General features: G+C 46.1%; 75 protein-coding genes. 63 read left to right on the forward strand and 12 right to left on the reverse strand.

The features are described 5' to 3' along the window. Window positions 1-183 precede the first annotated feature (183 nt). Window positions 184-372, forward strand: coding sequence for a hypothetical protein (locus ADA01nite_RS11030; protein ID WP_146810024.1), 189 nt, complete (start codon window positions 184-186; stop codon window positions 370-372). Window positions 373-449: 77 nt separating this feature from the next. Here the strand turns inward: ADA01nite_RS11030 and ADA01nite_RS11035 are convergent, their stop codons facing one another. Together ADA01nite_RS11035 and ADA01nite_RS22040 are read right to left on the reverse strand one after the other, a co-directional pair. Continuing rightward, a complete protein-coding gene (locus ADA01nite_RS11035) occupies window positions 450-1145 on the reverse strand; it encodes an LrgB family protein (RefSeq protein WP_170230235.1) in 696 nt (231 codons plus the stop codon). Continuing rightward, the gene (locus tag ADA01nite_RS22040; RefSeq protein ID WP_170230236.1) at window positions 1126-1500 is read right to left on the reverse strand and encodes a CidA/LrgA family protein; all 375 of its coding nucleotides are present in this window, start codon (window positions 1498-1500) and stop codon (window positions 1126-1128) included. Before ADA01nite_RS22040 ends, ADA01nite_RS11035 begins: the two co-directional genes overlap by 20 nt. Window positions 1501-1711: 211 nt before the next feature. Here ADA01nite_RS22040 and ADA01nite_RS11045 point away from each other — a divergent pair, with 211 nt between their 5' ends. Beyond that, a complete protein-coding gene (locus ADA01nite_RS11045; RefSeq protein ID WP_146810027.1) occupies window positions 1712-1900 on the forward strand; it encodes a hypothetical protein in 189 nt (62 codons plus the stop codon). A 61-nt stretch (window positions 1901-1961) separates the two neighbouring features. On the opposite strand, the gene ADA01nite_RS11050 is transcribed toward ADA01nite_RS11045, so the two are convergent. Continuing rightward, entirely contained in the window at window positions 1962-2270 is a 309-nt protein-coding gene (locus ADA01nite_RS11050; RefSeq protein ID WP_146810028.1) for a MerR family transcriptional regulator, read from the reverse strand. A gap of 192 nt (window positions 2271-2462) precedes the next feature. On the opposite strand from ADA01nite_RS11050, the gene ADA01nite_RS11055 reads away from it, so the two are divergent. Together ADA01nite_RS11055 and ADA01nite_RS11060 are read left to right on the forward strand one after the other, a co-directional pair. Further along, window positions 2463-3305, forward strand: coding sequence for an SPFH domain-containing protein (locus tag ADA01nite_RS11055; RefSeq protein ID WP_146810029.1), 843 nt, complete (start codon window positions 2463-2465; stop codon window positions 3303-3305). Window positions 3306-3308: 3 nt separating this feature from the next. After that, complete coding sequence (locus ADA01nite_RS11060; protein WP_146810030.1) at window positions 3309-3500, forward strand: type II toxin-antitoxin system antitoxin; 192 nt, start codon at window positions 3309-3311, stop codon at window positions 3498-3500. Between the two features lie 48 nt (window positions 3501-3548). Here the strand turns inward: ADA01nite_RS11060 and kapB are convergent, their stop codons facing one another. Next, a complete protein-coding gene (kapB, locus tag ADA01nite_RS11065) occupies window positions 3549-3935 on the reverse strand; it encodes a kinase-associated lipoprotein KapB (RefSeq protein WP_146810031.1) in 387 nt (128 codons plus the stop codon). Between the two features lie 216 nt (window positions 3936-4151). Between kapB and ADA01nite_RS11070 the strand changes: the two genes are divergently transcribed. The 3 genes from ADA01nite_RS11070 to ADA01nite_RS11080 are packed head-to-tail and all read left to right on the forward strand — an operon-like array spanning window position 4152 to window position 6098. Then, a complete protein-coding gene (locus ADA01nite_RS11070) occupies window positions 4152-4568 on the forward strand; it encodes a bacteriohemerythrin (RefSeq protein WP_146810032.1) in 417 nt (138 codons plus the stop codon). Between the two features lie 22 nt (window positions 4569-4590). After that, window positions 4591-4998, forward strand: a complete 408-nt coding sequence (locus ADA01nite_RS11075) for a bacteriohemerythrin (protein ID WP_146810033.1) — start codon at window positions 4591-4593, stop codon at window positions 4996-4998. Between the two features lie 47 nt (window positions 4999-5045). Continuing rightward, the gene (locus ADA01nite_RS11080) at window positions 5046-6098 is read left to right on the forward strand and encodes an HD-GYP domain-containing protein (RefSeq protein ID WP_146810034.1); all 1053 of its coding nucleotides are present in this window, start codon (window positions 5046-5048) and stop codon (window positions 6096-6098) included. A 59-nt stretch (window positions 6099-6157) separates the two neighbouring features. Here the strand turns inward: ADA01nite_RS11080 and ADA01nite_RS22045 are convergent, their stop codons facing one another. Together ADA01nite_RS22045 and ADA01nite_RS11085 are read right to left on the reverse strand one after the other, a co-directional pair. Then, a complete protein-coding gene (locus tag ADA01nite_RS22045) occupies window positions 6158-6313 on the reverse strand; it encodes a hypothetical protein (RefSeq protein ID WP_170230237.1) in 156 nt (51 codons plus the stop codon). A 22-nt stretch (window positions 6314-6335) separates the two neighbouring features. Continuing rightward, window positions 6336-6692: a hypothetical protein gene (locus tag ADA01nite_RS11085; protein ID WP_146810035.1), complete on the reverse strand. Its 357-nt coding sequence runs from the start codon at window positions 6690-6692 to the stop codon at window positions 6336-6338. Between the two features lie 522 nt (window positions 6693-7214). On the opposite strand from ADA01nite_RS11085, the gene glpK reads away from it, so the two are divergent. From glpK to ADA01nite_RS11150, 12 genes are all read left to right on the forward strand, one after another. Beyond that, a complete protein-coding gene (gene glpK, locus ADA01nite_RS11095) occupies window positions 7215-8714 on the forward strand; it encodes a glycerol kinase GlpK (protein WP_146810036.1) in 1500 nt (499 codons plus the stop codon). Between the two features lie 187 nt (window positions 8715-8901). Then, a complete protein-coding gene (locus ADA01nite_RS11100) occupies window positions 8902-10584 on the forward strand; it encodes a glycerol-3-phosphate dehydrogenase/oxidase (RefSeq protein ID WP_146810037.1) in 1683 nt (560 codons plus the stop codon). Between the two features lie 155 nt (window positions 10585-10739). Next, window positions 10740-11873 (forward strand): sugar ABC transporter substrate-binding protein, encoded by a 1134-nt coding sequence (locus tag ADA01nite_RS11105; protein WP_146810038.1) that lies wholly within the window; start codon window positions 10740-10742, stop codon window positions 11871-11873. Between the two features lie 41 nt (window positions 11874-11914). After that, window positions 11915-13669 carry a cache domain-containing sensor histidine kinase gene (locus tag ADA01nite_RS11110; protein WP_146810039.1) on the forward strand — a complete coding sequence of 585 codons (1755 nt, stop codon included), beginning with the start codon at window positions 11915-11917 and terminating at the stop codon, window positions 13667-13669. Beyond that, window positions 13644-15215: a response regulator transcription factor gene (locus tag ADA01nite_RS11115; protein ID WP_170230238.1), complete on the forward strand. Its 1572-nt coding sequence runs from the start codon at window positions 13644-13646 to the stop codon at window positions 15213-15215. The genes ADA01nite_RS11110 and ADA01nite_RS11115 overlap by 26 nt, the downstream gene beginning before the upstream one ends. A gap of 292 nt (window positions 15216-15507) precedes the next feature. Next, window positions 15508-16542, forward strand: a complete 1035-nt coding sequence (locus ADA01nite_RS11120; RefSeq protein ID WP_146810041.1) for a zinc-dependent alcohol dehydrogenase — start codon at window positions 15508-15510, stop codon at window positions 16540-16542. 49 nt (window positions 16543-16591) lie between these two features. Next, on the forward strand, window positions 16592-17764 hold the full coding sequence (locus ADA01nite_RS11125) for a zinc-binding dehydrogenase (protein ID WP_146810042.1): 1173 nt from the start codon (window positions 16592-16594) through the stop codon (window positions 17762-17764). A gap of 24 nt (window positions 17765-17788) precedes the next feature. Next, a complete protein-coding gene (locus tag ADA01nite_RS11130; protein ID WP_146810043.1) occupies window positions 17789-19225 on the forward strand; it encodes an aldehyde dehydrogenase family protein in 1437 nt (478 codons plus the stop codon). A 92-nt stretch (window positions 19226-19317) separates the two neighbouring features. Then, entirely contained in the window at window positions 19318-20454 is a 1137-nt protein-coding gene (locus ADA01nite_RS11135) for a sugar ABC transporter substrate-binding protein (RefSeq protein ID WP_146810044.1), read from the forward strand. Window positions 20455-20527: 73 nt separating this feature from the next. Then, a complete protein-coding gene (locus ADA01nite_RS11140) occupies window positions 20528-22036 on the forward strand; it encodes a sugar ABC transporter ATP-binding protein (RefSeq protein WP_218029551.1) in 1509 nt (502 codons plus the stop codon). Then, a complete protein-coding gene (locus ADA01nite_RS11145) occupies window positions 22033-23031 on the forward strand; it encodes an ABC transporter permease (protein ID WP_146810046.1) in 999 nt (332 codons plus the stop codon). Before ADA01nite_RS11140 ends, ADA01nite_RS11145 begins: the two co-directional genes overlap by 4 nt. Window positions 23032-23326: 295 nt before the next feature. After that, window positions 23327-24379: an S-layer homology domain-containing protein gene (locus ADA01nite_RS11150; protein ID WP_146810047.1), complete on the forward strand. Its 1053-nt coding sequence runs from the start codon at window positions 23327-23329 to the stop codon at window positions 24377-24379. A 102-nt stretch (window positions 24380-24481) separates the two neighbouring features. Here ADA01nite_RS11150 and ADA01nite_RS11155 read toward each other — a convergent pair whose 3' ends face one another. Together ADA01nite_RS11155 and ADA01nite_RS11160 are read right to left on the reverse strand one after the other, a co-directional pair. Beyond that, complete coding sequence (locus ADA01nite_RS11155; protein ID WP_146810048.1) at window positions 24482-24850, reverse strand: GIY-YIG nuclease family protein; 369 nt, start codon at window positions 24848-24850, stop codon at window positions 24482-24484. Between the two features lie 18 nt (window positions 24851-24868). Next, window positions 24869-25633 (reverse strand): DUF2087 domain-containing protein, encoded by a 765-nt coding sequence (locus tag ADA01nite_RS11160; RefSeq protein ID WP_146810049.1) that lies wholly within the window; start codon window positions 25631-25633, stop codon window positions 24869-24871. A 161-nt stretch (window positions 25634-25794) separates the two neighbouring features. Here ADA01nite_RS11160 and ADA01nite_RS22050 point away from each other — a divergent pair, with 161 nt between their 5' ends. Both ADA01nite_RS22050 and ADA01nite_RS11165 read left to right on the forward strand, forming a co-directional pair. Beyond that, window positions 25795-25968 (forward strand): hypothetical protein, encoded by a 174-nt coding sequence (locus tag ADA01nite_RS22050; protein ID WP_170230239.1) that lies wholly within the window; start codon window positions 25795-25797, stop codon window positions 25966-25968. Between the two features lie 37 nt (window positions 25969-26005). Further along, complete coding sequence (locus ADA01nite_RS11165; protein ID WP_146810050.1) at window positions 26006-26299, forward strand: hypothetical protein; 294 nt, start codon at window positions 26006-26008, stop codon at window positions 26297-26299. A 57-nt stretch (window positions 26300-26356) separates the two neighbouring features. Here the strand turns inward: ADA01nite_RS11165 and ADA01nite_RS22055 are convergent, their stop codons facing one another. Next, entirely contained in the window at window positions 26357-26512 is a 156-nt protein-coding gene (locus tag ADA01nite_RS22055) for a hypothetical protein (RefSeq protein ID WP_170230240.1), read from the reverse strand. Window positions 26513-26947: 435 nt separating this feature from the next. Here ADA01nite_RS22055 and rpsJ point away from each other — a divergent pair, with 435 nt between their 5' ends. The 39 genes from rpsJ (at window position 26948) to salA (ending at window position 49138) form a co-directional block, all read left to right on the forward strand. Then, a complete protein-coding gene (gene rpsJ, locus ADA01nite_RS11170; RefSeq protein WP_040305031.1) occupies window positions 26948-27256 on the forward strand; it encodes a 30S ribosomal protein S10 in 309 nt (102 codons plus the stop codon). A gap of 90 nt (window positions 27257-27346) precedes the next feature. Further along, window positions 27347-27979, forward strand: a complete 633-nt coding sequence (rplC, locus tag ADA01nite_RS11175) for a 50S ribosomal protein L3 (RefSeq protein WP_146810051.1) — start codon at window positions 27347-27349, stop codon at window positions 27977-27979. Between the two features lie 20 nt (window positions 27980-27999). Then, complete coding sequence (rplD, locus tag ADA01nite_RS11180; protein WP_146810052.1) at window positions 28000-28623, forward strand: 50S ribosomal protein L4; 624 nt, start codon at window positions 28000-28002, stop codon at window positions 28621-28623. Next, window positions 28623-28913 (forward strand): 50S ribosomal protein L23, encoded by a 291-nt coding sequence (gene rplW / locus ADA01nite_RS11185; RefSeq protein WP_146810053.1) that lies wholly within the window; start codon window positions 28623-28625, stop codon window positions 28911-28913. The genes rplD and rplW overlap by 1 nt, the downstream gene beginning before the upstream one ends. Before the next feature lie 31 nt (window positions 28914-28944). Then, window positions 28945-29775, forward strand: a complete 831-nt coding sequence (rplB, locus tag ADA01nite_RS11190; protein ID WP_146810054.1) for a 50S ribosomal protein L2 — start codon at window positions 28945-28947, stop codon at window positions 29773-29775. Window positions 29776-29836: 61 nt separating this feature from the next. Beyond that, a complete protein-coding gene (gene rpsS / locus ADA01nite_RS11195; RefSeq protein WP_146810055.1) occupies window positions 29837-30115 on the forward strand; it encodes a 30S ribosomal protein S19 in 279 nt (92 codons plus the stop codon). 34 nt (window positions 30116-30149) lie between these two features. Further along, window positions 30150-30482, forward strand: coding sequence for a 50S ribosomal protein L22 (gene rplV / locus ADA01nite_RS11200; RefSeq protein WP_146810056.1), 333 nt, complete (start codon window positions 30150-30152; stop codon window positions 30480-30482). Window positions 30483-30495: 13 nt separating this feature from the next. Continuing rightward, window positions 30496-31158 carry a 30S ribosomal protein S3 gene (gene rpsC, locus ADA01nite_RS11205; protein ID WP_146810057.1) on the forward strand — a complete coding sequence of 221 codons (663 nt, stop codon included), beginning with the start codon at window positions 30496-30498 and terminating at the stop codon, window positions 31156-31158. Between the two features lie 2 nt (window positions 31159-31160). Then, window positions 31161-31595, forward strand: a complete 435-nt coding sequence (gene rplP / locus ADA01nite_RS11210) for a 50S ribosomal protein L16 (RefSeq protein WP_146810058.1) — start codon at window positions 31161-31163, stop codon at window positions 31593-31595. Further along, complete coding sequence (gene rpmC / locus ADA01nite_RS11215) at window positions 31585-31782, forward strand: 50S ribosomal protein L29 (RefSeq protein ID WP_146810059.1); 198 nt, start codon at window positions 31585-31587, stop codon at window positions 31780-31782. The genes rplP and rpmC overlap by 11 nt, the downstream gene beginning before the upstream one ends. A gap of 24 nt (window positions 31783-31806) precedes the next feature. Then, on the forward strand, window positions 31807-32073 hold the full coding sequence (rpsQ, locus tag ADA01nite_RS11220; RefSeq protein WP_146810060.1) for a 30S ribosomal protein S17: 267 nt from the start codon (window positions 31807-31809) through the stop codon (window positions 32071-32073). A 43-nt stretch (window positions 32074-32116) separates the two neighbouring features. After that, a complete protein-coding gene (gene rplN, locus ADA01nite_RS11225; RefSeq protein ID WP_146810061.1) occupies window positions 32117-32485 on the forward strand; it encodes a 50S ribosomal protein L14 in 369 nt (122 codons plus the stop codon). A gap of 63 nt (window positions 32486-32548) precedes the next feature. Further along, a complete protein-coding gene (gene rplX, locus ADA01nite_RS11230) occupies window positions 32549-32860 on the forward strand; it encodes a 50S ribosomal protein L24 (protein WP_146810089.1) in 312 nt (103 codons plus the stop codon). A gap of 25 nt (window positions 32861-32885) precedes the next feature. Further along, a complete protein-coding gene (gene rplE / locus ADA01nite_RS11235; RefSeq protein ID WP_146810062.1) occupies window positions 32886-33428 on the forward strand; it encodes a 50S ribosomal protein L5 in 543 nt (180 codons plus the stop codon). A gap of 33 nt (window positions 33429-33461) precedes the next feature. After that, a complete protein-coding gene (locus ADA01nite_RS11240) occupies window positions 33462-33647 on the forward strand; it encodes a type Z 30S ribosomal protein S14 (protein WP_040305028.1) in 186 nt (61 codons plus the stop codon). 29 nt (window positions 33648-33676) lie between these two features. Next, the gene (rpsH, locus tag ADA01nite_RS11245; protein WP_146810063.1) at window positions 33677-34075 is read left to right on the forward strand and encodes a 30S ribosomal protein S8; all 399 of its coding nucleotides are present in this window, start codon (window positions 33677-33679) and stop codon (window positions 34073-34075) included. 30 nt (window positions 34076-34105) lie between these two features. After that, on the forward strand, window positions 34106-34645 hold the full coding sequence (rplF, locus tag ADA01nite_RS11250) for a 50S ribosomal protein L6 (protein WP_146810064.1): 540 nt from the start codon (window positions 34106-34108) through the stop codon (window positions 34643-34645). Between the two features lie 35 nt (window positions 34646-34680). Further along, on the forward strand, window positions 34681-35049 hold the full coding sequence (gene rplR / locus ADA01nite_RS11255; protein ID WP_146810065.1) for a 50S ribosomal protein L18: 369 nt from the start codon (window positions 34681-34683) through the stop codon (window positions 35047-35049). A 36-nt stretch (window positions 35050-35085) separates the two neighbouring features. Beyond that, complete coding sequence (gene rpsE / locus ADA01nite_RS11260) at window positions 35086-35583, forward strand: 30S ribosomal protein S5 (protein ID WP_146810066.1); 498 nt, start codon at window positions 35086-35088, stop codon at window positions 35581-35583. A gap of 14 nt (window positions 35584-35597) precedes the next feature. Then, window positions 35598-35783 (forward strand): 50S ribosomal protein L30, encoded by a 186-nt coding sequence (gene rpmD, locus ADA01nite_RS11265; protein ID WP_146810067.1) that lies wholly within the window; start codon window positions 35598-35600, stop codon window positions 35781-35783. A gap of 31 nt (window positions 35784-35814) precedes the next feature. Further along, window positions 35815-36255, forward strand: coding sequence for a 50S ribosomal protein L15 (gene rplO, locus ADA01nite_RS11270; protein WP_146810068.1), 441 nt, complete (start codon window positions 35815-35817; stop codon window positions 36253-36255). Continuing rightward, window positions 36255-37562: a preprotein translocase subunit SecY gene (gene secY, locus ADA01nite_RS11275; protein ID WP_146810069.1), complete on the forward strand. Its 1308-nt coding sequence runs from the start codon at window positions 36255-36257 to the stop codon at window positions 37560-37562. Before rplO ends, secY begins: the two co-directional genes overlap by 1 nt. Window positions 37563-37606: 44 nt before the next feature. Then, window positions 37607-38260, forward strand: coding sequence for an adenylate kinase (locus ADA01nite_RS11280; protein ID WP_146810070.1), 654 nt, complete (start codon window positions 37607-37609; stop codon window positions 38258-38260). Continuing rightward, the gene (gene map / locus ADA01nite_RS11285) at window positions 38257-39003 is read left to right on the forward strand and encodes a type I methionyl aminopeptidase (protein WP_146810071.1); all 747 of its coding nucleotides are present in this window, start codon (window positions 38257-38259) and stop codon (window positions 39001-39003) included. Before ADA01nite_RS11280 ends, map begins: the two co-directional genes overlap by 4 nt. 130 nt (window positions 39004-39133) lie before the next feature. Next, window positions 39134-39352, forward strand: a complete 219-nt coding sequence (gene infA / locus ADA01nite_RS11290) for a translation initiation factor IF-1 (protein ID WP_146810072.1) — start codon at window positions 39134-39136, stop codon at window positions 39350-39352. A gap of 86 nt (window positions 39353-39438) precedes the next feature. Beyond that, window positions 39439-39552 carry a 50S ribosomal protein L36 gene (gene rpmJ / locus ADA01nite_RS11295; protein WP_015617898.1) on the forward strand — a complete coding sequence of 38 codons (114 nt, stop codon included), beginning with the start codon at window positions 39439-39441 and terminating at the stop codon, window positions 39550-39552. A 22-nt stretch (window positions 39553-39574) separates the two neighbouring features. Beyond that, window positions 39575-39943: a 30S ribosomal protein S13 gene (gene rpsM / locus ADA01nite_RS11300; RefSeq protein WP_146810073.1), complete on the forward strand. Its 369-nt coding sequence runs from the start codon at window positions 39575-39577 to the stop codon at window positions 39941-39943. Between the two features lie 9 nt (window positions 39944-39952). After that, window positions 39953-40357 (forward strand): 30S ribosomal protein S11, encoded by a 405-nt coding sequence (gene rpsK, locus ADA01nite_RS11305; protein WP_146810074.1) that lies wholly within the window; start codon window positions 39953-39955, stop codon window positions 40355-40357. A gap of 183 nt (window positions 40358-40540) precedes the next feature. Beyond that, entirely contained in the window at window positions 40541-41485 is a 945-nt protein-coding gene (locus tag ADA01nite_RS11310) for a DNA-directed RNA polymerase subunit alpha (protein WP_146810075.1), read from the forward strand. 36 nt (window positions 41486-41521) lie between these two features. Next, the gene (gene rplQ / locus ADA01nite_RS11315) at window positions 41522-41887 is read left to right on the forward strand and encodes a 50S ribosomal protein L17 (protein WP_043066255.1); all 366 of its coding nucleotides are present in this window, start codon (window positions 41522-41524) and stop codon (window positions 41885-41887) included. 209 nt (window positions 41888-42096) lie between these two features. Then, window positions 42097-42930 carry an energy-coupling factor transporter ATPase gene (locus tag ADA01nite_RS11320; RefSeq protein ID WP_146810076.1) on the forward strand — a complete coding sequence of 278 codons (834 nt, stop codon included), beginning with the start codon at window positions 42097-42099 and terminating at the stop codon, window positions 42928-42930. Continuing rightward, window positions 42915-43808, forward strand: a complete 894-nt coding sequence (locus tag ADA01nite_RS11325) for an energy-coupling factor transporter ATPase (protein WP_146810077.1) — start codon at window positions 42915-42917, stop codon at window positions 43806-43808. Before ADA01nite_RS11320 ends, ADA01nite_RS11325 begins: the two co-directional genes overlap by 16 nt. Further along, entirely contained in the window at window positions 43805-44608 is an 804-nt protein-coding gene (locus tag ADA01nite_RS11330) for an energy-coupling factor transporter transmembrane component T family protein (protein ID WP_146810078.1), read from the forward strand. Before ADA01nite_RS11325 ends, ADA01nite_RS11330 begins: the two co-directional genes overlap by 4 nt. 24 nt (window positions 44609-44632) lie before the next feature. Then, window positions 44633-45403: a tRNA pseudouridine(38-40) synthase TruA gene (truA, locus tag ADA01nite_RS11335; RefSeq protein WP_146810079.1), complete on the forward strand. Its 771-nt coding sequence runs from the start codon at window positions 44633-44635 to the stop codon at window positions 45401-45403. A 210-nt stretch (window positions 45404-45613) separates the two neighbouring features. Further along, complete coding sequence (gene rplM / locus ADA01nite_RS11340; protein WP_146810080.1) at window positions 45614-46051, forward strand: 50S ribosomal protein L13; 438 nt, start codon at window positions 45614-45616, stop codon at window positions 46049-46051. 18 nt (window positions 46052-46069) lie between these two features. Continuing rightward, window positions 46070-46462, forward strand: coding sequence for a 30S ribosomal protein S9 (gene rpsI / locus ADA01nite_RS11345; RefSeq protein WP_146810081.1), 393 nt, complete (start codon window positions 46070-46072; stop codon window positions 46460-46462). 207 nt (window positions 46463-46669) lie between these two features. Then, entirely contained in the window at window positions 46670-47113 is a 444-nt protein-coding gene (locus ADA01nite_RS11350; RefSeq protein WP_146810082.1) for a hypothetical protein, read from the forward strand. A 110-nt stretch (window positions 47114-47223) separates the two neighbouring features. After that, window positions 47224-47943, forward strand: a complete 720-nt coding sequence (cwlD, locus tag ADA01nite_RS11355; RefSeq protein WP_246147307.1) for an N-acetylmuramoyl-L-alanine amidase CwlD — start codon at window positions 47224-47226, stop codon at window positions 47941-47943. Window positions 47944-48010: 67 nt separating this feature from the next. Further along, complete coding sequence (gene salA, locus ADA01nite_RS11360) at window positions 48011-49138, forward strand: iron-sulfur carrier protein/transcriptional regulator SalA (RefSeq protein ID WP_146810083.1); 1128 nt, start codon at window positions 48011-48013, stop codon at window positions 49136-49138. 88 nt (window positions 49139-49226) lie between these two features. On the opposite strand, the gene gerD is transcribed toward salA, so the two are convergent. Beyond that, the gene (gene gerD / locus ADA01nite_RS22060) at window positions 49227-49877 is read right to left on the reverse strand and encodes a spore germination lipoprotein GerD (RefSeq protein WP_170230241.1); all 651 of its coding nucleotides are present in this window, start codon (window positions 49875-49877) and stop codon (window positions 49227-49229) included. A 202-nt stretch (window positions 49878-50079) separates the two neighbouring features. On the opposite strand from gerD, the gene ADA01nite_RS11370 reads away from it, so the two are divergent. Further along, entirely contained in the window at window positions 50080-50676 is a 597-nt protein-coding gene (locus tag ADA01nite_RS11370; protein ID WP_146810085.1) for a KinB-signaling pathway activation protein, read from the forward strand. A gap of 156 nt (window positions 50677-50832) precedes the next feature. Here ADA01nite_RS11370 and pdaB read toward each other — a convergent pair whose 3' ends face one another. Then, entirely contained in the window at window positions 50833-51594 is a 762-nt protein-coding gene (gene pdaB / locus ADA01nite_RS11375) for a polysaccharide deacetylase family sporulation protein PdaB (protein WP_146810086.1), read from the reverse strand. A 149-nt stretch (window positions 51595-51743) separates the two neighbouring features. Here pdaB and ADA01nite_RS11380 point away from each other — a divergent pair, with 149 nt between their 5' ends. Both ADA01nite_RS11380 and ADA01nite_RS11385 read left to right on the forward strand, forming a co-directional pair. Continuing rightward, on the forward strand, window positions 51744-52400 hold the full coding sequence (locus ADA01nite_RS11380) for a stage II sporulation protein M (RefSeq protein WP_146810087.1): 657 nt from the start codon (window positions 51744-51746) through the stop codon (window positions 52398-52400). A 113-nt stretch (window positions 52401-52513) separates the two neighbouring features. Then, complete coding sequence (locus ADA01nite_RS11385) at window positions 52514-52732, forward strand: hypothetical protein (protein WP_146810088.1); 219 nt, start codon at window positions 52514-52516, stop codon at window positions 52730-52732. Window positions 52733-52736: 4 nt separating this feature from the next. On the opposite strand, the gene ADA01nite_RS22430 is transcribed toward ADA01nite_RS11385, so the two are convergent. Beyond that, window positions 52737-52949 (reverse strand): hypothetical protein (locus tag ADA01nite_RS22430; protein WP_218029552.1); only part of this gene is annotated, 213 nt, incomplete at its 5' end.

The following is a 52949-nucleotide window of genomic DNA, read 5'->3' on the forward strand; positions in this document are numbered from 1 at the left end:
CCCTAATTACAGACAAAAACATTCTACCCGAGTGGAATCGCTGTCTGCGTGGGCAGTTGGAAAAGTTGGCGGAGAAAGCGGAAAACAAAGAACTGATTGGGAACGGCATGGCTTTGCTGAGCGCTTCCGATTCGACAGAGCAGCGCGCCTAAGAATACAGAATGAAGGAAAGCAGGTAGATGAATGAAGCTAACGGAACTGCAAATCGAAGAACGGTTGGCCGGACTTTTCGGTCGGATCGGCAAAACATCCGGGTATTTCGAGGAGGAAGATTATTGCCGATCTTTTCTATCCCATAAAAAAGGCCGCGGCGTCGGAGAGCGGACGCTGCGGCAATTAGAGGGGAGTTTATTAGGAGAGAGATACACCTGAGTGTGATGGTGATATCTTTATTATAATGACCCCCTCTTTATTGTAAGCAAATTCGTTAGATTCCCTAACAAGCTTTTTTAGGATAGAGAGAAGAATGTCAGAAAAGGTGCCAGTAAAGCCATACAAAGTGCCGCCATACTCATTGCTGCGCTTCCCATTGCCCCCTCCGTTTCTCCCCATTCCATGGCGCGCCCTGCTCCCAGTGCTTGTGCGGATGTACCAAGCGCCAATCCGCGGGCTATCCGACTCTTGATGCCGAGCCGTGCAAGCAGGAAAGGCCCTATCGTAAGCGAGAGAATACCAGACAGAATCACAAAGAGAACGGTTAGCGAAGGAACGCCTCCCAGCGTATCAGAGACGGATATTGCAATTGGCAATGTCACCGATTTCGGGATGAGTGATAGAACAATCGCCTTGCTCAAATGCAGTCCTTTAGCCAGCAGTGAGGCGGAAAGGATGCCGGCAAGCGTACCGATAAAAACGCCGCCGATAATAACGGGGAGGTATTGTTTCAGCGAATGTAATTGTTTGTAGAGCGGTACTGCCAGTGATACGGTTGCCGTTCCCAGCAGGAAAGTAAACAAATCTGTTCCCGCAGCATACTGCTGTACTTCGACGGGAAAAACAGAGAGGAGGCAAAGGATTAGCATGGTTACCGTATAGAGGGGATTCAACCATGATTTTCCGAACCTGTGGAATACCTTCCATCCGATAACGTAGCTAAGAATAGTAATCGCTGTACAAAATGAGGTATTAACCATCCATATCTCCATTCGAATGCCTCCTTTTGATTTTTTCGTACCATTCCGCCGCATAGGCGGTGACGAGAAGAACGATAAAGCTACTGATACCTAAAACAATAAGAAGTTTTGCGCCTTCCTTTCGAAAAATTCCCGTGTATTGAACGACATTGATAATCGGAGGAATAAACAGGAGTGTAATATGCTTCAAATGCAGTACGGCTCCCTCTTCTATCCAACTCATTCTACAAACGCCCAGAAGCAGTGCGAAGAAAAGAAGCAGCATACCGAGGATACTGCCAGGCAGAGGGAGGTGAAAGTAGGAGGCAAGAGCGCTGCCGAGTAGATACAGTAAGGCCAGCAGACCGATTTGCAGCACAAGTCTCATTGGAAACCCCTCATCTTCTGTAAATGATGTATTTTCATCATACAGGAAAAACAGAGCCTTCTCAGTCAATCCGTTATATAATCTGACGGATAAAATCTTTATTTCCAAAAAGCGCGTTATATAATGTGACAAATTCCCTGTATATGAGGGTAAAAAGCGGTACGGTAAAAACAGAAAGAGAAAACGAAATCCACTCAAACGGAGGCTGAGAATGAACATGATATGTCCACTATGCTGCGCCGAGAAAGGTTGTACGCATCAGACGAAAGGATTTAACATGGGCGGTGTATGGGAAGACATCATAGACTTCGGGTATCCTTCGTTCCCGGCCTATGCGTTTGACGAGGAAGCGGCGAAATATCGCCACCAGACATTTGCGCAAAGGAGGAAGATTAGCTGAATCCAAACGACAATGCAAAAAGAAACCCTCGGTCTGCGATAAGCAGTGGCGAGGGTCTTTTTTATTTGTTGCGTTGCGGGAAAGCGGCATTGAGCTGACCGCGAAGCATGCGTTCGCGCAGCTCTTTATCTTTGCGAAGTGCCTTTTGTTCCATACGGCGAATTTCTGAGGTTTGCAAACCGTCTTCCATATGATTGGCGATTTGCACCAGCTTCTCTACGTCAGCGAAGGAGAATTTACGCGTGCCACCGGGCGTGCGTTCGGGCCTGATCAGTTTTCTTTCTTCATAATAACGGATTTGCCTTTCCGATAAGCCAGTTAGTTCGCTGACAATCCCGATCGTAATTACTTTCCTATCCTTGTAAGACAATCTGACCTCTCCTTTCCTCCTGCCCTGTTTTTGATTTTAACTATAACATATTTCAGACTATTATCTTTATTCTTTTGTTAGAAAATATGACATAATCAGTGGTTTGCTAATGATATTTACAATTAAATATAAAGATGATATCATTATGATATCATAATGATATCTATATTTTGGGGTAAAGGAGATGCTAACATGAACGAGAAGCAGGCGTGGGCAATAAACGGTTTTATAGGGCTGTTGCTGATTTTGGCGCTGCTTGCTGGTGGACTCTATTTTCTTGTTATGGTTCAAAGCCCTATCCTGGGCTTTTTGTGCATTTTTTTGTCTGTTGTTGCAGCGAGCGGAATATTTATTGTACAGCCTAACCAGGCGACGGTGCTTATTTTCTTCGGTCATTATTTAGGTTCTGTGCGTCGGAGTGGATTGTGGCTAGGCGTTCCGTTTGCGGTACGTCGCAAAGTTTCATTGAAGGTGCGCAACTTCAACAGCAAACGGCTAAAAGTAAATGATGTAGACGGCAATCCAATTGAAATCGCCGCCGTCGTCGTATTCAAAGTGATCGATTCGGCCAAAGCGATGTTCGATGTGGACAATTACGAGCAATTCGTTGAGATTCAGAGCGAGACTGCGTTGCGTTATGTCGCCAGCCGCTATCCGTATGATAATTTCGATAACGAAGGACATTCTCTGCGCGGAAATACAGATGAAATTGCAAGTGAGCTGGCGCAGGAACTGCAATCCCGCCTGGCGGTAGCCGGTGTAGAAGTAATAGAAGCCCGACTGACACATCTGGCCTATGCCACGGAAATTGCCAATGCAATGCTGCAGCGTCAGCAGGCTTCCGCTATCGTTTCTGCCAGGGCACGCATCGTGGAAGGGGCGGTTGGTATGGTGCAGATGGCGATTGAAGAGCTGCAAAGAGAAGGCTTCGAGTTAGACGAGGAAAGAAAGGCGGCTATGATTAATAATTTGATGGTAGCCATTGTGTCCGAACGTTCCGCCCAGCCGGTTATTAATTCAGGATCAATATACTAATCCATGTCGCAAAAGAAAAAATTTCTCCTTCGCATAGATCCGAAGCTGTATGAAGCGTTGGAAGGCTGGGCCGCGGATGAGTTTCGGAGCGTAAATACGCACATAGAATTTCTGCTGCGAGAAGCAGTGCGCAAAGCGGGACGATTACCTTTGCATACCCGAGTGAAAAAAGAAGGGGAAGAGGAAATGGAATAATTATGAAGAAACGGAGCCGGGGAGTTCGGCTCCGTTTCTTCATAATTATTAGAAATATTCGCTGCGTAAGGCCTCCAGCTCGGTCAAAGAACGCTGTGCCCATTCGGAAGGGTCGTTCCGCAGCTTGACGATTTCTTCTTCCAGTGCTTTGCGGAGGGATGCTTCGTATTCCGGTACTTCTCCGCTATAAGGACGCACTGACGCAAGCGGTACGGATGCCTTTTCCTGATAAGACAACGCACGTCGCTGATGGAACAATGGAACGTTAATCTGACCCGGGTGATGCAGATCTCCCTGCTCTGGATGTTTTTGTACGGCGAGAATTTTGACTACGGCTACGCGAGGCGGATATAACTCCACGAGTTCTCCGATATAATTCCCTGATTTATATGAAGCAGTGACCAGGTCGCCTGGACTGAGTTGCAAGTTGGTCATAGGCATCTCCTTCCTTTTCTTTTAGCATACCATATCTTTTGCTCGCTTATCTAATAACAGCATGGTAGCAATCTTTTTTAATGTACTTATATAGTCTTAAAGTAATAAAAAAAATATAAAAAACAGGAAATAAACATATGATTATAGTACTGTTTTTTAGTATAATCAAATAAAAATTGGATAAAAATTACTGGGAATGAAAAGGAGGTATAGGGCATGGAGATAGAGTGGACGGAAGATTTAGAAACAGGAATTGGCATTGTAGATGATCAGCACCGAGAATTGTTTGGCCGTATACGCCATTTTTTTTCTGCAGCAGACCGACGGGACCCTGATGTGACACTGCAGACGGTGGATTATTTGGCAGAATACGTGATCGAGCATTTCAACGCGGAAGAAGCAATTATGATTAAACACTCGTATGAAGGATTCCCCGCACACCGTGATCAGCACTCCGGATTCATTAAGAATATTTATAGAGTTAAGCAGACGATTGTTTCCGAAGGATTATCAGATGAACTTATCCAAAAGTTAAGGTGTGACCTGATAGACTGGCTGGTTAATCATATCCAGGTAAGTGACAAGCAATTAGCGGATATTCAGCAGAAAGAAGTTTCGCGCTACAAATGGTAAATCCGGATAAGGGGGAGCGGAGATGGAAATAAAAAAAGTCGAATTTACCGAAGAATTGCAGACAGGCATTCCGTTTATCGACCATCAGCATGAACAATTGATTGATCGGATGAATATGTTTTTGGATGCTGTCGAGGCGCATGATGAGGAGTTTGTGGAAGATACGGTAGAATATTTGCTGCAGTATACATTGTATCACTTTAAGAGTGAAGAAAATATAATGCTGCGCCATCTGTATGAAGGGTTCGAGATGCACCGCGATCAGCATTCCGTTTTTATTAAACGAATGTTTAAGATGAAATTGCAAATTGAAAACGAGGGAGTTACCCCGGAAGTAACCCAGTCTTTGAAGGATGAGCTGTTGGATTGGCTTATCAATCATATTATTGCCCAGGATAAAAAACTGTCGGCTATCGAGATGGAAGTTTAAACGTAACCAGTGATTATTTCACTAAGGATAGAAAGGCAGGAAAGAAAATGGACCGTGTACCTGTTCGTGAATTGCGTCCAGGCATGGTAGTGAAGGAAGATGTGGTTTGTCCGCGCACGAAGACAACGTTGGTAAAAGCGGGAGTGACATTGAACGAAGCGATTATCATGTCGCTTGTGAAACGCTCCATCCTATCCATTGCCATTAGTGACCGTTATACCCTGATGTTGAATCCGATTGATTCGCTGCGGAAAAAATTGCTGCAGATGGCTGAAGAACGAATGGCGCTATATGCGCCGAATGACCGGGGAGCGAATTTGAGCGATGAAGTGTATGACGTCTCTCGGCGCATTCTTCCGATTATGCATCAAATCTTTGCGAACGAAGATCTTCTCTCCTTATTGATGGAACTGCGTGTATTAGATAACGATGATTTTTATAACCATATTGTCAATACGGGTGTCTTGTCGCTGTTAATTGGCGGATTGATGAATTTCTCGGACGAAGACTTGTATTGCCTTGGCATGGGGGCATTCCTCCATGATGTGGGATTGAGGGAGATGCCGTTTTTAATTGGAGGTGGAGGACAGGAGCTTAGTAACTACCAGAAGGCGCAGTTTGCCGAGCATTCACGCTACGGTTATTACATCCTAAAAGAGATGGGAATGCCGGAAGCAGTAGCTGATATTGTACTCAATCATCATGAACGATGGGACGGCAGTGGGTATCCGCACGGAAAGAAAGGGAAAGACATTCCGCTTGGCAGCCGGATTCTGGCTGTTGTTGAGGAATATGACACGATGGTCAATATGGAGGGCAAGCTGCCCAAAGAAGCGCTTGAGAGGTTGATGGAAGGAAAGAATGTCTACTTTGACGGGAAAATCGTAGACGTATTCTGGAACAATATCGCCGTCTATCCCCTGGGCTCTCTTGTCTCCTTATCTACAGGAGAAACCGGAGTTGTCATCAATGTCCGTAAAAACAGCGGGATTAAGCCGATTGTGAAAGTATATTTCAACCGGGTAAACCGTCCGATGAAGCAGCCGAAAGTTATCGATCTTGCGGAAAACTCCGACATTTTCATAAAGAAAATATTATAGGAGAAACGTAAAACACTACCGGACAGTATTCTCTTCTGTCAGGTAGTGTTTTTTTTCGGTTATTCGTCGTGGTTAAGCGCATCCTGATGCCGGCGGTCATTCGTGTCCTGCTGGATTTGTTGGGCATGAAAACTACTTACTTTAACCTGATCCAAATCTTTTACGACATTTTGAAGGTTCTTATCCACATTCTTTGCTTCGTTGTTATTTTCCATGTTTATTCCTTCCTTCTTTGCACTATGGGTTGGTCAGAGGATGGAGAGTCTGGGCACACTCATGAATATTGCGCATGTACTCTTCAGAGAGATTCCGAATATCCGGTGTCGGATTGATGACCGTATCGCCTTCGCGCTGAATGTTTAGCAGTGTGACCTGTACTTCGCGCGGGTCGATGTATCTGCATCTATATTCGAATTCATAATGGTTATGGCCTGCCGTGTTGATGTGAATATGGAGCGCATCTTGAACCAATGGATCGTTGTAGACCTCGACCTTGTCCGTTGGTTTAAACGTTGCAGGCAGGGCTTGCTGCCAGGCTGTGAGCAGTTGTTCCCGCTCGACAGACATGCTTGTTTCTTTGCTCATTGTTAACACCTCCCCTTATCTTAGCGTGTGAAACACGAAAAGCTTTTATACCGCACAATAAAAATCGGAGACGGCGCTCGACAGCGGAGCGATTGCCGTAACCACTTCGCGCCGTGAGATTTGGAAGCATTTTTCTTTCGAGCAGTAGACGGTTTGCGTTCGGGGAGGATGTAATGTTCCAATAAACAATGGTTGACAGTGCTTTCTGTTTTCGATGTAATAGGGATGTACAAGTTAATCATGGTGACGGAGATACTGGAGATCCACAGTGCTTCCCTATGCTTCATAGGGATGTTTGCTGTGGATTTTTTGTATTTTCATCGAAAAAGCAGGGGGAGGGACACAGGATGTCACCGTTTTTAGGAGAAATAATAGGTACCATGCTTTTACTCATTTTGGGCGACGGTGTAGTTGGCGGTACTTAAATCCGGCAGTTACAGGGCTTCCCGCCATCGGTTTTTGTTCTACAAGCTGCTTTTTGTTGCTTAGAATACAAAAGACGGAAAATTCATAAAAAAGGAGTAATTGTTTATGGAAAAGAAATACGTGTTGGCTTTAGATCAGGGAACAACCAGTTCCCGTGCGATCCTGTTCAACAAACAGGGTGAAATTGTAACCATTGCACAGCGCGAATTTCCTCAATACTTCCCGAAGCCCGGTTGGGTGGAACATAATGCGAATGAAATTTGGGGTTCGATTCTTGCGGTAATTGCGGAAGCGCTTTCGAATACGAATAGTAATCCAAAGGAAATTGCGGCCATTGGAATTACCAATCAGCGGGAAACAACGGTCGTATGGGACAGGCATACGGGCAATCCGGTGTATAACGCGATTGTCTGGCAGTCCCGTCAGACCTCAGATATTTGTGAAGAATTGAAGGAGCAGGGCTACTCCGATATCGTGCGCGAGAAAACCGGTTTGTTGATTGACGCGTATTTCTCTGGAACGAAAGTAAAATGGATTCTGGATAATGTAAAGGGAGCACGGGAGAAAGCTGAAAAAGGAGATCTGCTGTTTGGTACGATTGACACGTGGCTTATCTGGCGACTGTCCGGCGGCAAAGCGTATGTAACCGACTACTCGAATGCTTCACGGACGCTCATGTATAATATTTATGAACAGCAATGGGACGACGAATTGCTCAAAATGCTCGATGTACCGCGCAGCATGCTGCCGGAGGTGCGTCCGTCCTCTGAGATATACGGTGAAACCATGGCTTATCATTTCTTCGGCGAGCGTGTTCCGATTGCCGGGGCGGCAGGCGATCAGCAGGCGGCTCTGTTTGGCCAGGCCTGCTACGAGAGAGGCATGGCGAAGAATACGTACGGTACAGGCTGCTTTATGTTAATGAATACTGGAGAGACAGCGGTGAAATCGGAGCATGGCCTTTTGACGACGCTCGCCTGGGGAATTGACGGCAAAGTAGAATATGCGCTTGAAGGCAGCATTTTCGTTGCCGGTTCTGCAATCCAGTGGTTGCGTGACGGTCTGCGTATGCTAAAGTCGGCAGCCGACAGCGAACAGTATGCGGCACGAGTGGAGTCGACCAATGGCGTCTATATGGTGCCCGCCTTTGTCGGGCTTGGTACACCATACTGGGACAGTGATGTGCGCGGTGCAATCTTCGGATTGACGCGCGGTACGGAGAAAGAACACTTTATTCGTGCCGCGCTCGAATCGCTCGCATACCAGACAAAAGACGTGCTCTCTGCCATGGAAGCTGATTCCGGCATTGAGCTGAAGACATTGCGGGTGGATGGCGGCGCGGTGAAAAACGATTTTCTTATGCAATTTCAAAGCGACATTCTGGGCGTGCCGGTGGAACGTCCGACGATTAACGAGACGACTGCATTGGGTGCTGCCTATCTGGCGGGACTTGCTGTCGGTTTCTGGCAAAGCCGTGATGAAATCGCAGCCAAATGGCAGATGGAAAAACGGTTTGGCGTTCAGATGGAAGAGAGTGAACGAGCGGTGCTTTACGAAGGCTGGAAGAAAGCCGTCGAAGCAGCCAGGGGGTTTAAGTTGAAATAAAACGTAAAATATGCTACGCTAAAATCGACAAAATTTAGAAGTTAATATCGGTCGGAGAATTGGAGAAGACCACAGCAGATCCTTTGAATAACGGAGGATCTTGTTGTGGTCTTTTTGTTTTCGGGAAAAGATAAACGAAATGGTTATACGGTACTTATACAATACTTAATCAGGAGAGTGAAGCAACATGAACCAACCGTTTGCAAGCGGGAATCGTCCGCGGATTTTGCGTGAGATAGAAAAACAGCAGTTTGACGTTCTTGTCATCGGGGGAGGAATTACAGGTGCCGGCATTGCGCTGGATGCACAGTCGCGCGGCATGAAAACAGCGCTTGTGGAAATGCAGGATTTCGCCGCAGGAACGTCCAGCCGCTCTACTAAGTTGATACACGGCGGTTTGCGTTATCTGAAACAGATGGAGTTCAAGCTTGTGGCCGAAGTTGGCAAGGAGCGTGCCATCGTATATGAGAATGCGCCGCATGTAACTACTCCGGAGTGGATGCTTCTGCCGATAATTGAAGGTGGCACATACGGTAAGTTTGCCACATCTATCGGTCTGCGTATTTACGATGCGCTTGCCGGTGTGAGAAAGAACGAACGCCGCATCATGTTGAGCAAAGCAGAAACGCTTCAAAAAGAGCCGCTGCTGCGCACAGATAAGCTCAAAGGCGGCGGATATTACGTAGAATACCGCACGGATGACGCCCGCCTGACGATTGAAGTCATAAAGGAAGCGGTGCGCCGCGGCGCCCAGGCGGTCAACTATGTGATGGCGGAAGACCTTTTATACGAGAACGGCAGGGTGGTGGGCATCGTGGCTGTTGACCTGCTGAGTGGAGAAAAGCATACGATCCGGGCTAAAAAAGTAGTGAACGCTGCTGGACCGTGGGTCGACAAAATCCGTGAAAAAGATGGATCAAGAAAAGGCAAACGCCTGCATTTGACTAAAGGAGTACATCTAGTTATCGACGGCAAACGATTCCCGCTTCGCCAGGCCGTATACTTCGATACGCCGGACGGCCGCATGGTTTTTGCGATCCCGCGTGACGGCAAAACATATATGGGTACGACAGATACGGATTATCACGGCGATATCGCCAACCCGAAAATGACGGTAGAAGATCGCGACTATATTCTCCGTGCGGCGAATTTCATGTTCCCGACGCTTGCGCTGACAGCAAAAGATATAGAGTCCAGCTGGGCGGGCCTCCGTCCGCTTATCCACGAAGATGGAAAATCTCCGTCAGAGCTATCCCGTAAGGATGAAATCTTCATCTCTGAATCCGGGCTCCTGACGATTGCCGGCGGGAAGCTGACCGGATACCGAAAAATGGCGGAGCGCATCGTCGACCTGGTGGCTTCACGGTTGAAGGAAGAGGGAGCAGGTTCCTATCCGGGCTGCTTGACCGATAAAATCCCTCTTTCCGGCGGTAATATAGGCGGTTCGGCTAATTTTGAATCGTTTGTGCAAAGTCAGGTGAAAAGAGGCATTGCCTCCGGCTTGTCTGCAGAGGCGTCGGAAAACCTGGCTCGTCGCTACGGTACCAATGTGGAACGCATCTATACAATCATCCGCGAACGCGGAGAAGAAGCGGCAGTATCCGGCCTGCCGAAAGATGTCTTCGGTTCGCTTGTTTATGCGATGGAAGAAGAAATGGCAGCTACGCCGGAAGACTATTTCGTTCGTCGTACCGGCGCTCTGTATTTTGATATAAACTGGGTAAGGCAATGGAAAGAGCCGGTGACGACGTACATGGCCCGGGTACTGGGCTGGAGTGAACAGGAGATGTGGCGGCACCGCGAACGTCTGGAACAACTTATCAAAGATGCTACTGTTCCGCAAATCAGTGCAGTGCCCCGGCATGCTTAATTTAATACAGCATAAATAATACAAAAATAAGCTGAAGCAGTCTCTGCTTCAGCTTATTTTTGTATTGTTAGCCAGCGTGTAAGATATGAAAAAAATAGTATAATTAGATTGATATTTCAGTTATTTCAAAAAGATTACGCAGAGGGGAGATTTTATTGGATAAAAAAATGAGCCGCAGAGAGTTTCTTAAACATGCATTACACTTAGGAGCGGCAGGCTCTTCTCTATTTTTGTTTGGAAACATGTTAGCAGGTTGTGCGATCAATGAAAAAACAAGCGAACGCAGTTATGCAACGAGAGAAGACGCCGTTTCTATCGCCTATCTCAATAAAAGTCTCGGTTACTATTTTTTTATCATTCAACAGGAAGCGTTAAACCGAGCCGCCGATGCAAGGGGATGGAACTTCGAAGCGTTAGTAGCCGACTTATCTTTTGTTCAACAGCGCAAACAATTCGAACACTATGTCACCCAAAGAAAGCAGGCTATTATTCTTGATCCTATTGACAGTCATGGAATGGCCGAGTTGTTTAACCATGCAAAAGACAGGCATATCTTTATCGGTGTTATTGATACGCCTGTAACAGCGGGGAAAGTCGATATAACGGTAACATTTGATAATTACAAAGGCGGTCAGATGGCCGCAGAAAAAATAGTCAAGCTTTTAGAAAAAAAGTACGGAGAACCACGGGGCTATGTTCTTAATTGCTACGGAGAATTAAGCAGTATTGCCTGGAAGCTGCGCCGCCAGGGGTTTGAGCAGACGTTGAAAAAGTATAAGGATATTACCCTTATTAGTATCCCGACCGGAGGCGACATTATAAAAATGCACGATGTAACCATCGATATTCTCGCCAAATATCCGTATATTGATGCGATACATGCTCCTTCTGAAACACCGGCACGCGGCATCTATCAAGCAATGAAAGAAAAAGGAAAGCTATACACGTCAGAGCATAAGGATCACATCATCTTCGTTACCATAGACGGGGAACCGCTTGCTCATCAATGGATTAAGGAAGGGATATTGGATGCATCGATTTCACAGGATCCTATCGCCTACAGTGAAATATGTGTGGAATTACTTAACAGATATGTGCTGCACGGAAATCCGGTGCCAGAACATGAGTACCGAAATGAAAAGTATTACTGGGAGAAGGCTGATGTAATAGTAGGTCCTTCAGGTCCGTGCCTAACCATTCCTCCGTTTGAGATTAACCGATATAATGTCAATGATCGCAGGTTGTGGGGGAATATCGCTTATAACGAATGGGGGATAACATATCAATAGAATTTTATAAATGAATATAATGTAGATAAGGAGAGAGGAGAATGAAAACAATCAAGATTCGCCTGCTCTTTTATTTTATCCTCACCAGCTTTCTTCCCATTCTCATGGTTGGATTCATTCCCTACCAAAAATCTTCAGAAGTTGTACGAACACAGATGCTCGAATTTGCCCAAAGTGCAGTGAATCAGCTTAACGAAAATATCAGCTATCATCTGAAAGAAATGGAGCTGATGTCACGTATAGTATATTACCAATCCATACCGGTACTACGCGGTGAGAAGACAGATGCATTAAGTGAAAATAAAAGCGATCCGATTGAATTTAATAAATTCCTGGCCGCACTAAAAAATAATCGGACGTTCATTGATGAGATCCATGTAATCAACGGTGATAAGGTATATACAACGGCAGTAAAACTTGATACAGACATCCTTGCCCGGAAGGAATGGTATACAAGTGCACTGGAAAAAACAGATGAAAAAATATGGGTCGGACCGCATGAAAGCGATTACTCTATTAATAAACCAAAAACATATGAAGTAATCACGCTCATCTATCCATTTAAGCCTGTTCAATCCGGTAAAACCGCTTTAATCATGATTGAAATGAAACGCGAAAAGCTTGATGAACTATTCGGCAGCCCGAATTTAAAAAGTTTAGGAAAGCTTCTTCTTATTGATAAATATGGAACGGTTATTTATAGCCCGGATCGGTCATTGATTCTTCCCGCACAAACAGGGGAAAAACAATACATTACCAACACCAATCTGATTAGAAGCTTAAACAAGGATAACAGTTTCGTATACGATATTAATTTTTTCAGCGGCTGGAAAGTAGGCGCTTTCATCCCGAACGAAAAACTTGAAAAAAGCTTTGATTCAATTAGAGAAACCGTTTTCATTTTGTTGGTCATTTTCTTTGCCACCTCAACATTTTTGGGTCTCACATTATCGAATCATTTTACCAGGCCGCTCCAGCGCCTGCAGCGTGATATGAAGCAAATTGAAAACGGTAATTTCCATATTCGTTCACATATTCAGACCGATGATGAAATCGGTGATTTAAGCCGCAGCTTTAACCGGATGGTTGAGGAAATTGAACTTCTTATTCAAAAGATCTCGGAGAACGAACAAAAGAAGAAGCAGGTTGAAATGAAGGCACTCCAGTATCAAATTAATCCACACTTTCTGTATAATACGCTAAATTCTGTACAATGGCTGGCCAAGCTGCATAAAGTTCCGCATATCGGCGATATGGTAACCGCTCTGATAAAGTTGTTGCGCGCAAGCTTAAACACGAAAACCTATTTGCATATGCTTGAAGAGGAATTAGAAATCCTCTCCTACTACATGAAGATTCAACGATATCGCTTCGGAGATAATTTTCGCACCGAATATAACATTGACCCGACTTTATTAAAAGCGGTTGTTCCGCGGTTCATTTTACAGCCTCTAGTAGAAAATTCATTTTTTCACGCATTCTCTGACGGAGAAGGAACGATTTCTATTCGGGCGACACGAATCGGAGATATAGTGAAAATTGAAGTGGGAGACAACGGCCGCGGTATGTCAGAAGAACAGGTCGTCAATATTCTTTGCCCGGAAAAAAAGAAGAAAACATCAAGCGGAATCGGAGTGAAGAACGTGGATGATAAAATTAAGCACTATTTCGGTGCTAATTACGGTCTGTCGATTACCAGCAAGGAGAATGAGGGAACAACTGTTACCATTCGGCTGCCTTACCAGCTTAAAGACAGGGAGGATGTACATTATGCTCAAAGTATTAATAGTCGATGATGAATTGATTGTCAGAAAAGGACTTCGTGCATATGTGAATTGGAAGGCATATGATATGGAAGTCGTCTCGGAAGCGGCGAACGGGGAACAGGCTCTCGAGATCATCAATCAACAGCCCATCGAGCTTGTCATTACTGATATCCGTATGCCTCTCGTTGACGGAATCGAGCTTACGCGTGCGGTGAAAGAGAACTATCCCCATATCACGGTTATCCTGTTAACTTGCTATGATGACTTTTCACTTGTCAAAGAGGCGCTTGATATTGGAGCTTCCGGGTATGTGCTTAAAACAGAGCTGGAAGACGGAAGCTTCGAAAGTATACTTAAGAAAACAAGCAAGGAATGGAAGAAGCGGCAGAAAGAAGGAGAATATTATAAAAGATTGGAAAAAGAAGCCGAAAACTCCCGTTTGTTGCTGCGTGAGAAGCAAGTTCAATCTATGCTTGAAGATCCGTCTTCTTCTATACCTGATGAGCTTGATTGGATCGAAAACGGTTTTGTTGGAATTTATTTTGAATTTTTATGCTCCCCAAATTCATTTGTCGAAGTAGAAAAGCAATTTTATGCAATCGCTTCCAAGGATAAAGGGGTTTTTCTGCCGCTTGATGATTACAGGGCAATCGGGTTATTTGCCAGAGAAAAAGAATACAGCGAAATGAAACGAACGACATATGAGCAGGAGCAATGCAGGAAGCTTTTTGGTAAAATAACAAAAATAGCGGGAGAAATAAATATATATTATTGCGCGTCTTCAACCAATGATAAAGCAGGACACGTTTTGCGGTCATTAAAGGAGAAAGGAGCCTACCATACATTCTATAATGAATTCGGCCATTTGCTTGATGTTCATAGCATACCGCAACAGGGCATAAGCGACCCTTTTGCAAAAATGGACTGGCAGGAACTTCGACAGCTTACATTGATGCGCGATTGGGCAAGAATCAAGGATATTTGTGATGAATTATTTTCGCATCTTGCCATTGAAAAGCCGCCTGTAGAAGACGTAAAAAAAGTGGTGCTTGAAATCATTCTGATTATTACACACGGCTTGCAAACCAACAGCAATTTGCTGACTCTGACATGGGGAAGCAACCGTTTTGATAATATTGAGCTGGCAAAGAAAAAGCGGACATACAAGCAACTCATCGAGTGGTTATATGAAGGAATAAATGAGCTTGAAGACAGCCGCTCTGTTTTTATTGGTGGAATCAATAGTGTGATTAGCAAAGCGATTTCATATATGGAAAGAAATTATATGCTTGAGATTACTCTTGAAGATGTGGCGGAACACGTCGGATTAAGCAAAAGCTATTTCAGTTCGCGGTTTAAAAAGATAACGGGGGAGAATTTTATTGATTATTTAATTTCGCTACGAATTAAAAAAGCAAAGCAACTGCTGCAGGAAACAGACTTGAAGATATTGGAGGTGGCAGAAAAAGTAGGGTTTAATGATCCGAGATATTTTGCAAAACTTTTTAAACGTTTTGAAGGAGTTGGCCCTAAACAGTTTCAGGAAAGCGTACACCTGTATGATGCATATAAATAAGGATTCGAGACGCAAAGCCGCTCTATTTCCATAGGGCGGCTTCCTATTTTTATAGACGGTCATTTGCCTTATAGTAATAAAATCCCCTTTAATCGAAATATTTTCCTCCTCTTATCACCTCTTTTTATCTGGTTGTTTGAAGAACATAAAAATCACCACCAAAAGCTAAATATATTAAATTTTTGGAATTATAAATCCAATCTATCATTTGTATAGGGTCAAGCAGCAAAGCAGAAAGGAGTGAGAGCATATAGAAACAATCAAGGCAGCGGTCATTACAGGGAAGAAAGCGGTGAGCATTCAACTTTTTGATAAACCAAAACTGCGGGATGATGAATTGCTGGTGAAAGTTGAAATGTGCGGAATTTGTGGCTCTGACCAACATATTTTTCAGGGGGATTGGGGAGAGCCTTACCCTCTTATACCGGGACACGAATTCGTTGGTACGGTTGCTGAAGCAGGCTCAAAAGCATGTCAGAAGCATGGTATACAGGTAGGCGACAAAGTGGCTGTTGAGATGATCATTCCGTGCAACACATGTTATTGGTGCCGCAAGGGACTCTATAACCTCTGCATCAAGGATAGGGAACAGGGCATGCAGTATGGCTGTAATATCAGCTGTGAAAGAGAGGGGCGATTATACGGCGGCTGGTCGGAGTACCTGTATGTTCCGGCGAATGCCATCGTACACCGGATTCCGGACCATGTTCCATGGGAGAGGGCTGTGTTAATCGAGCCGCTTGCTGTTACCGTTCGGGCAGTAAACTTAACGCCGCCCAAAATTGGAGACACGGTTGTAGTTGTAGGATCGGGAACGATCGGGTTGTTGACCGTTGTCGCTGTCCGGGCTGCAGGGGCCGGTAAGGTGATTCTTGTGGGAACACGAACGGAAAGATTAGCGCTCGGAAAGGAGCTTGGTGCTGACGCTGTGGTTGACTTTCGACTGGAAGATGCGGGCTCCTTCATCATGGAGCACACAGACGGAATCGGTGCCGACCTCGTATTCGAAACCGCGGGAACGCCTGCCGCGCAGGCGGACAGTCTCAACTACGCACGACCCGGCGGGGTGGTCAACTACATTGGATTAACCGGCAGAAAAACGGTTTCGATTGATACCGACTGGCAAATGACTTTCAAAGAGTTAACGCTGCAGACCTCTTTCTTAAGTGCTCACAGCTATCAGGGGGCAATCAAATTAATTGCTGACGGACAATATCCGGTTGAGAAATTAATTACCCATCGTTTTCCGCTTGAACAGGTAGAGGAAGCGATTGCCTGTTCGGCGGATCGTGCAACAAAAGCATTAAAAGTAGTTTTACTCCCGTAAGAAGCGATTTCACGTTTGTAAAAAATATTTTGAAAAAGGAGGAAGAAACATGGCTTTGTTTTCAAAAGCGGCCGTGCTGAACGGTATAGAAGGAGAATTTACAATTGAAGAGTATAAGGTACCGGAACCGAAACGGGGAGAGTTCATTCTTCGCACGGAAGCCGCCGGGGTGTGCGGCACGGATGTCCACATTTATTACGGTCATCTGAATACGGTAGAGTATCCGACGATTATGGGGCATGAATTTTGCGGCATCATTGAAAAATTAGGGGCAGACGTAACCGAAGACAGCAACGGTCGCCCGGTTAAAGAAGGAGATCGTGTTGTTATCGTACCCGGTGTCAGTTGTAACGAATGCTATTACTGCAAAATTTTGAAAACGCCTACACGGTGCGCAAATATAAGAGCATACGGATTTATGCCAAACGATGAAAACAACAGGCTTTCCGGAGGCTTTGGTCAATATGTCCATATTCAATATCAGGGAACATCCTTTTTCAAGACGGAACTTGATCCGCATATCGCAGTATTAACAGAGCCGCTTTCCATATGCATTCACGGATTCCAGCGTGCCGGAGGTGTCCGCTTTGGAAGCACGGTTCTTGTTCAGGGAACAGGAGCCATTGGCCTTGGCGCCATTGCTTTTGCAAAACGTTCCGGTGCAGCTAAAGTCATCGCGGTCGGCGGGCCGAAACGGCGTCTCCAGCTGGCTCGCGAGATGGGAGCAGACATCGTTATCGATATTGAAGACGTACGTGACCCGGCTGAGCGTATTAAGCTTGTTAAAAGTGAGACAAAGGGCGGCCGTGGCCCTGATATGGTCGTAGAATGTACGGGCTTTCCGTCCTCGGTACCGGAAGGGCTTGCCTACCTGCGTGACAGCGGCTCCTATGTAGAGCTTGGACATTTTACGGATGTAGGTTCGGCTGAAATTAATCCGCACTGGCATATGCTGCGAAATAACGCAGATATTCACGGTGTCTGGGGCAGTGATGTGGAACATATGGAAATGACACTAAACATTTTAGAACGCATGGAGCTCCCCTACGAGAAACTCGTTACACATCAGTTAGCGCTGGATCGAGTTGAGGATGCGATTCTCGCCATGAGCAAGAAAGCATATAAGCTGGATGACAAAGAGGAAATCATTAAAGCAACCATTGATCCATGGGAAGCACTGGCGAAGGGTACTGTTGTTAAGGACAAATACTCGCTTGCCTAATCAATCTTAGAGGAGGAATACGGCATGGAAATGATCATTAACAAGAAAAAACGAAGTGCTTCTAACGGTAAAATTATTGAAGTGCGAAATATGGCGACCATGGAAGTGATCGATACAACGCCGGCCGCCACCGTGCAAGACGCACAGGAAGCGCTTGAGGCAGCCAGACAGGGGGCTGAGGTTTGGGCAGCGACGCCAGTATACAAACGCGTTCAATGTATTCGAAACTTTCTTGAAAAAATGAAAGAGCGCAAGGAAGAGCTGGCGCGGTTGCTGAGCATGGAAAACGGAAAAATACTGGCACAGGCCAGAGCTGAGCTTGATGCAGCCGCAGGTATCTTCGAAGGTTTTGCAGAGGAATCAAAACGGCTTTTCGGTCAAACGATTCCTCTTGAAATCCAGGAAGGATTAGAAAAAGACTTAATGATTACAAAGCGCGAACCGCTCGGTGTTATTGTCGGCATTCTTCCGTTTAACTTTCCTGCCGAGCTGTTTGCCCATAAAGTAGGCTCGGCGTTAGCGGCCGGCAATGCCATTATTATTAAGGCACCGGAGGACGATCCGCTGACGGTCATTCGTATGACCGAAATGCTGCATGAGGCAGGCGTTCCCGGTAACGTCCTGCAAATTATAACAGGGTACGGGGAAGAAGTGGGCGATTATCTGGCGAAAAGTCCGCTGGTGAATGCGGTGAGTTTTACAGGAAGTACAGAGACAGGTATCCATATTGCAGGCAACGGCGCCAAAAACCTGTCACGGGTTTTCCTTGAACTTGGCGGAAATGACGCCATGATTATTTGTGAAGATGCCGACATTGATGCGGCGGTTCAGGATGCCGTTGACGGTCGTTTGCTGGCAAACGGACAGGTTTGCTGCGCAACAAAACGGATTCTGCTTCATGAATCGGTGCATGACGAATTCCGGGACAAGCTTGTCGCGACTCTTTCAACAAAACGGTTAGGGAACCAATTGGATGAAGCGACGGACGTCGGACCGCTTGTCAGCGAGGAAGCCGCGATGCGTGTAGAAGAGCAAATCCAATATACGGTGAGTCAAGGCGCTACCCTTATTTTAGGTGGAAAACGCGTAAATAGTACATTTATTGAACCGACTGTTCTCGAAGGCGTTACAAGAGATATGGACGTAGCAAAAGATATGGAGATTTTCGGGCCTGTATTTCCGCTTATTTCCTTCTCTTCCTATGAGGAAGCCATTGAAATATCAAATCAATCCATGTACGGGCTAAACGGAGCTATTTATACAAGAGATGTCTACAAGGCTATTGATGCCGGAAACAGGATCCAGGCAGGTATTGTGTCTGTTAACGGTGGTAATTGCTACCGCCCGATGTGCAGTGCATTCGGCGGATACAAAAAGAGCGGCATTGGCAGGGAAGGCACCGCTTATACGCTTGAAGAAGTTACCCAGATTAAGAGTATTGTATTGCGTGGAGTGATGTAATCCAGACGGATATAATAAGCGATGGGAAATTAGGGGGAACGAAAATTCCCCCGGATGTTTCTTGCTTTTTAAAAAGAGAAAGGGGTTATTGTATGCGTTCAATAAAAAAAGCAGGGTTTTTATTTAGCACGCTTCTTATCGCGTTATCTTTGATCGTTGCCGGATGCGGAAACAACAGCGGACAGCCGGCGAACGCGGGAGCATCTGAATCGAATGACGCAGGAAAAGCCAACGAAGAAAAATCAGGAAGAAAATTGATAGCGCTTGCACATAAAAGTCTAAACTATTATGCGTTTGTCGCCATGCAGGAGGCGGCAAAGCGGAAAGCACAAGAATACGGTTATGAATTTGAAGCATCCGTAGCGGATTTTGATTCGGCAAAACAAACCAATCAGTTCATCAACTTCATTACGAAGAAACCTGCCGCAATCATTACGGATCCAAACGATAGCGAAGGACTTATTACCGCAATTAATCAGGCAAAAACAGCCGGTATACCGGTCGGCGTTTTTGATACTCCGACGACAGGAGGAGATGTAGCCTTTACCGTTGCTTTCGACAACTTTAAGGCAGGACAAATGGCAGCGGAAGAAATTGTGAAACGCTTAAAAGAAAAGTACGGCGAACCGAAGGGAACGGTTCTTAACGCATATGGAGCCATGTCCAGCTCAGCATGGCGTGCGCGTAAAACAGGGTTTGATGAAGTCATGAAAAAGTATCCGAATATACAGTATCTCGCCATGCCGGCAGAAGGTGATATGCGAAAGACGCAGGATGTAGCGTTGAATGCAATGGCTAAATACGGCAACCTCGACGCCGTACACGCACCGAGTGATAACCCGGCTATGGGATTGTATGAAGCATTAAAACAAAAAAATAAGCTTAAGAAAGTAGGAGAAGATGGGCACGTCATTTTTGTAACGATTGATGCTGAACCCATCGCACTTCAGCGCATCAAGGAGGGCTGGTACGATGCAACCATAAACCAGGATTGTGTAGCCTATGGGGAGATTGTTATTGATATGCTGCACAATTATTCGCTTCAAGGAAAGGAAGTACCGCTTGAAACATATAAGAACGAGAAATATTTCTGGAAAGAAGCCAAGATTGTAAAAGGTGACAGCGGACCGCACATGATTATCGATCCGTATGTCATCGATAGCAGTAATGTAGACAATGACTCCCACTGGGGCAACGTTGCCTGGAACGAGTATAATCTTCGTTACTAAATCTGGAGAAAGGGAAGGGAGATGTCTTTCTTCCCTTTCTGTATCTTGCAAAGTGAATAAAGGAGGGATTGACTTGCTGTTGGAAATTGACCATGTAAGTAAATGCTACGGCACTAAAACGGTGTTGGACGGGGTCAGTATGAACCTGAAAAAAGGAGAAATTCATGCGCTTTTGGGAAAAAACGGAGCAGGCAAAACAACTCTCGTTAAAAGCATTTCCGGTGTTACAACAGATTATGACGGCACTATCCGCTTTGAAGGCAAGTCCATCGATCATCTTACTGTGTTAGAGCGGCAGAAGATTGGAATTTATGTCGTCCCTCAACACGCTTCCGTTATTCCTGAATTTACGGTTGCAGAGAACATTTTCATCGGAGATTGGCCCAGAAAGAAAAACGGCTTCGTTGACTGGAATCATATTTATATATATGCAAAAGAAGCGCTGGACAAATATGGAGTATCTTTTTCGCCGCGGCAAAAAGTAAAAGATTTGTCTCTTGTTGATCAGCGTAAGCTTAATATCGTGCGCGCATTGTTTAGTAATGCGAAACTTATTATTCTGGATGAACCGACAACGGCACTATCAGCAGAAGAAAGAGACGGTTTGTTTGAATTTGTCATTGACCTGGCAAAACAGGGAACAAGTTTTATTTTTATATCGCACTATATCGAAGAAGTATTACGCCTTAGTGACAGGTATACTGTATTGCGCGACGGAAAATCTTATACCGGCTTTTCCAGGGGAGAGGTCGATGAGCGACAGTTATCCAATCTAATCGTCGGGGAAGATGTGGAACTTTGTGTTCGCGAGCGACCTGAAGTGCTTGCTAGAGCGCCAATCGCTCTTCAGTGCAGCAGGATAAAGGCACGCGGACTTACAGATGTTTCGTTTCATCTTGCAAAAGGGGAAATCCTTGGTCTTATCGGTTTTCCGGGTTCAGGTGCCCGTGAGATATGTCGGGCATTGGCCGGACTGAATCCAATTGAATCAGGAGAAATACGCTTGCATGGTAAAAAACTGAGGAATCCCAGGCGTCCTGATGAAGCGCTTGCGCAAAAAATCGTCTATGTTTCATATGACCGTCATGCAGAGGGAATTGTGCCTGATTTGCCGATAAGGGAGAATATCAGCCTGCCCATCCTAAAAAGCAAATTGGCTTCTCTATTTGGATTTGTGAATGAACGTAAAGAAATAGAAAATGCACAACAATATTTTTCAACACTAAATATTAAGGCACATTCTATCTATGAAGAAGTAGGGAATCTGAGCGGGGGAAATCAACAAAAAGTAGTCATCTCCAAAGCGCTGAGCACACAGCCGGACGTACTTATTATTGATGAGCCTACCGTAGGTATTGATGTAAAGAGCCGCGAAGAAATATTATCGCTGATTAACGAGTTGACCGATACAGGATTGAGTGTTCTTTATCTAACCAATGATTATAATGAACTGTTGCGTGTAGCTGATCGCCTGTTGTTTTTTGCGAATGGAACCATTGCAAGAGAAGAAATCAATACCGGACTAACACCGGAAGAAGTGATACAAATGCGTGATTCTGCAGAGGAGGAAGTAGCTTCATGAGTGTAAAAGAAGGAACAACCAACCAGGTGGTACAACCGATTAAGCTAAAGCAGCCAGGCCAGGGATATGCCCGGCTGTTTGCCGACAATATCGTCTGGTTTCTGCTTGTGCTTGGCCTTTTCATTATGGGCCTTATTGATTCCGCGTTTTTCTCCCAGGTTATCCTGCAAAATATTCTTGTGCAGACAGCCGTATTGGGGATTTTAACGGCAGGGATTGCCCATGTTCTCATTATCGGAGAAATCGATTTATCAATCACGGGTGTGTTAGCTTTTAGCGCCGGCCTTGGTACTACGCTAATGAATAATGGGCTGCCATGGTTTCTCGCAGTTCTGGTTATTGTCCTTTTTGGTCTGTTGATTGGGACAGTGAATGGTATTCTTGTCGCTAAGTTAAAAGCAGCAGCCTTGATTGAGACACTGGCTATGGGTTTGGTTTTACAAGGAGGATTGATGGCATTAACTCAGGGGCGATCCATCGTGAATTTCCCGGAAGCTTTCACGTGGATTGGTCAGGGTTCTGTTTTCGGACTCCCGATATTACCGATTCCGTTCCTGATTGTCTATCTGATTATCTACTTTATATGGAAGAAAACTGTTTTCGGTCGCAGTCTGTTTGCAACAGGGGGGAATTCCACCAGTGCATATGTCAGCGGGATTAATGTAGACCGAATCAAGATTTATGCCTTTATGATTTCAGGAGGACTTGCCGGTTTTTCTGGATATCTGCTTGCCGCATATATGGGAGCGGTCACCATGACGTTTGGTCAGGATTTAATGATGTACACACTTGCTGCTGCGGTTATCGGCGGTGTCAGCTTAACGGGTGGCAAGGGGAAAATTTCCGGCGTACTCGGCGGTGTACTGCTTCTTACTGTTATTCAAACCGGACTGCAGATTCTCGGCATTTCATCCTATTTTGTAACAATGGTTGGTGGCATGATGATCTTCATAGCCGTAATTGTTGATGCATTGAAGACGAAATATATCCGATGATAGCGGATAACATAGGCGGGCTTTCTCTTATAAAAAGAGGGAGCCCTTTATCTATATGTAGTTGTAAATCATAATGGTCTTTATGACATCTCTGCCGCTTTTTCCTATGCTATTTACCTAGTACATATATTGCGCAGGTAGCAGGAGTAACCGCTTTAAAAATGTGTATGAAGATGCATATATGTTCTGCGCTTATTCATTTACACTATTTACATATTTTTTTTGCGAAACTTTCGTATGAAAAGTATCGTCTAATAGGGGTCAACGTAGAATTCACAGCAAAAGGGGAAAAAAGATGAAAGTATTAAAGGTTATCGGTGCTCTGCTGCTAAGTCTGTCGCTTACCACACCTGTACTGGGAGAAGAGGCGCTTCCGACCGAGCCGATTGATTATTACTTTCCAATGGATATTGACGGTCATTGGGCTCAACATGAACTGTACGATATGGTATATGCCGATGTTGTGAAAGGGTACGACGAGAAAAACGGAAATGTAACACTGCGTCCGAACAACCAGATTAGCCGTGCGGAATTTGCGGCACTGCTTGTACGCGCGCTCGATTTACAACCGGGCGGACAGTCGAAATCTTTCTCTGACGTCAAAGCGAACCAGTGGTTCTATAAAGAAGTCAGCACCGCCGCTTCACTTGGCATCGTTAGCGGGATGACGGAGACCACGTTTGAGCCGAATGCCAAAATTCAACGCGATCAGATTGCTTCCATGCTTGTGCGGGCATTCGAGAAAACCGTGTCGTTTGAGGGGACAGCAAAAGCGTTTAAAGATGTAAAAAACTATTGGGGTAAACCATATATCGATAAAGCGAGCGCGGCCGGCATGATTAACGGCAAGAGCGCCACCGAGTTTAAGCCGGTTGATCGCGCGACCCGTGCGGAAGCGTTGAAGATGCTTCACAGCGCCCTCCACCTTGAACAAAGCGCTCCAGCTTCGGATGAGGAATTGAGCAACACATTTCTGAATGCGGAACGGGAAACACTAGCGGCGTTAAGCGAGGGAGATTTCGATAAAGCGTCCGCGCTGAATAAGCAATATTACACCGGTTTTGACCGCGCGCTCGGTGACGTAGCCATTGACATGCTGAAAGATATCAGCGCAGAGGGTGAATCAATACATATGGGGCTGACCGGTGATATTAAAGTGGACATCACCGGCAAGTGGGATCGCTTCGCAGAGCTGTATGTAAGCAACGGTACGTATGAAATTAACGTAGCGGGCGAGACGGATAAGGAGACGCTGGAAGGCCCGGTTTTCCTGAAGAAAGAGAAGGACGGAAAGTGGAGAGTGTATTATTCTGACACGGGATCCGTCGCAGATAGCCTAATAGAATAAAGAAGGAACAGACGCGACGCATTTATCTCTCGCCCTTTTCCGGGCAATTTCCTGGTTAAACGCTTGTTTAACTTTATTCCCGGCAACGCCCGCGAGTTTTTCTTACAGATAGCCTTTATTTCCGCAGGGTTGAAGCCGGTTTATCCAGGCTTCTTCCCTGTTTTTCAGAAGGTCGCGATATTTTTCAAGAACTGTAAAATTCTCTACGGTCTCTTCTTCCGGCTTAATGTATTCCAGCACCTCGAAAGTGAAGTTCTCTTCTCCATACTCTTTCCATTCCTGCTGAAGGGTTTTGTTGTAATGCATTCCCATATTTAGCCCAAACCAGTGACGGTTTTTAATCCCTTCCAGATTCAAGCTGCTTCCGATGAGGATTTTACCGTTCGCTTGATTCTTTATTTGATAGACGCCCATTGGCCTGTGTGTTTGTTTATACTGCAATTTAGCTTCCTTTCGTTTTTGCTTCTCCATTTTCCTTTTCTCCTTCATTTAGAATTTGACCCAGTAGGCGCTGCAATCCGGATAGCGGTCCATAAAGCCGTATTCAATCAGATAGCGCCTGATTGTCACATAGTCAGGATAAATCTGTTTCAGTATCTCGTTTACTTCTTTCTCGGTGTAATGCCGGTTCAATTCGAATCGTTTGGCGATGTGCTTAAGGATCGCCACTTTTCTTTTCTCCTTTTTCGGAAATTCGGACAGTGGACCGTTTTCCCCCTGTGTGAAGTACCTCTGAAGTATCGCCTTGTTTTCCTCTTCGGTAATGGCGAAGCGTTCATCCACCATGGCAGCGCTGCGTGGAATAGAGATGAATTTATTCGGTTTCGCCGTTTTTTCCCCGACTAATTCGGTAATTGCCAGCAGGATTTTGGCCTGTTTGGCTTTCTCTCTCAGTGTGAAACGGTGATTGCGAATGGTGGATGTACTGCCGCCGTCCAGTTCTTTGACGATTTCATTGTCGCTTAGTCCTTCATAGAAATAGCGGACGATTGTTTTCTGGTGTTCGGTGAGCCCGGTCAGTTTTTTATCCAGCCCGATTAGGAAGTCGAACATAGAGGTGTGCTCATGTGTGATGTGCAGACGAGCAAATCTCTCCGCGTCGTAGAGCGCGTTTTCATGCGGATAGATGACGCCACGGGTAAATCTTCGGCCGCAGATGAGACAGATATACTGTTCAGACGCTTCTTCGTAAATATATCCCCGCTTCATCTCTTCCAGTGATGCATTCCAGAAAAGTTCGGAAACTTCTCGCATATAAAGACATATCCTCTCTTTGTTTATTTTATTTATAGATATCATAGCATTTCGTTTGCTTTTTTTCAAATATTTTCATTGAAATTTTATAAACAGAGCCACATAATGTCGGTGTAAACATAGACAAAAATTAAAAATGTTTAGAAAGAAAGGTGAATGGCATGAGAAAGGAAAGACGGGTAATAGAATCGGCATGCAATGAGCGACTTCCGGTATGTGCGCAGGACACGTTTAACTATATGGCAAGCTATTTCTTCTCTAACTATCAAATCCAGTACGTATTGAAACTGGAGGAAGAGTGGATGAATCAGTCTGCATACCGCCGCGGTATTTGAGATGCTTGGGAGCATGTGCTTCGGTGATGTACTTACGATGTTTCGGGGATTGCGGCACCAGGCTGTGGCTCAAGGGCTGGCGTCTCCTTATTTATCAAACTTCGGTGAGGTCAGCAAGACCGAGCTCAAGTTTCAGGAAACTGAGGTGGCCGATGCTTATATGGTGCCGCCGATTATGTTTTCCCCGGGTTTTATGCCGGGAGCGAGCGCATACAGAGAGACGCTTACTCTCATGGTCGGTGTGTATGAATCGACAGTGGAGGCAGAGACGGTAGAAACTTTCTTAAATAGAATAGCGAATGAGCTTCGTAATGTAGACTGTAGCGGGTGATTGCTGCGCTCGTTGCCTTGATTGATGATAAGCGGTATACCCAGTTGAAATTATTTCTTATTGTCGGTTATCCTTGATGCCACTGTCGCGCTGGTTTATTTCATCCTGCTCGATTTCGTTCACTAAATTGGTGGTGTAAGGCGTTTTCTCCATTTGATTTATCAATGTGTGCACATCCTGCACGTCCTGCTTCTTCTTATTCTTCTGTGCCATTGTTTTCATCTCCTCGAATCGGAATGGCGCGGTAAAAACCCGCGTGTTCCTTCTTAACGTGCAGCAACACACGACAGTTTATACATTGAATGAATTGTCTGATTGAATGCGATATACTGCTTAGGCAGATTCACGGAATTTCGGATGCGCTGGCAGAGGCGTAGCTGGCCCAAAAAAGTTAAATATAAAATCTTGCATTTTAATTTGGTATACGATAGAATATTCAGGGTCTGAGTCATTACATAAAGAATGATGAAGATAAAGAAAAACCTTGCATTCAGCCTATATTTTCGATATAATGTTGAATGTTGGTTTGATGAACGCGATGACGCGGGAGGTTGCTGACACACCAGGCTCCGATGCCATGGCCTGGGGTCGGGTTTTTCCGCTGAGAATTGTCTGTTTATCAAAATAGGCGACAAAGGAGGGACTAAAATGGCAAAACAAAAAATTCGTATCCGCTTGAAAGCATACGATCACAGAATTCTTGATCAGTCCGCAGAGAAGATTGTTGACACTGCGAAGCGTTCCGGTGCAGAGGTGTCTGGCCCAATTCCGCTTCCGACTGAGCGTAATGTCTTCACGATTTTGCGTGCGGTACACAAATACAAGGATTCCCGTGAACAGTTTGAGATGCGCACACACAAGCGCCTGATCGACATTGTGAACCCGACACCGCAAACGGTTGATTCGCTGATGCGTCTGGACCTGCCGTCCGGTGTTGATATCGAAATCAAACTGTAAGGTTTGACGACAAACCAACAATGTTATAGCGATTATATAATGAACGGAAATAAATACATGAATTTGATTACTCAATAGGAGGTGGCTATCATGACCAAAGGAATCTTAGGTAGAAAAATTGGGATGACCCAGGTTTTTACTGCTGAAGGTATCGTAGTTCCAGTAACTGTTATCGAAGCAGGTCCTTGCGTGGTTCTTCAAAAGAAGGATCAAACGACTGATGGATATGAAGCAATTCAAATTGGTTTCGCTGACAAGAAAGAAGTGCGTGCCAACAAGCCTGAAAAAGGCCATGCAGCAAAAGCTAACACAACGCCTAAGCGCTTCATTCGTGAACTTCGTAATGTTGATTTGGCAGGGTACGAAGTTGGTCAAGAATTAAAAGCTGATATTTTTGCAGAGGGAGACATTGTTGACGTAACCGGCACATCAAAAGGTAAAGGATTTGCTGGTGCTATCAAGCGTCACGGCCAATCTCGCGGACCGATGGCTCACGGTTCCCGTTACCATCGTCGTCCTGGTTCCATGGGCTCTATCGCAGCTAACCGTGTACTGAAAGGTAAAGCATTGCCTGGACGTATGGGCGGAGAGAAAGTTACGGTTCAAAACCTTGAAGTGGTTTCTGTTGATGCAGACCGCAACTTGCTGTTAATTAAAGGTGCTATTCCGGGACCTAAAAATAGCTTCGTAGTTGTAAAAACTGCCGTTAAAGGCAGCAAATAAGCAAGAAAGGAGGACTCGCAATGCCTAAAGTAACACTTTTCAATCAAGATGGCTCTCAAGTAGGTGAAATCGAACTGTCCGATGCGGTATTCGGTATCGAGCCGAACGAGGCAGTGCTTGCCGATGCAGTTATCATGCAACAGGCTTCCCGTCGTGCAGGTACGCACGCTGTAAAAAACCGTTCCGCAGTAAGCGGTGGTGGTCGTAAGCCTTGGAAACAAAAAGGAACAGGACGCGCTCGTCAAGGTAGCATTCGCTCCCCTCAATGGGTAGGCGGCGGTGTGGTTTTCGGACCGACTCCTCGCAGCTACGCTTACAAGCTTCCTAAAAAAGTTCGTCGCCTGGCGATTAAATCTGCTCTGTCTTCTAAAGTGCAGAACGAAGAGATTCTGGTATTGGATGCCCTGAATTTCGACGCACCGAAGACAAAAGAAATGGTAAAAGTGCTCGGAAATCTGAAAGTGGACAACAAAGTGCTTGTTGTTACAGGTGAATACAATGACAATGTGGCGCTGTCCGCTCGCAACATTCCTGGCGTGAAATTCGTTCCCGCTAACGGAATCAATGTTCTTGATGTTCTGCATCACGACAAGTTGCTGATTACGAAGGATGCAGTCGCAAAAGTTGAGGAGGTGCTTGCATAATGAAAGATCCTCGCGATATTATCAAGCGCCCGGTTATTACCGAACGTACTGCTGACATGATGGCCAGCAACAAATACGTATTCGAAGTTGATTTACGTGCAAACAAAACGGAAATCAAAGATGCGATTCAGCGCATTTTCGATGTGAAAGTTGTAAACGTAAATACAATGCGTGTTAAAGGTAAGCCGAAGCGCGTAGGTAAATTCTTTGGACGTCGTTCTGACTGGAAAAAAGCGATCGTTCAGCTGAGTGAAGATAGCAAAGCTCTTGAGTTCTTTGAAGGTGTTTAATTCGTAAGACAGAGCGAAGGAGGGAAAACAAATGGCAATTAAAAAGTATAAACCGACTTCTCCTGGTCGCCGTCAAATGACTGTGTCTACTTTTGAAGAGATTACAACTTCCAAGCCGGAAAAATCTCTGCTTGCGCCGAAAAACAAAAAAGCTGGACGCAACAACCAAGGTAAAATCACGGTTCGTCATCACGGTGGCGGTCATAAGCAGAAGTATCGTATCATTGACTTCAAACGTAACAAAGACGGTATTCCAGGTCGTGTTGCTACAATCGAGTACGATCCGAACCGTTCCGCAAATATCGCGCTGATTAACTACGTTGATGGTGAGAAGCGCTACATCCTGGCTCCGAATGGTCTGCAAGTAGGCATGACTGTTGTATCCGGTCCGGATGCTGATATCAAAGTAGGTAACGCACTGCCGCTGGCTAACATCCCGGTAGGTACGGTTATCCACAATATCGAATTAAAAGCAGGCAAAGGCGGCCAGCTCGTTCGTTCCGCTGGTGCTGAAGCTCAATTGCTTGGCCGCGATGGTGACTATGTAATCGTTCGTCTGGCTTCCGGCGAGACTCGTATGATTCGCAAAGAGTGCCGCGCAACCATCGGTCAAGTTGGTAACTTAGAACATGAACTTATCAACATCGGTAAAGCAGGTCGTTCCCGCTGGTTAGGCAAGCGCCCGACAGTCCGCGGTTCTGTAATGAACCCGAACGATCACCCGCACGGTGGTGGTGAAGGTCGCGCTCCGATCGGTCGCAGCGGTCCGCTCACTCCTTGGGGCAAACCGACGCTTGGTGCGAAGACTCGCAAGAAAAACAAACAATCCAGCAAGTATATTATCCGCAGCCGCAAGAAGTAATGCTGCTTAACAAGGTGCGGTTGCAGGGCACCGCACTTCTATTACGAAGGGAGGTTCATTCATGGGACGCAGCTTAAAAAAGGGACCTTTTGTTGATGATCATTTAATGAAAAAGGTCGAAGAGCAAAACGCAAAAGGCGACAAAAAAGTAATCAAAACTTGGTCTCGTCGCTCTACAATCTTCCCGGATTTCGTCGGTCACACATTCGCGGTGTACGATGGCCGCAAGCACGTACCTGTATATGTAACCGAAGATATGGTCGGACACAAACTCGGAGAATTCGCTCCGACTCGTACTTTTAAAGGTCACGTTGATGCCGACAAGAAAACAAGAAGATAATGGATACGTCCAAGTAAGAGAGGGGGTTACTTAAATGGAAGCGAAAGCGGTAGCTCGTTATGTCCGGATTGCTCCTCGCAAAATGCGTCTGGTAGTTGACTTAATCCGTGGTAAGCAAGTAGGTGAAGCGATTGCGATTTTAAAGCACACGCCGAAAGCAGCATCTCCGGTTATTGAGAAAGTATTACTGTCAGCTGTTGCGAATGCTGAGCACAACATGAATTTAGATGCTAATAACCTGGTTGTTAGCAAGGTATTTGTCGACGAAGGTCCGACACTGAAACGTTTCCGTCCTCGTGCAATGGGTCGTGCGAGCCGGATCAATAAGCGTACAAGTCACGTAACGGTAATTTTATCCGAGAAATAAGGAGGGATAGCGAGTGGGTCAGAAAGTTAACCCGGTAGGACTTCGGGTTGGCATTATCCGCGACTGGGAATCCAAGTGGTTCGCAGAGAAAGATTATGCTAATCTGTTACACGAAGATCTAAAGGTCCGTGAATATGTTAAAACCCAGTTGAAAGACGCTTCTGTTTCTACTATTGAAATTGAGCGTGCGGCCAACCGTTTAAATGTTACTATCCACACTGCTAAGCCAGGTATGGTTATTGGTAAAGGTGGTAGCGAAGTAGAAAAGCTTCGTAAAGCACTGTCTACTCTAACAGGCAAAAGAGTGCATATCAACATCAATGAAATTAAAAATCCTGATATGGATGCAACCCTTGTTGCGCAAAGCATCGCGCGTCAATTGGAAAACCGTATTTCCTTCCGTCGTGCGCAGAAGCAATCTCTGCAGCGTACAATGCGTGCAGGCGCTCAGGGTATCAAAACAATGGTAAGCGGACGTCTTGGCGGCGCGGATATCGCCCGTTCTGAAGGATACAGTGAAGGTACGGTTCCGCTGCACACATTGCGTGCTGACATTGATTACGGTACAGCTGAAGCCGATACTACGTACGGCAAAATCGGCGTTAAAGTATGGATTTATCGCGGAGAAGTTCTTCCTCAGGCGAAGAAGAGAACTGAAGAGGAAGGAGGCCAATAATCATGTTGATCCCTAAACGCGTAAAACACCGCAAACAACATCGCGGAAAAATGAGAGGGCAAGCAAAAGGCGGCACTCAGGTAACGTTCGGTGAATATGGCCTTCAAGCTTTGGAAGCCTCTTGGGTAACAAACCGTCAAATCGAAGCCGCTCGTATTGCGATGACTCGTTACATCAAACGCGGCGGTAAAGTATGGATTAAAATTTTCCCAGACAAACCGGTTACTGCGAAGCCGCTTGAAGTACGGATGGGTTCCGGTAAAGGTTCAGTTGAGAGCTGGGTAGCAATCGTAAAACCCGGAAAAGTAATGTTTGAGCTGGCTGGTGTACCTGAAGAGGTCGCTCGTGAAGCAATGCGTCTGGCCATGCACAAGCTTCCGGTTAAATGTAAGTTTGTAAAACGGGAAGAATTGGGTGGTGACGCAAATGAAAGCTAATGAAATTCGCAACCTAACCACTGCCGAAATTGAACAAAAAGTAACTTCTATGAAAGAAGAACTTTTTAACCTCCGTTTTCAATTAGCGACTGGTCAATTAGACAACCCTGCACGTATCCGTCAAGTGCGTAAAGATATCGCAAGAGCAAAAACGATTCTGCGTGAACGTGAATTAGGCATTAGCTAATAGATTAGAGAGGAGGTCGCAAACATGGCAGAAGAACGCAATGCACGTAAAGTTGTTCTTGGTCGAGTTGTTTCCGACAAAATGGACAAAACAATCGTTGTTCTGGTCGAAACATACAAAAAGCACCCGCTGTACGGAAAGCGTGTGAAATACTCCAAGAAATTTAAAGCTCATGATGAGCAAAATACTGCAAAAATCGGCGATCTGGTAAAAATCATGGAAACTCGTCCGCTGTCCAAAGACAAGCGCTTCAGACTGGTTGAAGTGGTTGAGAAAGCCGTTATTATCTAATTTAAATTGAACGTTTAGGTACATCTGAAGGGAGGGACTCTCCGTGATCCAAACTCAAACTCGTTTGCGTGTAGCCGATAACTCCGGTGCAAAAGAATTAATGTGCATTAAAGTATTAGGCGGTTCCGGCCGTAAATTTGCTAACATTGGTGACGTTGTTGTTTGTTCGGTGAAACAAGCAACACCCGGCGGCGTTGTTAAGAAGGGCGACGTAGTAAAGGCTGTTATCGTGCGTTCTAAGAGTGGTTCTCGCCGTAAAGACGGTTCTTACATCCGTTTCGACGAAAACGCAGCGGTTATCGTTCGTGATGACAAAAGCCCGCGCGGAACTCGTATTTTCGGACCGGTTGCCCGGGAACTTCGTGACAAAGACTTCATGAAGATCGTTTCTCTGGCTCCTGAAGTACTGTAAATCCTGCTTACAAAGGTATTAAGTTAAACATAAGGAGGTGCCGTCATGTCCGAACAAAAGAAACTGCACGTGAAATCCGGTGACAACGTTGTTGTTATCAGCGGTAAAGATAAAGGCAAAAAAGGTCGCATTCTCGCTGCTTACCCGAAAACAGGCCGTGTGCTTGTAGAAGGCGTAAACATGGTGAAGAAACACACGCGTCCGAATGCCAACAACCCGCAGGGCGGTATCGTTACGCAAGAAGCTCCGATTCACGCTTCCAACGTAATGATCGTAGACCCGAAAACGGGCGAGCCGACTCGTATCGGTTCCAAAGTTGTGGACGGAAAGAAAGTACGCATTGCAAAAAAATCTGGCGAAGTATTGGATAAGTAGTCAGGTCGGAAAGGAGGTCATCTAAATGGCTGCAAGAATGTTAGAGCAATATAAAGAAAAAATTTCTCCTGCGTTAATGCAGAAGTTCGGATATAAGTCTATTATGCAGGTTCCGAAAATCGAGAAAGTCGTTATTAACATGGGTCTGGGTGATGCAGTTTCCAACCCGAAAATTCTGGACAGCGCGGTTCGTGACCTGGAGGCAATCGCAGGTCAGAAGCCGGTTATCACTCGCGCGAAGAAGTCTATCGCCGGTTTCCGTCTTCGTGAAGGTATGCCGATCGGTGCGAAAGTGACGCTGCGCGGTGAGCGTATGTATCACTTCCTGGACAAATTATTCAACATCTCTCTTCCTCGTGTACGTGACTTCCGTGGTATCTCCAACAAGGCGTTCGACGGTCGTGGAAACTACACACTGGGATTGAAAGAGCAATTGATCTTCCCGGAAATCGAGTACGATAAAGTAGACGCTATCCGCGGAATGGACATCGTAATCGTAACGACAGCACAAACGGACGAAGAAGGCCGCGAACTGTTAACACAATTGGGCGCTCCTTTCGCCAAGTAATTTCGGATTCCTATACGACAAGGAGGGAAACACGTGGCTAAAAAATCAATGATCGTGAAACAGCAACGTAAGCCGAAGTTTAAAGTGCAGGCCTACACACGCTGCGAACGTTGTGGTCGTCCGCACTCTGTGTATCGCAAATTTAAACTTTGCCGCATTTGTATTCGCGACTTAGCATACCAAGGCCAATTGCCTGGAGTGAAGAAAGCAAGCTGGTAATCCCGCAAAATGGGAAGGAGGTTAAACATATGGTAATGACAGATCCAATTGCAGATATGCTTACTCGCATTCGCAATGCCAACATGGTGCGTCATGAGAAGCTGGAAGTACCTGCTTCCAAAATCAAGCACGCAATCGCGAACCTGCTGAAAGAAGAAGGCTTCATCCGTGACGTAGAATATGTAGAAGATAACAAACAAGGCATTCTTCGTCTTTTTCTGAAATATGGTGCGGACAACGAACGTGTAATCAATGGTCTGAAGCGCATCAGTAAGCCTGGCCTGCGCGTATACGCCGGCAAAGACGAAATTCCTCGTGTTTTGGGCGGATTGGGAATCGCTATTCTTTCTACGTCTAAAGGCGTAATGACTGACAAACAAGCTCGCCAGCAACAGGTGGGCGGCGAAGTAATAGCATACATTTGGTAATACATTCGACAACGAATGGAGGTGTAACGAATGTCCCGTATTGGTAAAAAACCGATCGCTATTCCTGATGGAGTAGAGGTAAAACTTGATGGCACAGTACTGACTGTAAAGGGGCCGAAGGGTACCCTGACTCGTACGCTTCACAATGAAGTGAATGTGAAAGTGGAAGGTAACGAAATCATCGTTGAGCGCCCTTCTGATCATAAACTGCACCGCGCATTGCACGGTACAACTCGCAGTATTATCGCCAACATGGTAGAAGGTGTAACGAACGGATTTGCTAAAACACTGGAACTGGTTGGTGTAGGTTACCGTGCTGCTAAGAGCGGCAGCAACCTGACTCTGAGCGTTGGATACTCTCACCCAGTTGAAATCACTCCGGAAGAAGGCATTGAATTCGAAGTTCCGGCTCAAACGCAAATCGTCGTTAAAGGTATCGACAAAGAGCGCGTAGGTCAAGTGGCTTCTGAAATTCGTGCGGTACGTAAGCCTGAACCTTACAAAGGTAAAGGTATTCGCTACCAGGGCGAGCGCGTACGTCGTAAAGAAGGTAAAACTGGTAAGAAGTAATCGCTAAGGCGTATGTAAGAAAGGAGTGACATAACGTGATCTCGAAACAAGATAAAAACAAAGCACGGAAGAAAAGACACTTGCGTGTTCGTAAGAAAATTTCCGGTACGGCTCAAGTTCCCCGTTTGAACGTATACCGTTCTTCCAATCATATTTATGCTCAACTCATCGACGACGTAGCGGGCGTAACGATCGCTTCTGCTTCTACTCTTGATCCTGAGCTGAAAGGTCAAATAAGCCATGGAGGAAACCAGGAAGCCGCTGCGAAAGTCGGCGAACTGATCGCGAAACGCAGTGTCGAAAAAGGCATAAAAGAAGTCGTGTTCGACCGCGGTGGATATCTGTATCACGGACGTATTAAAACTCTTGCAGAAGCTGCACGCGAAGCGGGTCTGCAATTCTAATTGAACGAAATTCCTTACACAAGGAGGGAAAACTTCATGCGTATTGACGCTTCGAACCTGGAGCTGGAAGAGAAAGTAGTCGCCATTAACCGCGTTGCGAAGGTTGTTAAAGGTGGACGCCGTTTCAGCTTCAGCGCTCTAGTAGTCGTTGGCGACAAGAACGGACACGTAGGCTGCGGCATGGGTAAAGCCCAAGAGGTACCGGACGCGATCCGTAAAGCCATCGAAGATGCAAAGAAAAACCTGATTAAAGTTCCGCTCGTAGGAACAACTCTGCCTCACGAAGTAAATGGACGCTTCGGTGCCGGTAAAGTATTCATGAAGCCTGCTGCAGAAGGTACCGGAGTTATCGCCGGTGGCCCGGTTCGTGCGGTGCTCGAGCTTGCTGGTGTAGGCGATGTATTAAGTAAGTCTCTGGGCTCTAACAATCCGATTAACATGGTTCACGCTACGTTAGAAGGTTTAAGTCGCCTGAAAACTGCCGACCAAGTTGCAAAACTGCGCGGTAAAACTGCGGAAGAGCTTTTAGGTTAGGAGGGACTTAGATCATGGCAAAATTGCAAATCACCCTCAAAAGAAGTCTGATCGGTCGCACGCAAAAACAAAAAGCGACTGTAGCAGCTCTCGGTCTTCGCAAAATCCACCAGACAGTTGTGAAAGAAGACAATGCCGCCATGCGTGGTATGGTGGAAAAGGTGAAGCATATGGTTGAAGTTAAGGAAATCGCTGAGTAATAGATATCTTGCTTAAAGAGGAGGTGCAACGATGAAATTACACGAAATCAAACCTGCTGAAGGTTCCCGTCACACTCGTAAGCGTGTGGGTCGCGGTATCGGTTCTGGAAACGGCAAAACGGCTGGTCGTGGACACAAAGGGCAAAACGCTCGTTCCGGTGGCGGTGTTCGCCCTGGTTTCGAGGGTGGTCAAAACCCGCTGTATCGTCGTTTACCGAAGCGTGGTTTTACAAACCCGAACCGTAAAGAATTTGCTATAATCAACCTTGACAAACTGAACCAGTTTGAAGAAGGTACGGTTGTAACACCGGAGTTGCTTCTTGAAGCTGGCGTAATTAAAAATGCACGTGATGGTGTGAAGATTTTAGGGAATGGAGAACTTAACGTTAAGCTGACGGTTCAAGCCCAGAAGTTTTCTCAATCCGCGGTTGAGAAGATTGAGGCTCTTGGCGGAAAAACCGAGGTGATCTAATGTTCTCCACGATTGCCAATGTGTTTAAGATTGCCGACTTGCGTCGAAAGGTGATTTTTACCCTTTTGATGCTTGTCGTCTTTCGAATTGGTAGCTTTGTCCCGGTGCCGAACATTAACGTATCGGTACTTGAACAGCTGTCACAGCAAAATAGTATCTTCGGATTTCTAAATACATTCTCTGGCGGTGCGCTGCAGAACTTCTCTATCTTCGCGATGGGAATTATGCCGTACATCACCGCTTCGATTATTATGCAGCTTTTATCGATGGATGTTGTTCCGACGTTTACCCAGTGGTCGAAAGAAGGAGACATTGGCCGCCGCAAAATCGCTCAGTTTACACGTTACTTTACAATTATTCTGGGATTGATTCAGGCAATCGGACTTTCTATCGGGTTTAACCGGATGATGCCGGGGCTTGTGCAGAATCCTTCTTTTACAACGTATGCATTAATTGCGCTTGTACTGACGGCAGGAACTGCTTTTCTCATGTGGCTAGGAGAGCAAATTACCGAGAAAGGCATCGGAAACGGCATTTCCATCATTATCTTTGCAGGTATCGTAGCTGCGATTCCGAATGGTGCGAAGCAACTTTACGCCTCAGAGTTTATTGGCGCTGAGGATCAAATGTTTCTTAACATCGTTAAGGTATTAGGCATTCTGCTTGCGATCATTCTCATCATTGTGGGGATTGTTTTCATCCAGCAGGGAATACGAAAGATTCCTGTGCAGTATGCGAAACGCGTCGTAGGCAGAAAAATGTATGGCGGGCAATCCACACATATTCCGCTGAAAGTAAACAGCGCCGGAGTGATTCCTGTAATTTTCGCTCTGTCGTTGATTATCTTTCCGCCTACGATTGCTCAATTCTGGCCGGGGCATCCTGTTTCCAACTGGGTGATTCAAACGTTTAACATCCAGACGTTTAGCTCTCAGAATTGGATTGGCATGGTACTGTACGTACTGCTTATCTTCGGATTCACTTACTTTTACGTGTTCGTGCAGGTTAATCCAACGCAGATGGCTGACAACATGAAAAAGAACGGCGGATATATCCCAGGTATACGTCCAGGAAATGAGACAGCCCAATTTATTACTCGAACGTTAAACCGAATTACTTTGGCAGGAGCAATCTTCTTGGCAGTCGTATCCATTCTTCCGGTTTTCTTCTCGAAGGTGAGCGGCCTTCCCCCATCCATTCAAATCGGCGGAACGGCCATCCTGATTGTAATCGGGGTAGCGCTGGATACGATGAAACAAATCGAAAGCCAACTTGTGAAGCGCCACTACAAAGGGTTTATTAAGTAATACAAAGACAGGCTGTAAATTTACTGACGTATGGAGGGGTAGAAATGAATATTATCTTAATGGGATTACCAGGCGCGGGAAAAGGAACCCAGGGTGAGAAAATCGTCGAGAAATTTGGCATTCCGCATATTTCCACCGGCGACATGTTTCGTGCAGCTATCAAAGATGAAACAGAGATGGGCAAAAAAGCGAAATCTTATATGGACCAGGGACTCTTAGTACCGGATGAAGTTGTCATTGGTATCGTAAAGGAACGTTTAGGCAAAGCTGATTGTGAGAAAGGCTTTATGCTTGATGGATTCCCGCGCACCATGGCACAGGCGGAAGCGCTGGACGCAACGCTTGCGGAAATGGAGCGCAGCATTGACCATGTGATCAATATCGACGTGGATCGCGGTATTCTGATGGACCGGTTGACTGGCCGTCGCATCTGCAAGAACTGCGGTGCCACGTATCATGTAATATTCAACCCTCCTTCTCAAGAAGGGATTTGCGACAAGTGCGGCGGGGAGTTGTATCAGCGGGATGACGACAACGAAGCAACCGTTGCGACTCGCCTCGATGTAAACATCGAACAGTCCGCCCCGATCTTAAACTATTATAAAGAAAAAGGATTGCTCCGTACCATTGACGGGCATCAAGATATAGACAAGGTTTTTGAGGATGTTGCAGAAGTATTGAGAGGTCAAGCTCAATGATTATATGCAAGTCCAAAGCAGAGATCGACATCATGAGAGAAGCGGGGCGCATTGTCGCTCTTACGCATAAGGAACTGCAAAAAGCGATTCGTCCGGGCATCACCACTGGTGAGCTCGACGCAATCGCGGAGACTTTCATTCGCAAACACGGAGCGAAACCTTCTTTCAAAGGCTATGGGGGCTTTGCAGGCAGCATATGCGCTTCAGTCAACGAAGAACTTGTTCATGGGATTCCGGGCAAACGTAAGCTGAATGAAGGAGATATCATTAGCCTTGATATCGGTGCTGAGGTAGACGGCTATCATGGCGATTCGGCCTGGACATATGGAGTAGGCAAGATTTCTCCGGAGAATCAGCGTCTGCTGGAAATCACCGAGAAGTCTCTCTATGAAGGGTTGGCGCAGGCGAAGCCGGACGCCCGTCTAACGGATATCTCGCATGCGATTCAAGCTTGCGTAGAAGAAGCCGGTTTTTCTATCGTTCGTGAGTATGTAGGTCATGGCATCGGACGGAATTTGCACGAAGATCCGCAAATTCCTAATTTTGGGCCTGCAGGACGCGGACCGAGATTAAAACCGGGGATGGTCCTGGCGATTGAACCAATGGTCAATGCGGGTAAGCGATATGTACGGACGCTCGCTGACAACTGGACAGTCGTTACCGTGGACGGTTCGATGTGTGCTCACTTTGAACATACGATTGCTATTACTGAAGACGGCTACGAAATTTTAACCAGAGAGTAAATTTACAATTGTTGTTTCCCTTTGGGATAGATATTGTGTTATGATTGCCGATGGGGATATTGTAAGTTGAACGGCTGAGTTAAGAGTGCATACGCATAAGCAGCCATGCTGAAGAAAGGAGAGTGGCTTTATGGCGAAAGAAGATGTAATTGAAGTGGAAGGTACCGTGGTTGAGCCTCTACCAAATGCGATGTTTCGTGTAGAGCTGGAGAATGGACACAAAGTGCTTGCTCACGTATCCGGTAAAATCCGCATGCATTTCATTCGTATACTCCCGGGTGACAAAGTCACCGTTGAATTATCGCCGTATGATTTGACCCGTGGACGGATCACATATCGCTACAAATAGAGCAGGAAACGTACAGAGTTAGAGGTAGCTACTACGACCTCCAACCTCTAATGCTTCCACTCTAGAAACGACAGGAGGTTATCCAAATGAAAGTAAGACCATCTGTAAAGCCGATTTGCGAGAAATGCAAAATCATTCGTCGCAAAGGCAAAATTATGGTAATCTGTGAAAATCCGAAACATAAGCAAAGACAAGGCTAATTTATAAGGAGGTGCACGCTACATGGCACGTATTGCTGGGGTTGACTTACCTCGTGACAAGCGCGTAGTTATCGCGTTAACTTACATTTTCGGAATTGGTACTTCCACTGCTTCGAAAATCCTGAGCGAAACAGGGATTGACGAAAACACTCGTGTTCGTGATCTGACCGAAGATGAAGCGGCTAAGCTTCGTGACTATATTGACAAGAACATAAAAGTTGAAGGGGATCTTCGCCGTGAAGTATCTCTGAACATCAAACGTCTGGTTGAAATCGGCTGCTATCGTGGTGTTCGTCACCGCAAAGGTCTGCCGGTTCGTGGCCAACGTACGAAAACCAACGCGCGTACTCGCAAAGGTCCTCGTCGTACCGTTGCGAATAAGAAGAAGTAAAGGGGGTAAATGAAGTTGGCGAAAAGAAAAGTAGCTGCGACTCGTACTCGTCGCCGTGATCGCAAAAACATTGAAACTGGTGTAGCTCACATCCGTTCTACGTTTAACAACACCATCGTAACTATCACTGACCCGCACGGAAATGCAATTTCTTGGGCTAGTGCTGGTGGCCTTGGTTTTAAAGGTTCCCGTAAAAGCACTCCGTTCGCTGCACAAATGGCTGCTGAGCAAGCTGCTAAAGCGGCAATGGAGCATGGTATGAAAACTGTTGAAGTTATGGTTAAAGGGCCAGGTTCCGGTCGTGAAGCTGCCATCCGTTCCTTACAGGCTACTGGATTGGAAGTTAACATGATCAAAGACGTAACGCCTATTCCTCACAATGGTTGCCGTCCACCAAAACGTCGTCGTGTATAATTTGGCAGCAAGTCGCATAAACTAGCAGTTTAAAAAGTTATACACCTGTGCATACTATTATAATATGATAAAAACAGGTCTGTGCTTTGGTTGCGATTTACTGGTAACCGCCAAAGGGGAATTCCGGTCGTGGACCTTGAGACCCGTCCGGAATTTTCGACGTTTTGAAGGAGGGTTTGTTTGATGATCGAAATAGAAAAGCCAAAGATCGAAGTGGTAGAAGCAAGTAACGACTCTACCTATGGCAAGTTTGTGGTAGAGCCTCTGGAACGGGGATACGGTACAACGCTTGGAAACTCCTTACGTCGTATTCTGCTCTCTTCACTTCCAGGTGCCGCAGTAACCAGCATTGAAATCGATGGGGTTCTCCACGAGTTCTCCACGATCGAAGGCGTGGTAGAGGATACTACCCAGATCATCTTAAATGTCAAAACTCTTTCTCTCAAAATCCATTCGGACGAGGAGAAAGTGCTTGAGATTGACGCGGAAGGCGCCGGTGTCGTAACCGCTGCTGACATTCGCGCAGACAGTGATGTAGAAATTCTGAATCCGGACCTGGTTATTGCAACATTGGAAGAAGGAGCTAGTCTCCGTATTCGCATGGTTGCCAACCGCGGTCGTGGCTATGTGCCTGCCGATCAGAACAAACGCGCGGATCTGCCGATTGGCGTGATCCCGATTGATTCTATCTATACACCGATTACCCGCGTAAACTATCAGGTAGAAAATACGCGTGTAGGTCAAGTAACAAACTACGATAAGCTGACGCTTGAAGTATGGACGGATGGAAGTATTCGTCCGGAAGAAGCAGTTAGTCTTGGCGCAAAGATTATGACGGAGCATCTTAATCTGTTTGTAGGACTCACCGATGAGGCGCAGGAAGCCGAAATTATGGTGGAGAAAGAAGAAGACAAGAAAGAGAAAGTGCTTGAGATGACGATCGAAGAGCTTGATCTTTCGGTCCGTTCTTACAACTGCCTGAAGCGTGCCGGTATTAATACCGTGCAAGAGCTTACGCAGAAAACAGAAGAAGATATGATGAAAGTCCGCAATCTTGGCCGCAAATCGTTAGAAGAAGTGCAAGAAAAGCTCGAAGAGCTAGGTCTTGGACTTCGCAAAGACGATTAGGAACGATAGATTGTTTGTCTTAAGGAGGGAAAAGGAATGGCTTACTCTAAATTAGGCCGTAATAGCGCTGCTCGTAAAGCTCTGTTCCGTGATCTGGTAACGGACCTAATTATCAACGAGCGCATTGAAACAACGGAAAGCAAAGCGAAAGAAGTTCGCTCTATCGCTGAAAAAATGATTACGCTGGCTAAACGCGGTGACCTGCACGCTCGTCGTCAAGTAGCCGCTTTTGTGCGTAAAGAAGTAGCGGACAAAGAGACCAACCAGGATGCAATTCAAAAATTGTTTGATACTGTTGCACCTCGCTTTTCTGAGCGTCAAGGTGGTTATACTCGCATCTTGAAAATTGGGCCTCGTCGCGGAGACGGTGCACCAATGGTATACCTTGAGTTAGTTGAATAGTTAGTATTGGCGCAAGAAAGGGTGAGGATGAAATCACCCTTTTTTTGCATGGGGAAAGACAAGCATAAAAACTCGCCTGTTTTTTCTGCGGGGAAGCAGGGTACGTCTGCTTTCTCTAAACAGATCGCTGAGTAAGCGAAAAAAGGGCTGTATTTTTACGCTTGTCTTTCTAGCTTGAAGGGGAACGGAAAGAAAGCGGTGAGATAAATTTGGACGAGGCAATCATTCGGCTTGAGAATGTTTCCTTTTCTTATGAAGGCGCGGAGGAGAGAGCGGTACAGGGCGTTTCATTTGATGTGAAGAAAGGCGAGTTTCTTTCTATTATCGGACATAACGGCTCCGGTAAGTCGACGCTGGCAAAGCTGTTAAACGGTCTCTTGCTCCCTTCCGAAGGCAGAGTAGAAGTGGCCGGGATTTCGACGGCGAATGAAGAGCACATCTGGGAAGTGCGGCAGACGGTTGGCATGGTGTTTCAAAACCCGGACAATCAGTTTGTTGCCCCGACTGTGGAAGATGATATTGCCTTTGGTATGGAGAACATTGGCATTCCTCCTTCAGAAATGGAAGCAAGAATTCTGGACGCGCTTCATCAGGTGCATATGACGCAGTTCCGCACCGCTGAACCGAACCGTCTTTCAGGTGGGCAGAAGCAGCGTGTAGCTATTGCGGGTGCGCTTGCGATCCGGCCCAGGGTGCTTGTACTTGACGAGGCAACGGCTATGCTTGACCCGCGAGGCCGCCGGGAAGTGCTCGATGTAGTTCATCGAATGAACCGGGAGCAGAATATGACGGTTATTCAGATTACGCACTATCTGGAAGAAACATTGGAGAGCGACCGCATTCTCGTAATGGATGGTGGTATGCTGGTGGGCGAAGGAACCCCGGAGAGTGTATACCAGAAGGTGGATTGGCTGCGTCGTCTTGGATTGGACGTGCCATTCGCCAGTGACCTGCAATATCGCCTGCAACAAAAAGGTTTTCGTTTTTCGGCGTTAAAGCTGACGGGGGAAGGAGTGCTTGACAGCCTATGGACATCCGATTAGAGAGTGTGGGGTATACGTATTCTCCCGGCACCCCGTTTGCCTATCAGGCACTGCAAGGCATCTCCCTGCATATTCCCCACGGTCGCTATATTGCGATTATCGGGCATACCGGTTCCGGTAAGTCGACGTTAATCCAACTGTTAAACGGTTTGCTGCAACCTACGGAAGGTACGATGCAAATCGGAGAATTTACGCTGCCTGCAAAAAAGAAAAAAGGGCTGGAAAAACTGCGCCAGCAGGTAGGATTAGCGTTTCAATATCCCGAATACCAATTGTTTGAAGAGACGGTACGCAAAGATGTAGCGTTTGGCCTCGTCAATATGGGACTGCCTTCTGAGATGATTCCTGGTCGTGTAGACGCCGCCCTGCGCCTCGTTGGCCTCGATCCGCAAGAGTATGGCGAGAAGTCCCCTTTTGCGCTTAGCGGGGGACAGATGCGGCGTGTAGCGCTGGCAGGGGTGTTGGTGATGAATCCTGCAGTATTAATTCTCGACGAGCCTACTGCCGGGTTGGACCCGGCCGGTCACCATGCGATTCTGGAGATGGTCGCCCGTATGCATCAGGAGGAGAAGCGGACGACGATTCTGGTTACGCATAGTATGGAAGACGCCGCCTTATACGCCGATTACCTCTATGTGATGAACGAAGGACGGATATGGATGGAGGGGACTCCGCAGCAAGTGTTCCGGGACCCGGATAAGATTCGACAGGCAGGCCTGGATTTACCGGAGATTACACGTTTTATCTATCAGTTTAACGAACGGATTCGGATAAGCGGCAGCGAAGTGGCCCCTCTCCCGTTTGATATTTTTGATCCGGAGACGCTTGCGGATGAGTTGGCTCGGCGCTTTCCGCGAAAGGGGGGAAGCCGGAGGTGAGTTTTCTCAACTCGATACCGATCGGTCAATATGTACCCCGCGATTCGTTTTTACATCGATGTGATCCGCGCAGCAAGCTCTTATTTGTGTTTTTCTTTATTATTTTTATTTTCATGGCCAATACGCTGTATGCCTTTTTATTTGTGGCGGCAGTGGCGATTGTGGGCATCGCGATGTCCCGCATTCCGGTTATTTATGTTCTCCGGGGACTGAAACCGGCGCTCTGGATTATTCTCCTCACAGTTATATTACAGATTTTTACAAATAAAGAAGGGGCCCTTCTCTTCTCCTGGAAGTTCATCGAGATTCATGAAAAAGGGCTGACGGAGGCGGCATTCGTGTCGGCCCGCATTATTTTGCTCATGCTGTCGGCATCCCTGCTTACGCTGACCACGTCGCCGATTCAACTGACGGATGGCCTGGAGAGCCTATTCTCGCCACTTCGTCGCTTTGGATTTCCTGCGCACGAGCTGGCGCTGATGATGTCAATATCGCTGCGCTTTATTCCGACGCTTCTGGAAGAGACGGACAAGATTGCAAAAGCGCAGATGTCGAGGGGAGCCTCTTTTTCCAGCGGCTCTATTGTGAAACGGATTAACGGCATCCTCCCCTTGATTGTCCCGCTATTTGTTCAGTCGTTCCGCCGTGCCGAAGAGCTGGCGTTTGCGATGGAGGCCCGGGGTTATCGGGGCGGAAAAGGGCGTACGAAGTATAGACAGCTCCGCTTCGGAAACCGGGATGCTGTGCTTTTGGTCGTTACAATTGCCATTGCAGTCGTTGTATGGCTGCTGCGTGCGTAGAGGAAAGGATGAACGTTACAAGCAATGGAATGGCGCAAGATTAAACTAACGTTTGGCTACCAGGGAACGGCATACTATGGTTTTCAGCGGCAGACAAACGGGCCAAGTATACAACAGGAGATTGAGAAAGTTCTGGAGCGTGTACTTCAGCATGAGACAACGATTGTGGCGTCCGGTCGAACCGACTCGGGTGTGCATGCAAGGGAGCAGGTGGCCCATTTCCGCACGACCAGTCGGATTCCGGCTGACCGGCTTATACCGGCCATGAATACATTTCTGCCGGATGATATCGTCGTGTTAAATGCAGAAGACGTTCCGATGGATTTCCATGCCCGCTATGATGTCGTAGAGAAGACGTATAAATACCGCATTTTGAACCAGCGGGTACCTGATCCGTTTATCCGGGACTGGGCGTATCAGGTGAAAGCTCCGTTGGATGTTGAAAAGATGCGAAAAGCAGCCGGGTATTTTGTCGGTACGCATGACTTCTCTTCGTTTTGCTGCGTGCGGACCAGGGTAGAAGATAAAGTGAGGACTGTCTATGAGGTGCGTATTGATGTGCAGAAGCGGGACGATTTTACACCGGGACAAGGAGTGGATATTTGGCTGACGTTCCGCGGTAACGGATTTTTGTACAATATGGTTCGTATGATGACCGGCGCTCTGGTCGAAGTCGGGAAAGGCCGCTGGGATGTGGAATATGTCAAGCAATTGCTGGATGCGAAAGATTCGAACGTGGGCAAGGAGAATGCGCCGCCACACGGGCTGTATTTGTGGAAAGTGAATTATGAGTAGAAGTAACCTGTCCCCTTCCGCCCGGCAAGCAGGGCTTTTCCGTGCCAACGCGACCTGGTGTATAAAAAAATCTTGACTTCATTATCTAACATGTAGTACTATTTAATTCGGTATTTTAAAATCCCCACTAACGCCCCGAAAGTGTTGGTTTTTAAAATATATTGGTTAACGGAACATTTGTGAAATGCACGCTTTTTAGGAGGGAAAACAATGCGCACCACATACATGGCCAAGCCAAATGAAGTTGAGCGTAAATGGTATGTAGTTGATGCTGAAGGGCAAACGCTTGGACGTCTTGCCAGTGAAGTAGCAGCAATTCTTCGCGGAAAATTCAAACCTGAATTTACACCACACGTTGATGCAGGCGATTTCGTTATCGTAATCAACGCTGAAAAAATTCAATTAACCGGTAAGAAACTGACGGATAAGTTTTACTATCGTCATTCTGGATATCAAGGTGGATTGAAAGCAACTTCAGCAGGTCAAATGATCGCAACAAAGCCTGAGCGTATTATCGAGCTTGCGGTTAAAGGCATGCTGCCGAAAAACCGTCTGGGTCGTAAACTGATTACGAAGCTGAATGTATACGCTGGAACTGAACATCCACATCAAGCGCAAAAACCTGAAAAATGGGAATTGCGCGGGTAGTAAAAGGAGGGTAAATTCGTGGCACAAGTTCAATACTACGGAACAGGTCGTCGTAAAAACTCCGTTGCACGCGTTCGTCTAGTACCGGGTGATGGTCAAATCATCATCAACAAGCGTCCAATGGATGAATACTTTGGTCTTGAAACTTTGAAACTTATCGTAAAACAACCGCTCGTTCTTACTGAAACAGAAGGTAAGTACGACGTGCTCGTAAACGTAAACGGCGGTGGTACAACAGGTCAAGCGGGTGCAATTCGTCACGGTATCTCCCGTGCCCTGCTGGAAGCTGATCCGGAGCTTCGTGGTGCACTGAAATCCGCTGGCTTCCTGACTCGCGACCCACGCATGAAAGAACGTAAGAAATACGGTCTTAAAGCTGCTCGTCGCGCACCTCAATTCTCCAAACGCTAATTTTAGAGTCAATGTATACACACAACCAGGCCCGGTCCTTTTTGGACTGGGCTTTTTACTTTTTTCTGTGAAAATCATGAGGAAAGAAGGAGGGGGAGAGGAAAGAAGATCCAGGGAAGAAAAAGGAATCTATTCTGTTCATGTATCAATCGACAAAAGAAGAGGCAATCCTATAATAGAGACCATAAGATAAAGCAAGGTGATCGTATGGAAAATAATATTGTCTCTTTTGAGAAGTATATCCGAGCACGGGATGAGAGGGTTCGAAAACGGGCGATAGACGGCATTGACCGGGAAGAAGTTCACCGGTATTATACGGGAATTATCGATGTTTCCATCCGCCATCTCACGCTGCTGCAGCGCTATTTCATCGAAGAGTATCTGGCCGAAATTATCGTCGGATTCTTCTTGCGGGGAGTGGACGCGAGCAAGCAGTACAGAACGGGAAGAACGACGGAGGATATCGAGCACAGCTACACGAAGGATCACTTCCTCGAAATCTACTCCCTTGCGAACGATTACCGGCTGTCCCGCCATATCGGTGAATGGGATCTGTACTCTGTATCCATCATAGCCGAAGATCTATCGCTCAAATGGTTCCGAAACGGTCTTGCCTATGGAAAAAGACAGCGAAAGTTAAAATTGCTTTAAAGTGAAGAAGGCGGGCTTCAAAAGTGAAGTTCGCTTTTTTGTATGCGACGAATAAACGAGGAGGTTGTACATATGTTTTAGTAAAAGGCATAGTGGGGGAGGAACGTGCTTTGCTAAAACGAAAAAAAATTTTATGGCTGGGAGCGCTCGTGCTTCTTGTAGCGTTGTTTACATATAACATGCCGTCAGACGATGAGTCGTGGTCTGCATGGTCCCTGCCGCTGTCCGGCAAAATTATTGTGATAGATGCGGGGCACGGAGGACCGGACGGAGGGGCGAAGAGCAAGGCCGGTTTAATCGAAAAAGATGTAACCCTGCCCATCAGCATGTATTTGCGCGATTTTCTGCAGGAGGCAGGAGCGCTTGTCGTTATGACAAGGGAAACGGATATGGACCTGGCAGAGCCTGGAACCAAGGGATTAAGCAAGCGGAAAACGGAAGATTTATTGAAGCGGGCAAGAATGATTAAGGAAGAAGGGGCAGACTTGCTCATTAGCATCCATTTAAACGCGATTCCTTCGCCGCGCTGGTTCGGTGCACAGACATTTTATCCGCCTACGCTGAAGCAGTCTGCCCAGGTAGCCCACTTGATTCAGGATGAAATTAAACGAGTGATAAATAATACGGACAGGACCGCGAAAAAGTCGGATGATATTTATATCCTGCGTACGGCGGAATGCCCGGCGGCGCTGGTGGAGGTCGGATTTCTATCCAATGAGCAGGAAGCGAAGCTTATGGCAACTTCGCAGTATCAGAAGCAGATGGCCAATGCCATCTACCAGGGAATCCTGCGCTATTACTCCGGAGAAACTGTTGAAGATATGCAATAGACTTTGGATGAGAAAACGCAGAATGTTATAATGAGAGAAGCACGTCATATCGAAGAGGTGAAACATAGTGATTACAGAAGAGAAAGTATTGGAAGCATTAAAAGGGGTTGAAGACCCGGAGCTTCACCGTAGTGTGGTGGAGCTGGGCATGGTACGCAATATTAAGATTGACGGGAATAGAGTAGAACTGGACGTTATCCTGACGATTCAAGGCTGTCCGTTAAAAGTAAAAATTCAGGAAGATGTAGAGAATGCGATTAAAGCGCTGGGAGGAGAAGAGGTTGTTGTTCATTTCGGATCGATGACGGATGAAGAGCGCGCACGTGTAGCTGCAATGATTCGCGGCGACAATGCAGGACCTTCAGCTTCCGCTCCGAATGGCGGAACCGTACAGGGGCATGGTGCAGGCCTTCAGCAGGTTTCTCCTCTGCTTAGGCCGGATTCGAAAACTCAATTTATCGCGGTTACCAGTGGTAAAGGTGGTGTAGGTAAATCAACCGTTACGGTTAATCTCGCCGTTTCCCTGGCTCGTATGGGCAAAAGAGTGGGCGTTATTGACGCAGACATTTATGGTTTTAGTGTACCGGATATGATGGGGATTACGCAGCGTCCGGTCGTTATCGACAATATGGTGATGCCGGTCCAGCGTTTTGGCGTCAAAGTCATTTCTATGGGCTTCTTCGTGGAGGATAACTCACCCATTATCTGGCGTGGTCCCATGCTGGGCAAGATGCTGCGCAACTTCTTCAGTGAAATTCATTGGGGCGAGCTGGATTACATGATTCTGGACCTGCCGCCGGGAACCGGCGATGTGGCATTGGACGTGCACCAGATGATTCCGCAGAGCAAGGAAATTATTGTAACGACTCCGCACCCAACGGCCGCTTTCGTTGCGGCGCGTGCTGGCGCGATGGCGATCCGTACCAATCACGAAATTCTTGGTGTCGTTGAAAACATGTCTTATTACATTAATAAAGACGGTGAGAAGGATCCGATTTTCGGCAGCGGTGGTGGACAGAAGTTAGCGAAAGAACTGCAAAGCGAATTGCTGGTGCAGATTCCGCTTGGACAGCCGGAGCCGATGCGTGATGAAGAACGTTACGGTCCTTCCGTATATCAAGAAAGTGAAACAATCGGCAAAATTTATATGGATCTGGCTAAAAAGGTTGACCAAAAAGCCAGCGTTACCGCATAGTGCAGAATACCATAGAATAAAAAAACGGAAGGGAGGAAGTGGCCTCCCTTCCGTTTGCTTTTGCAAGAGCGGTCATGGGAGTGGAGAGTTATTGTCCGCCTCCGCCACCACTGCCGCCCTGTCCTCCTTGTCCTCCCTGTCCGCCTCCACCACCATTGCCGCCTTGCCCTTTGGTTTTGCTTGGTTCAGGCCTAATCATCTGCTCCTGCGCTTTATGGGCGATATCGATCATTTCAAGGCGAAACATAGGGCTTTGGAGAGATTCTTTCATAACATTCATCGTTTGTTGGCGGTATGCGGGACCTTTCATTGTCTCTAATACCATCTTTTGATACTCAGGGTCCTTCATAATATTGAGCATCATCTTTTGATACTCAGGATCCTTCATTAAGTCTTTGATGAGTTTTTTATTTTCTTCCTGCATGGCTTTAGCCATTGAGCTTGCGAATTTTGGATCCTGCATCATTTCTTGCACCTGAATTCTTGTCTCTCCGCCTCCTGCATTTCCTCCACCCTGAATACTTTGTGTGGACATACGTCCCCTTTGCATCGCTTCTCTAATTGCCCTCTGGCCTTCTCTTGTCTTAAGGATGTCGACAACCATATGCTTGGTCTCGTTGTAGTTTGTCGAAGCCGATTTTTCTCTTTGCTGATTTCCGCCGCCACAGCCGGTAAGGAGAGTGATAATCAGTAGAACACAGACCAATGTGTAGCTTGTGGAAACTGTAAAGCGTTTCATGCCATTCTCCCTCTTTTCTCGATTGGTGTAGTTATTTCTTAGCATGCGAAAGGATGGGCTGCTTTATCCTTGTTGTATCGGAGGAGAGGATGGTGAATAGTGGACTGACTGGATTTTGTGGCAAATGCGCGAAACTGCTGGTGTTTTTATAGGGCCGTTGGTACAATCATAGAGGGAAAAGAGGAAGTATGGGGGTATATTAGTGACATTACGGAAGTGGTCTTTTCTTTTTTATACAACGCTTCTTATTGGAGCGTTGGGTGCAGTCATCTCAGGTACGATTATCGGACAGGAGAAGATGGACGGTGGATTTGCGAATTTTGGTATGGGGCTTATCGGCAGTTTGATTGCGGGTCTTATGTTCAGTGTTATCAGTCAGATGGGCTTCTTTGCTTATTTGACGCTGAATTATCTGGCTTTGAGTGTGCTAAGAAGAAAAAGCCTTTGGTTGGGAATACAGGTTATTTTAATCGTGCTCGTATTCGTAGATTTTGTAATATTAAGGCATGATATTTTTGCGAAGGAAGAGCCTATTCTTGGGTTTGTATGGCTGCCCCTCGGTTTGCTGGCTTACGCGGCTGTAGTGGCTTACTTTAAGGTGAAGGCGACCAACGCTTCCGCTTGGATTCCAACAATGTTTTTTATGTTTGTGGTAACAATTCTTGAATGGGTCCCGGCTCTGCAGGAGAATAATGTAAAGTCTATGATAATGATGATTGTGCCACTTCTGTTATGTAATACATGGCAGATTATGCAGCTCCATCGTATTCTGCAAAAAAAGGAAAGCCCGGCGAAGTAATCGCCTGGCTTTTTTGCAGGATAGGAAAGCCCGGCAATGGTCTCTCTCCTGGAGGTACCCGGATGTTTTGTCAGTCCGACCGGAGGGACACAAAGCGGCCGCTTGTCTTCTGTGCGGAAAAAACATGAGCAGCAACGCCGGCGAGTTTTTCTTAGTTTACTGAACTTCTTTTGTATTAACTTTTGTGCCGGCCATTAGTTCGGAAACTGTAACAAGCTCATAGCCTTTGCCTTGCAGCTGATCAATGATGGCAGGAAGCGCCAGATGTGTTTGTTTGCAGGAGTCGCTGGCGTGCATAAGCACAATGTCGCCCGGATGCGCTTTTTCCACTACATTTTTGACGATTTGCTCCGTACCAGGGTTCATCCAGTCTTTGGAGTCCGTATCCCATTGAACGACTGTATAGCCCATTTTGTCCGCGATCCTAAGGACGCGTTTGTCGAAATCACCGTTTGGCGTGCGAATCAGCGACGGAGCAGTACCGGTTAAACCTTTCAGGATTTCGTGAGCTCTTCCGATTTGTGTCTGGATTTCTTCGTCGGTTAAGCTGCTGTAGTTGACGTGTTTATGACCGTGTGAACCGATTTCATACCCCATGTCTTTGATGCGTTTGACGAGCTCAGGGTGGCTCTCGCTCCAGGGGGAGGAGAGAAAGAAGGTTGCTTTTTTTACGCCTTTTTTCTCAAGAACATCGAGAATGGGACCGGTCCGTTCCTCTCCCCAGCTGATATCAAACGTAAGCGCAAGTTTTTTCTCCCTCGTGTCCACTTTGTAAATGGCGGAGGGTTCGTTTTTTCCGGATGTAAAAATCGAGATATTATCCCTCTCCGCCCAGGCTATACCTATAGCGAATAAAGCGGCGGTAAAAATAATAAGATACTGCTTAAGACGTCTGGCGTTTACGATCCAAAACAAAATTACACCTCCTCACAGGCTTAATCCTTGTCCATTACATATGTATGCGAGTGAGACAAGGATATGCCTGCGGAACAAAAGGAATGCATAGAAACGAAATGTGATATTATCAAGAAGGAGAAGCTGCACAAGAAAGGGGAACAGATAGACGAATGATACAAAGACTGGGAAACATTGTCCGTCAGAATAAACGATATATCTGGATTGGTGTGGCGTTAATGCTGTTAGGAGTTTTTTTCGGATATACAAACGCTGAGGCAATTAAGCAGTTGGCGAAGCAAATGATGGATAGTATTCAGCGTATCGCCAGAGATATTAGTGAAACAAATAACCCCCTGTATACATTCTGGGTGATTTTTGAGAACAACGTAATGGCCGCGTTCAGTATGGTGGGGCTCGGCATCTTTTTCTTTGGTTTGTATCCGGCACTGGGTTTGTTTACAAACGGAATTTTGCTTGGATTCCTGCTTAAGGTATATGCCAGTGGCGGGGTGAGTCCATTAAAAATTTTGGTGGCTGGCATATTGCCTCATGGCATCATCGAGCTTAGCGCCATTATTTTCGCTTCAGCGATTGGGATTAAGCTGGGTGTTTTAACATACGATTGGATAGTCAGCTTATTTGTCAGAGAGCGGCGATCCGCTGTAAAAGCACGCTTTAGCGAATTGCTGCGGGATTTACCGTTGATTGTGGGAACGATCGTAGTCATGCTCTTTTTAGCAGCTGTAATTGAAAGCACGGTTACACCCCTGCTTATCCAGAACTTTATGGGACAGGATCTGGATATTATGAAGCAAGTATTCAAATAATGCTGCGGCAAGCCCTGGCTTCGCCGTGGCTTTCTTTTTGTTTTAAGGAGTATAAACACCAATAAAAATTGGAAATATAATCCCAGGTTTATATTGAGAGAAGAGGGATAATCATGATGGGCTTTTTATTTTCTGCACGCGAATGCTCAGAGATTAAATACTTAATTCGTAAGGAGCTTGAAGAAGTGTTATTTGATTTGAGTGACTATCGCACAGATGAAATGGTACGTAAAGCAATGGAGCAGCGCTATCATATACTTTTTAAAATGTATGCCCGGTTTGTATCGCCAAAGGAGCTAACAAAATATATTCGAAACAAGAAGTACAAATAAAATGTTAATAAGGTATTGACGCTGCATTTCTATATGTGATATATTCTTTCTTGTCGCTGCTGAAGTAGCGCATAAGCTTCCGAAGAAAAACAACACGAAAATTTTTAAAAAAAGTGTTGCTTTCTGAAGTGGAATTTGATAAAATATAAAAGTCGCTGATGATAAGCGACAGAGTAATAAAGTCCCTTGAAAACTGAACAGTGAAACTCGATTGTGC

The sequence above is a fragment of the Aneurinibacillus danicus genome, from assembly GCF_007991215.1.
GTDB classification, from domain to species: Bacteria; Bacillota; Bacilli; order Aneurinibacillales; family Aneurinibacillaceae; genus Aneurinibacillus; species Aneurinibacillus danicus.

Bases quoted from the DNA above. Each gene is read 5' to 3' on its own strand.
- ADA01nite_RS11030 (WP_146810024.1), top strand. From the start codon at position 184: ATGAAGCTAACGGAACTGCAAATCGAAGAACGGTTGGCCGGACTTTTC.
- ADA01nite_RS11035 (WP_170230235.1), bottom strand. From the start codon at position 1,145: ATGGAGATATGGATGGTTAATACCTCATTTTGTACAGCGATTACTATT.
- ADA01nite_RS22040 (WP_170230236.1), bottom strand. From the start codon at position 1,500: ATGAGACTTGTGCTGCAAATCGGTCTGCTGGCCTTACTGTATCTACTC.
- ADA01nite_RS11045 (WP_146810027.1), top strand. From the start codon at position 1,712: ATGAACATGATATGTCCACTATGCTGCGCCGAGAAAGGTTGTACGCAT.
- ADA01nite_RS11055 (WP_146810029.1), top strand. From the start codon at position 2,463: ATGAACGAGAAGCAGGCGTGGGCAATAAACGGTTTTATAGGGCTGTTG.
- ADA01nite_RS11060 (WP_146810030.1), top strand. From the start codon at position 3,309: ATGTCGCAAAAGAAAAAATTTCTCCTTCGCATAGATCCGAAGCTGTAT.
- kapB (WP_146810031.1), bottom strand. From the start codon at position 3,935: ATGACCAACTTGCAACTCAGTCCAGGCGACCTGGTCACTGCTTCATAT.
- ADA01nite_RS11070 (WP_146810032.1), top strand. From the start codon at position 4,152: ATGGAGATAGAGTGGACGGAAGATTTAGAAACAGGAATTGGCATTGTA.
- ADA01nite_RS11075 (WP_146810033.1), top strand. From the start codon at position 4,591: ATGGAAATAAAAAAAGTCGAATTTACCGAAGAATTGCAGACAGGCATT.
- ADA01nite_RS11080 (WP_146810034.1), top strand. From the start codon at position 5,046: ATGGACCGTGTACCTGTTCGTGAATTGCGTCCAGGCATGGTAGTGAAG.
- ADA01nite_RS22045 (WP_170230237.1), bottom strand. From the start codon at position 6,313: ATGGAAAATAACAACGAAGCAAAGAATGTGGATAAGAACCTTCAAAAT.
- glpK (WP_146810036.1), top strand. From the start codon at position 7,215: ATGGAAAAGAAATACGTGTTGGCTTTAGATCAGGGAACAACCAGTTCC.
- ADA01nite_RS11100 (WP_146810037.1), top strand. From the start codon at position 8,902: ATGAACCAACCGTTTGCAAGCGGGAATCGTCCGCGGATTTTGCGTGAG.
- ADA01nite_RS11110 (WP_146810039.1), top strand. From the start codon at position 11,915: ATGAAAACAATCAAGATTCGCCTGCTCTTTTATTTTATCCTCACCAGC.
- ADA01nite_RS11115 (WP_170230238.1), top strand. From the start codon at position 13,644: ATGCTCAAAGTATTAATAGTCGATGATGAATTGATTGTCAGAAAAGGA.
- ADA01nite_RS11125 (WP_146810042.1), top strand. From the start codon at position 16,592: ATGGCTTTGTTTTCAAAAGCGGCCGTGCTGAACGGTATAGAAGGAGAA.
- ADA01nite_RS11130 (WP_146810043.1), top strand. From the start codon at position 17,789: ATGGAAATGATCATTAACAAGAAAAAACGAAGTGCTTCTAACGGTAAA.
- ADA01nite_RS11135 (WP_146810044.1), top strand. From the start codon at position 19,318: ATGCGTTCAATAAAAAAAGCAGGGTTTTTATTTAGCACGCTTCTTATC.
- ADA01nite_RS11145 (WP_146810046.1), top strand. From the start codon at position 22,033: ATGAGTGTAAAAGAAGGAACAACCAACCAGGTGGTACAACCGATTAAG.
- ADA01nite_RS11150 (WP_146810047.1), top strand. From the start codon at position 23,327: ATGAAAGTATTAAAGGTTATCGGTGCTCTGCTGCTAAGTCTGTCGCTT.
- ADA01nite_RS11155 (WP_146810048.1), bottom strand. From the start codon at position 24,850: ATGGAGAAGCAAAAACGAAAGGAAGCTAAATTGCAGTATAAACAAACA.
- ADA01nite_RS11160 (WP_146810049.1), bottom strand. From the start codon at position 25,633: ATGCGAGAAGTTTCCGAACTTTTCTGGAATGCATCACTGGAAGAGATG.
- ADA01nite_RS22050 (WP_170230239.1), top strand. From the start codon at position 25,795: ATGAGAAAGGAAAGACGGGTAATAGAATCGGCATGCAATGAGCGACTT.
- ADA01nite_RS11165 (WP_146810050.1), top strand. From the start codon at position 26,006: ATGTTTCGGGGATTGCGGCACCAGGCTGTGGCTCAAGGGCTGGCGTCT.
- ADA01nite_RS22055 (WP_170230240.1), bottom strand. From the start codon at position 26,512: ATGGCACAGAAGAATAAGAAGAAGCAGGACGTGCAGGATGTGCACACA.
- rpsJ (WP_040305031.1), top strand. From the start codon at position 26,948: ATGGCAAAACAAAAAATTCGTATCCGCTTGAAAGCATACGATCACAGA.
- rplC (WP_146810051.1), top strand. From the start codon at position 27,347: ATGACCAAAGGAATCTTAGGTAGAAAAATTGGGATGACCCAGGTTTTT.
- rplD (WP_146810052.1), top strand. From the start codon at position 28,000: ATGCCTAAAGTAACACTTTTCAATCAAGATGGCTCTCAAGTAGGTGAA.
- rplW (WP_146810053.1), top strand. From the start codon at position 28,623: ATGAAAGATCCTCGCGATATTATCAAGCGCCCGGTTATTACCGAACGT.
- rplB (WP_146810054.1), top strand. From the start codon at position 28,945: ATGGCAATTAAAAAGTATAAACCGACTTCTCCTGGTCGCCGTCAAATG.
- rpsS (WP_146810055.1), top strand. From the start codon at position 29,837: ATGGGACGCAGCTTAAAAAAGGGACCTTTTGTTGATGATCATTTAATG.
- rplV (WP_146810056.1), top strand. From the start codon at position 30,150: ATGGAAGCGAAAGCGGTAGCTCGTTATGTCCGGATTGCTCCTCGCAAA.
- rplP (WP_146810058.1), top strand. From the start codon at position 31,161: ATGTTGATCCCTAAACGCGTAAAACACCGCAAACAACATCGCGGAAAA.
- rpmC (WP_146810059.1), top strand. From the start codon at position 31,585: ATGAAAGCTAATGAAATTCGCAACCTAACCACTGCCGAAATTGAACAA.
- rpsQ (WP_146810060.1), top strand. From the start codon at position 31,807: ATGGCAGAAGAACGCAATGCACGTAAAGTTGTTCTTGGTCGAGTTGTT.
- rplE (WP_146810062.1), top strand. From the start codon at position 32,886: ATGGCTGCAAGAATGTTAGAGCAATATAAAGAAAAAATTTCTCCTGCG.
- rpsH (WP_146810063.1), top strand. From the start codon at position 33,677: ATGGTAATGACAGATCCAATTGCAGATATGCTTACTCGCATTCGCAAT.
- rplF (WP_146810064.1), top strand. From the start codon at position 34,106: ATGTCCCGTATTGGTAAAAAACCGATCGCTATTCCTGATGGAGTAGAG.
- rpsE (WP_146810066.1), top strand. From the start codon at position 35,086: ATGCGTATTGACGCTTCGAACCTGGAGCTGGAAGAGAAAGTAGTCGCC.
- rpmD (WP_146810067.1), top strand. From the start codon at position 35,598: ATGGCAAAATTGCAAATCACCCTCAAAAGAAGTCTGATCGGTCGCACG.
- rplO (WP_146810068.1), top strand. From the start codon at position 35,815: ATGAAATTACACGAAATCAAACCTGCTGAAGGTTCCCGTCACACTCGT.
- secY (WP_146810069.1), top strand. From the start codon at position 36,255: ATGTTCTCCACGATTGCCAATGTGTTTAAGATTGCCGACTTGCGTCGA.
- ADA01nite_RS11280 (WP_146810070.1), top strand. From the start codon at position 37,607: ATGAATATTATCTTAATGGGATTACCAGGCGCGGGAAAAGGAACCCAG.
- map (WP_146810071.1), top strand. From the start codon at position 38,257: ATGATTATATGCAAGTCCAAAGCAGAGATCGACATCATGAGAGAAGCG.
- infA (WP_146810072.1), top strand. From the start codon at position 39,134: ATGGCGAAAGAAGATGTAATTGAAGTGGAAGGTACCGTGGTTGAGCCT.
- rpmJ (WP_015617898.1), top strand. From the start codon at position 39,439: ATGAAAGTAAGACCATCTGTAAAGCCGATTTGCGAGAAATGCAAAATC.
- rpsM (WP_146810073.1), top strand. From the start codon at position 39,575: ATGGCACGTATTGCTGGGGTTGACTTACCTCGTGACAAGCGCGTAGTT.
- rpsK (WP_146810074.1), top strand. From the start codon at position 39,953: ATGAAGTTGGCGAAAAGAAAAGTAGCTGCGACTCGTACTCGTCGCCGT.
- ADA01nite_RS11310 (WP_146810075.1), top strand. From the start codon at position 40,541: ATGATCGAAATAGAAAAGCCAAAGATCGAAGTGGTAGAAGCAAGTAAC.
- rplQ (WP_043066255.1), top strand. From the start codon at position 41,522: ATGGCTTACTCTAAATTAGGCCGTAATAGCGCTGCTCGTAAAGCTCTG.
- ADA01nite_RS11325 (WP_146810077.1), top strand. From the start codon at position 42,915: ATGGACATCCGATTAGAGAGTGTGGGGTATACGTATTCTCCCGGCACC.
- truA (WP_146810079.1), top strand. From the start codon at position 44,633: ATGGAATGGCGCAAGATTAAACTAACGTTTGGCTACCAGGGAACGGCA.
- rplM (WP_146810080.1), top strand. From the start codon at position 45,614: ATGCGCACCACATACATGGCCAAGCCAAATGAAGTTGAGCGTAAATGG.
- ADA01nite_RS11350 (WP_146810082.1), top strand. From the start codon at position 46,670: ATGGAAAATAATATTGTCTCTTTTGAGAAGTATATCCGAGCACGGGAT.
- gerD (WP_170230241.1), bottom strand. From the start codon at position 49,877: ATGAAACGCTTTACAGTTTCCACAAGCTACACATTGGTCTGTGTTCTA.
- ADA01nite_RS11380 (WP_146810087.1), top strand. From the start codon at position 51,744: ATGATACAAAGACTGGGAAACATTGTCCGTCAGAATAAACGATATATC.
- ADA01nite_RS11385 (WP_146810088.1), top strand. From the start codon at position 52,514: ATGATGGGCTTTTTATTTTCTGCACGCGAATGCTCAGAGATTAAATAC.